General features: G+C 29.1%; 49 protein-coding genes (2 of these 49 cut by a window edge). 7 read left to right on the forward strand and 42 right to left on the reverse strand.

Going from position 1 to position 57,671, the window contains the following annotated elements; genetic code table 11:
- The 6 genes from gmhA to EII29_RS02895 all read right to left on the reverse strand — a co-directional run.
- Nucleotides 1–98, reverse strand: partial view of a D-sedoheptulose 7-phosphate isomerase gene (gmhA, locus tag EII29_RS02870; protein WP_199726009.1) — the start only. It extends 457 nt beyond the left edge of the window; the window shows 98 of its 555 coding nt (coding positions 1–98); its start codon is at nt 96–98; its stop codon lies off the left edge, out of view.
- 71 nt (nt 99–169) lie between these two features.
- A complete protein-coding gene (locus EII29_RS02875) occupies nt 170–1,066 on the reverse strand; it encodes a LysR family transcriptional regulator (RefSeq protein WP_125236042.1) in 897 nt (298 codons plus the stop codon).
- Between the two features lie 307 nt (nt 1,067–1,373).
- Nucleotides 1,374–1,805, reverse strand: coding sequence for a hypothetical protein (locus EII29_RS02880; protein ID WP_125236043.1), 432 nt, complete (start codon nt 1,803–1,805; stop codon nt 1,374–1,376).
- Nucleotides 1,806–1,980: 175 nt separating this feature from the next.
- Complete coding sequence (locus tag EII29_RS02885) at nt 1,981–2,670, reverse strand: DUF6320 domain-containing protein (protein WP_125236044.1); 690 nt, start codon at nt 2,668–2,670, stop codon at nt 1,981–1,983.
- Between the two features lie 24 nt (nt 2,671–2,694).
- Nucleotides 2,695–3,984: an alcohol acetyltransferase gene (locus EII29_RS02890; protein ID WP_125236045.1), complete on the reverse strand. Its 1,290-nt coding sequence runs from the start codon at nt 3,982–3,984 to the stop codon at nt 2,695–2,697.
- A 413-nt stretch (nt 3,985–4,397) separates the two neighbouring features.
- Nucleotides 4,398–5,252, reverse strand: a complete 855-nt coding sequence (locus tag EII29_RS02895) for a patatin family protein (protein WP_125236046.1) — start codon at nt 5,250–5,252, stop codon at nt 4,398–4,400.
- A 309-nt stretch (nt 5,253–5,561) separates the two neighbouring features.
- On the opposite strand from EII29_RS02895, the gene uvrB reads away from it, so the two are divergent.
- The 4 genes from uvrB (at nt 5,562) to EII29_RS02915 (ending at nt 10,315) form a co-directional block, all read left to right on the forward strand.
- On the forward strand, nt 5,562–7,535 hold the full coding sequence (uvrB, locus tag EII29_RS02900) for an excinuclease ABC subunit UvrB (RefSeq protein WP_125236047.1): 1,974 nt from the start codon (nt 5,562–5,564) through the stop codon (nt 7,533–7,535).
- A 74-nt stretch (nt 7,536–7,609) separates the two neighbouring features.
- A complete protein-coding gene (locus EII29_RS02905) occupies nt 7,610–7,978 on the forward strand; it encodes an arsenate reductase family protein (RefSeq protein ID WP_125236048.1) in 369 nt (122 codons plus the stop codon).
- A gap of 496 nt (nt 7,979–8,474) precedes the next feature.
- The gene (gene xseA / locus EII29_RS02910) at nt 8,475–9,815 is read left to right on the forward strand and encodes an exodeoxyribonuclease VII large subunit (RefSeq protein WP_125236049.1); all 1,341 of its coding nucleotides are present in this window, start codon (nt 8,475–8,477) and stop codon (nt 9,813–9,815) included.
- Between the two features lie 14 nt (nt 9,816–9,829).
- The gene (locus EII29_RS02915) at nt 9,830–10,315 is read left to right on the forward strand and encodes a dCMP deaminase family protein (protein WP_125236050.1); all 486 of its coding nucleotides are present in this window, start codon (nt 9,830–9,832) and stop codon (nt 10,313–10,315) included.
- A 454-nt stretch (nt 10,316–10,769) separates the two neighbouring features.
- Here EII29_RS02915 and pflA read toward each other — a convergent pair whose 3' ends face one another.
- Together pflA and pflB are read right to left on the reverse strand one after the other, a co-directional pair.
- Nucleotides 10,770–11,495 (reverse strand): pyruvate formate-lyase-activating protein, encoded by a 726-nt coding sequence (gene pflA, locus EII29_RS02920; RefSeq protein WP_125236051.1) that lies wholly within the window; start codon nt 11,493–11,495, stop codon nt 10,770–10,772.
- A 131-nt stretch (nt 11,496–11,626) separates the two neighbouring features.
- A complete protein-coding gene (gene pflB / locus EII29_RS02925) occupies nt 11,627–13,858 on the reverse strand; it encodes a formate C-acetyltransferase (RefSeq protein WP_125236052.1) in 2,232 nt (743 codons plus the stop codon).
- 529 nt (nt 13,859–14,387) lie between these two features.
- Between pflB and EII29_RS02930 the strand changes: the two genes are divergently transcribed.
- From EII29_RS02930 to EII29_RS02940, 3 genes are all read left to right on the forward strand, one after another.
- On the forward strand, nt 14,388–16,025 hold the full coding sequence (locus EII29_RS02930) for an OPT/YSL family transporter (protein ID WP_125236053.1): 1,638 nt from the start codon (nt 14,388–14,390) through the stop codon (nt 16,023–16,025).
- An 88-nt stretch (nt 16,026–16,113) separates the two neighbouring features.
- On the forward strand, nt 16,114–16,890 hold the full coding sequence (locus EII29_RS02935; protein ID WP_125236054.1) for a type III pantothenate kinase: 777 nt from the start codon (nt 16,114–16,116) through the stop codon (nt 16,888–16,890).
- Entirely contained in the window at nt 16,887–17,687 is an 801-nt protein-coding gene (locus EII29_RS02940) for a triacylglycerol lipase (RefSeq protein ID WP_125236055.1), read from the forward strand. The genes EII29_RS02935 and EII29_RS02940 overlap by 4 nt, the downstream gene beginning before the upstream one ends.
- A 771-nt stretch (nt 17,688–18,458) precedes the next feature.
- On the opposite strand, the gene EII29_RS02945 is transcribed toward EII29_RS02940, so the two are convergent.
- The 34 genes from EII29_RS02945 to proB all read right to left on the reverse strand — a co-directional run.
- Entirely contained in the window at nt 18,459–18,980 is a 522-nt protein-coding gene (locus EII29_RS02945; RefSeq protein ID WP_233573236.1) for a YbhB/YbcL family Raf kinase inhibitor-like protein, read from the reverse strand.
- Between the two features lie 371 nt (nt 18,981–19,351).
- Entirely contained in the window at nt 19,352–20,722 is a 1,371-nt protein-coding gene (locus EII29_RS02950; RefSeq protein ID WP_125236056.1) for a hypothetical protein, read from the reverse strand.
- Between the two features lie 240 nt (nt 20,723–20,962).
- Nucleotides 20,963–21,760, reverse strand: coding sequence for a DUF4198 domain-containing protein (locus EII29_RS02955; protein WP_125236057.1), 798 nt, complete (start codon nt 21,758–21,760; stop codon nt 20,963–20,965).
- 70 nt (nt 21,761–21,830) lie between these two features.
- Nucleotides 21,831–22,250 (reverse strand): hypothetical protein, encoded by a 420-nt coding sequence (locus tag EII29_RS02960; RefSeq protein WP_125236058.1) that lies wholly within the window; start codon nt 22,248–22,250, stop codon nt 21,831–21,833.
- 28 nt (nt 22,251–22,278) lie between these two features.
- A complete protein-coding gene (locus EII29_RS02965; protein ID WP_125236059.1) occupies nt 22,279–23,154 on the reverse strand; it encodes a metal ABC transporter solute-binding protein, Zn/Mn family in 876 nt (291 codons plus the stop codon).
- A 25-nt stretch (nt 23,155–23,179) separates the two neighbouring features.
- Nucleotides 23,180–24,073 (reverse strand): metal ABC transporter permease, encoded by an 894-nt coding sequence (locus EII29_RS02970; protein WP_125236060.1) that lies wholly within the window; start codon nt 24,071–24,073, stop codon nt 23,180–23,182.
- A gap of 64 nt (nt 24,074–24,137) precedes the next feature.
- Nucleotides 24,138–24,827: a metal ABC transporter ATP-binding protein gene (locus EII29_RS02975; RefSeq protein WP_125236061.1), complete on the reverse strand. Its 690-nt coding sequence runs from the start codon at nt 24,825–24,827 to the stop codon at nt 24,138–24,140.
- A 1-nt stretch (nt 24,828) separates the two neighbouring features.
- Nucleotides 24,829–25,728 (reverse strand): metal ABC transporter solute-binding protein, Zn/Mn family, encoded by a 900-nt coding sequence (locus EII29_RS02980; protein ID WP_125236062.1) that lies wholly within the window; start codon nt 25,726–25,728, stop codon nt 24,829–24,831.
- Entirely contained in the window at nt 25,728–26,318 is a 591-nt protein-coding gene (locus EII29_RS02985) for a hypothetical protein (RefSeq protein WP_148096400.1), read from the reverse strand. Before EII29_RS02985 ends, EII29_RS02980 begins: the two co-directional genes overlap by 1 nt.
- A gap of 292 nt (nt 26,319–26,610) precedes the next feature.
- Entirely contained in the window at nt 26,611–28,104 is a 1,494-nt protein-coding gene (treB, locus tag EII29_RS02990) for a PTS trehalose transporter subunit IIBC (RefSeq protein ID WP_125236064.1), read from the reverse strand.
- A gap of 306 nt (nt 28,105–28,410) precedes the next feature.
- Nucleotides 28,411–29,523 carry a chorismate synthase gene (aroC, locus tag EII29_RS02995; RefSeq protein WP_125236065.1) on the reverse strand — a complete coding sequence of 371 codons (1,113 nt, stop codon included), beginning with the start codon at nt 29,521–29,523 and terminating at the stop codon, nt 28,411–28,413.
- Nucleotides 29,524–29,541: 18 nt separating this feature from the next.
- A complete protein-coding gene (gene aroA, locus EII29_RS03000; RefSeq protein WP_125236066.1) occupies nt 29,542–30,834 on the reverse strand; it encodes a 3-phosphoshikimate 1-carboxyvinyltransferase in 1,293 nt (430 codons plus the stop codon).
- Complete coding sequence (locus EII29_RS03005) at nt 30,831–31,010, reverse strand: hypothetical protein (RefSeq protein ID WP_125236067.1); 180 nt, start codon at nt 31,008–31,010, stop codon at nt 30,831–30,833. The genes aroA and EII29_RS03005 overlap by 4 nt, the downstream gene beginning before the upstream one ends.
- Nucleotides 31,003–32,094 (reverse strand): 3-dehydroquinate synthase, encoded by a 1,092-nt coding sequence (gene aroB / locus EII29_RS03010; RefSeq protein ID WP_125236068.1) that lies wholly within the window; start codon nt 32,092–32,094, stop codon nt 31,003–31,005. Before aroB ends, EII29_RS03005 begins: the two co-directional genes overlap by 8 nt.
- A 48-nt stretch (nt 32,095–32,142) precedes the next feature.
- Nucleotides 32,143–32,409 (reverse strand): GNAT family N-acetyltransferase, encoded by a 267-nt coding sequence (locus EII29_RS12750; RefSeq protein WP_233573237.1) that lies wholly within the window; start codon nt 32,407–32,409, stop codon nt 32,143–32,145.
- A 23-nt stretch (nt 32,410–32,432) separates the two neighbouring features.
- The gene (locus EII29_RS12755) at nt 32,433–32,699 is read right to left on the reverse strand and encodes a hypothetical protein (RefSeq protein WP_233573238.1); all 267 of its coding nucleotides are present in this window, start codon (nt 32,697–32,699) and stop codon (nt 32,433–32,435) included.
- Nucleotides 32,700–32,754: 55 nt separating this feature from the next.
- Nucleotides 32,755–33,627 (reverse strand): prephenate dehydrogenase, encoded by an 873-nt coding sequence (locus EII29_RS03020; RefSeq protein WP_125236069.1) that lies wholly within the window; start codon nt 33,625–33,627, stop codon nt 32,755–32,757.
- Between the two features lie 40 nt (nt 33,628–33,667).
- On the reverse strand, nt 33,668–34,687 hold the full coding sequence (gene aroF, locus EII29_RS03025; protein WP_125236070.1) for a 3-deoxy-7-phosphoheptulonate synthase: 1,020 nt from the start codon (nt 34,685–34,687) through the stop codon (nt 33,668–33,670).
- Between the two features lie 103 nt (nt 34,688–34,790).
- Nucleotides 34,791–35,987: a bifunctional chorismate mutase/prephenate dehydratase gene (locus EII29_RS03030; RefSeq protein ID WP_233573239.1), complete on the reverse strand. Its 1,197-nt coding sequence runs from the start codon at nt 35,985–35,987 to the stop codon at nt 34,791–34,793.
- A 101-nt stretch (nt 35,988–36,088) separates the two neighbouring features.
- Entirely contained in the window at nt 36,089–37,465 is a 1,377-nt protein-coding gene (rmuC, locus tag EII29_RS03035) for a DNA recombination protein RmuC (protein WP_233573240.1), read from the reverse strand.
- A gap of 18 nt (nt 37,466–37,483) precedes the next feature.
- A complete protein-coding gene (locus EII29_RS03040) occupies nt 37,484–38,773 on the reverse strand; it encodes a YihY/virulence factor BrkB family protein (protein ID WP_125236071.1) in 1,290 nt (429 codons plus the stop codon).
- 292 nt (nt 38,774–39,065) lie between these two features.
- Nucleotides 39,066–40,253, reverse strand: coding sequence for a tRNA uracil 4-sulfurtransferase ThiI (thiI, locus tag EII29_RS03045; RefSeq protein WP_125236072.1), 1,188 nt, complete (start codon nt 40,251–40,253; stop codon nt 39,066–39,068).
- Nucleotides 40,254–40,636: 383 nt separating this feature from the next.
- Complete coding sequence (locus tag EII29_RS03050) at nt 40,637–41,785, reverse strand: cysteine desulfurase family protein (RefSeq protein ID WP_125236073.1); 1,149 nt, start codon at nt 41,783–41,785, stop codon at nt 40,637–40,639.
- Between the two features lie 245 nt (nt 41,786–42,030).
- The gene (locus EII29_RS03055; RefSeq protein ID WP_148096401.1) at nt 42,031–42,732 is read right to left on the reverse strand and encodes a hypothetical protein; all 702 of its coding nucleotides are present in this window, start codon (nt 42,730–42,732) and stop codon (nt 42,031–42,033) included.
- Nucleotides 42,733–43,625: 893 nt separating this feature from the next.
- Nucleotides 43,626–45,026: a VWA domain-containing protein gene (locus EII29_RS03060; protein ID WP_125236075.1), complete on the reverse strand. Its 1,401-nt coding sequence runs from the start codon at nt 45,024–45,026 to the stop codon at nt 43,626–43,628.
- 39 nt (nt 45,027–45,065) lie between these two features.
- Entirely contained in the window at nt 45,066–46,655 is a 1,590-nt protein-coding gene (locus EII29_RS03065) for a glycoside hydrolase family 57 protein (RefSeq protein ID WP_125236076.1), read from the reverse strand.
- Nucleotides 46,656–47,349: 694 nt separating this feature from the next.
- The gene (locus EII29_RS03070; protein ID WP_125236077.1) at nt 47,350–49,569 is read right to left on the reverse strand and encodes a patatin-like phospholipase family protein; all 2,220 of its coding nucleotides are present in this window, start codon (nt 49,567–49,569) and stop codon (nt 47,350–47,352) included.
- A 17-nt stretch (nt 49,570–49,586) separates the two neighbouring features.
- Nucleotides 49,587–50,285: a YjjG family noncanonical pyrimidine nucleotidase gene (locus EII29_RS03075; RefSeq protein WP_125236078.1), complete on the reverse strand. Its 699-nt coding sequence runs from the start codon at nt 50,283–50,285 to the stop codon at nt 49,587–49,589.
- Between the two features lie 118 nt (nt 50,286–50,403).
- The gene (gene tpx, locus EII29_RS03080; protein ID WP_125236079.1) at nt 50,404–51,048 is read right to left on the reverse strand and encodes a thiol peroxidase; all 645 of its coding nucleotides are present in this window, start codon (nt 51,046–51,048) and stop codon (nt 50,404–50,406) included.
- A 107-nt stretch (nt 51,049–51,155) separates the two neighbouring features.
- The gene (locus tag EII29_RS03085; RefSeq protein WP_125236080.1) at nt 51,156–52,886 is read right to left on the reverse strand and encodes a DEAD/DEAH box helicase; all 1,731 of its coding nucleotides are present in this window, start codon (nt 52,884–52,886) and stop codon (nt 51,156–51,158) included.
- Between the two features lie 1,115 nt (nt 52,887–54,001).
- Nucleotides 54,002–54,805 (reverse strand): pyrroline-5-carboxylate reductase, encoded by an 804-nt coding sequence (gene proC / locus EII29_RS03090; RefSeq protein WP_125236081.1) that lies wholly within the window; start codon nt 54,803–54,805, stop codon nt 54,002–54,004.
- Nucleotides 54,806–55,444: 639 nt separating this feature from the next.
- A complete protein-coding gene (locus EII29_RS03095; protein WP_125236082.1) occupies nt 55,445–56,701 on the reverse strand; it encodes a glutamate-5-semialdehyde dehydrogenase in 1,257 nt (418 codons plus the stop codon).
- Between the two features lie 198 nt (nt 56,702–56,899).
- The gene (locus tag EII29_RS03100; protein ID WP_125236083.1) at nt 56,900–57,223 is read right to left on the reverse strand and encodes a hypothetical protein; all 324 of its coding nucleotides are present in this window, start codon (nt 57,221–57,223) and stop codon (nt 56,900–56,902) included.
- Nucleotides 57,224–57,563: 340 nt separating this feature from the next.
- Nucleotides 57,564–57,671, reverse strand: partial view of a glutamate 5-kinase gene (gene proB / locus EII29_RS03105; RefSeq protein WP_125236084.1) — the 3' end only. It continues 1,035 nt past the right edge of the window; 108 of the gene's 1,143 nt are visible here — the last part of the coding sequence; the start codon falls outside the window, past its right edge — the gene reads right to left on this strand; its stop codon occupies nt 57,564–57,566.

Consider the following 57,671-nt stretch of genomic DNA (forward strand, 5'->3'; position numbering starts at 1 on the left):
TTTTTATATGCTTCAGCCAATTCTTCGGAAATTTTTACAGTTTTCTCAATATTTTCACTATTTTCAACAAACTGTTTTACAGTTTCATACGCTGTCATATATGAATTTTTGATATGCTCATTTAACAAAATTATCACCTCATTGTATTTTTTTAATTAGTTTATATGTTTTATTTTATTTTCTTTTCAGTGAACAATGTTCTGTTTATTTTATAGTTCTGTAAAAATTCCACAAATTTTGTAATTCCTTCTTTATCTTCGTTTTCCCTTACAAATACTATCTGAAATTTATCTTCAGATTTTTCAAAACTGTGAATTACTTTTAATGTTCCTTTTGTTATTTCTTCATAAACACTATAATATGGTAACACTGCAAATCCCAGTCCGTTTTTCACGAGATTTTTCATTGTTTCTATACTTCCATTTATAGTTATTCTCTTATCTAAATTAAATCCTATTATTTTTTCAAATAAATCAAGATATTTATTTGTAAGTACTGTGTCTCTTTTAAGTAAAGGCAGTTCCATCAGCTCTTTATAGTCTTTGATATCATTTCCCGCTATTACTACAAAAGGATACTCTTCAGTTTCAATGACTTTTATTTCCTTATCTTCAATAAAGTATTCCTCCATTAAAGCAACATCTACCGTTCCTTCTTTTAAATGTTTTACAAGAGATTCCCTATTTTTTATATATAAATCAAATTCTATTTCAGGATTGTTTTTTCTAAATTCTATCATTATACGAGGTAAAACGGGTTCTCCTATGTTATGTGTGGCTCCGATAGAAATCTTTCCTTTTTTATACTGAAGTATTTTTTTCATTTCATTTTCCATTCTTGAAATCTTTTCAAAAACATCCTGAGACATTTTAAAAAGTTCTTTTCCTGCAAATGTAAGTTTGAAATTTTTGGAATTTCTTTCTATCAGTTGTAATCCTAGTGTATATTCCAGTTTTTTTATCTGTATGGATACTGCAGATTGACTTATATATAATTTTTTTGCAGCTTTTGTAAAACTTTTCTCATTACACGCTTCAAAAAATATTTTTAAGTGATGTATGTCCATCTTAAATTTTCTCCAATCATATATTTTATTTATATTATTATATAATATTTATAATCATTTGTCCAGTATATTTTTAAAGGGACTTTTATTTATACTTCCTAATAAATCTTTTCATATAAACTTTATATAATTTTAAAAATATATATTTACAATCCTTATAAAACACAGTAAATACAACTATTCATTCTAAAAAATTTTTAAATCAAAAGAATATCCCAATTTCTAAAATATAGACTTTGGGATATTCTTTCTTTATAGTCATTAACTAAACAGCTATGTCCAAATTATTCCAGGTTATATATCCTAACTAATTTAACGTTATTTCAGTAAAAATAAAATTTTTATTTTTCTTGTCAAAAAAGTATTTATATGTTTTTCCTGTTTCCACTTTCACATCAGTTTTTACAGGACCATAAGTTTTCGTTACCCTTTTATAAATAATTCCGGGTCTTGTCTGTGAATACATTGCTTCAATAATATGATTTCCGGGAAGAAGATAAATTCCTCCTTTTCTTCCTTCATAAAATGTTACGGGGGTCTGACCGTCTACATTTTTTATATATAATCCCGAATTCTCCATAAACGACTTACTTTCCACAAATATTTTGGAAGCAGAAGGATTTTCCAAAAGCCACTTTTGCGTATTTTCTTTTTTACGTTTCATAAAAATAAATATTCCTACATAATATACCAGGCAAAAAATTATTATTCCTGCAACATAAATTTTTATAAAATCCATTTCATATCCTCCTTTTTGTTTTTTAATTTATATATAATTTGGACACTGTTTAATAATTTATAAATTTTACTATGTTAATTAATTTTCTATTATAATACTTTATTATTTATTAAAGGTCAATATTTATTTTATTTTTTCATTAATTTAATTATTTCCGTTGAACAGCAATTAAAATTTACAAATGAAGCCTTTTTTTAAATTCATCCTTGTATGCCTTATAAGTATAACGAAGCATTACATTCAATACAAATAAAGGTATTGAAGCCCAAATAGACCATGAAAATTTATTACTTATTATAAATTCAAGAATAAGTAGAAATATTCCCACAAAAAACAGGAAAAAATTCATAATTTTTATTTTATCAGATTTATGTTTATCCCATACAAATGAAAATATAAATCCGATAAAACAATAGGTTCCTACAATGGGAATACCCATTTTCAAACTCCATGAAAAATTTTTATTTCCGTAATCCAATATTAAAAAATAAACTGTCAGGCCTGTAAATATAAAAAAAAGATTTTGTCTCATTGTATGTGAATTAAGTAGCACAAATAAAAATAAATCAAAAATCATAATGGACGGTATAGCATAATATCCCCATTTCAGTTCTCCGTATACAATTATATTCTGAAAAAAGACTTCAAGCATTGATATTACTGATATTGTAAAAAAAGACAAAAATACCGCCTTTTTTACTTTTTTTATTTTCAATTCATATAAGTTTATATTAATTACAGGATATTCATAGTTATAAACTGTATTTACCTTTTCTCCATCTCGGATTTTCATAACAGGAGTTTCACAAAGCGGGCATTTTTCTAGACTGTCATCCAGTTCAACCCCGCATTTTACACAATACATAATTTTCCTCCTAACCTTAATATTTTAATAATTTGTAGATATTTTGGATTTTATTCCTCTTCTTCTTAAATAAGTGAAATACTCTTTTTCTATTTCATGATTTGCTGTTAAGTTTCCAAATGAAAGATAAACTTTACTTTCATCACTTATAATTCCCATTTTTATTTTACACCGTTTACTCGGTGGAGGAAGAAATCTAAATCCTTTTATATACTTTGAATATTTTCTGTTCAATTTCAATATTCCTAAATTAGAAACTCCTGTAGTATATCCTCTTTCTCCATAATAATCAAAAATAAAAGGGAAAAAAATTCTTTTTATTAAATAGGGGACTGATTTTATAAATATATTTCTCATTGGATTTATAGCTTTATAAATACTTTTATAAAATTCTTTTTTTGTTATTTTTATTTTAAAGTAATTGTTCACGTATTTAATAATCTCTTCAAGGGTATAACTTCCCAAACTCGGATCAATACTCGGGGTTATATTTATGAAAAAATTCCTATATGTTTTTTCGGAAAAAATTTTCCTTAAATCTACAGGAACTCCGATAACGATCTGTTTTTTTATTTGAGGATATTTATCAAGAAGTATCTTAAAATAAACCGCCAGTAAATATTTTCCAACAGTGGTATTATATTTTCGACTTTCTCTTTTTATATCTTCTATTGAAATTTCTCCTGTAGTTACGTAATACTGACCTTTTTCCAGTATTTTCAAGGGAATATGAAATGCATGTTTTACTGTTTTTTCCTTATTTACTCTTTTCATATATTTACTATATAAATCACTATATTCAGATATTTTTTCATTTTTTGATGATTTTTCCATTTCGTATTTATATTTTAAATTATTAGTTTCTTCATTATTTCCAACTTCTCTCTCATTGACTTCTCTCTTAAAATACTTCATTTCCAGATATTTTTCAATCAAATCTATAAAAAAATCTGATGCTCCAATTCCATCAGTTAAAAAATGGGCAATTTCCAATGATATTTTTTTTCTGAAATAAATAATTTTCAATGGATTTTCTCTTTTTACATCTGTACACGGATATGTGTTTTCAAGTTCTACTGAAAAGCCATTCCTTTTATGCTGAAGATAATTCCAGAAAATACCTTTTTTCAATTCGGAATTATAAAAAGGATATTTTTGCTCCAAAAATAAAGCTGTTTTTTTCAATAAATCAGTATCTATTTCTTCAGACAATAAAACTGATAATCGGAAACATGTTGTCCTTCCCTCGCTTATTATTGATGAATACGTTTTTGCAAATGCGTCTAATTTATACCATTCCTTTGAGTTTTTCATTTCTTTTCCTTCTACATAATTTATAATAATTTGTAATTTTTTTTATAAAAAGATTATGAAAAAAACTTATAATTCAAATTATTTCATAATCAAAAATACTCTATTCACTGAAAATCACAAACTCATTACTTTCAAACAGTGATTTTTCTTAAATTTTTATTTTATACTTACCAAATTATAATTAAAGTATAATTTTATTATTGATTTAACTACACTCATAATTTATTTGTTTAAAACACCTCAATATTCAAAATTTTTCCGAAAAAATATGAAATTATATTTATTGAAAAAACTACTCCTTAAATACAGTAAATTTTACTGTTTTTGAAATATAATGAACATTTTTAAAAATCAAAAAAATTTATAGTCCTTAATCAGAAGTATGGGAGCAACAATGAACCCTTATAAAAAAATTATTTTGTAAGATACTCGACAAGTTTCTTATATCTTTTTTCAGCTTCCTTATATCCTTTATTATATACATTTGTAAGTTTTTCTTTATTTTTTTCTATTCTTCCTAAATTAAGAGGGTTTTCAGGCTGAATAATAAAAACATTGCCCATTTTTTCCTGTTCATATATATATTTCAAAGTTTCATTATATCTTGAAAATCTTGTGTCCATAAGCTTTACAAGCTCAGGGTATTTTTTATATATCATTGCTGAAATTTTCCCAAGTTTACTTTGTTTTTTCCTGTAATTCCTGTCTCTTGTCATTATAATTACGTTTTTTGTATTTCCGTTTTCTATGGATTTTCTTATAGGAATAGGATCGGATATCCCTCCGTCAAGATACACTTCTCCTTTTATCTCGACCATTCGTGACAGGAATGGCAAAGAACTGGAAGCTCTTATATAATTTACATCTTTTCTCATATCATTTATATAAGGGTATTCAGCTTTACCTGTACGACAGTTTGTTATAACCGCTTGAAATTCAATATTATTTTTTAAATATGTTTCATTATCAATAGGATTTAATACGTCGGGTATCTCCCTATAAAGAAAATCCGCCCCGAATAAATCCCCTGTTTTTATCAAGCTGTAAATACTGCAATATCTTTTGTCGTCTAAATAGTCTACAGACACATTATACGCTCTTTTATATTGTCCCGACAAATAACTGCATGCATGGCATGACCCTGCCGAAACTCCTATACATCTATCAAATTTCATGTTCTTTTCAAGAAAAAAATCAAGAACTCCTGCTGTAAAGATTCCTCTTAATCCTCCTCCTTCAAGAACCAATCCTGTTTTCTTTTCATTCATCTTTATTTTCCCCTTTATCTATGGAATATGATTTATTATATCATTTTTCCCTTAAAATTTATACAGACATATTTTATAACTATCCGAAACTATATCGAATGTATTATAAACTCTTTTATTTAAAGAAAACATTCAAAATTTACTATAAATTTTTTTTATATTTCTGGATAAATATACATTATTAAATATTTTTCATTAAACATTTTTTACTTATTTTTCCGTTTATCTGCGGTCTGGTATTTTCCCTTGTTTTTTGCTATAATTAAAAATAAAAAGCAGGTTTATTACAGTAAACCGGAAGAAGGAAATATGGATTTTAAAATACACTCTAAATTTCAACCTACAGGAGATCAGCCCCAAGCAATTGATAAAATAGTAGAAAATATTGAAAACGGTATTACCGACCAGATTCTTCTAGGAGTTACGGGCTCAGGAAAAACTTTTACGGTGGCAAATGTAATAGAGCGGATAAACCGTCCTGCATTAATAATGGCACCTAATAAAACACTGGCAGCTCAGCTGTATAATGAATACAAACAGTTTTTTCCTGAAAATGCAGTAGAGTATTTCGTTTCCTATTATGACTATTATCAACCTGAAGCATATATAATGCAAACTGATACATATATTGAAAAAGATTCTTCCATAAACGACGAGATAGATAAACTGCGTCATGCCGCAACAGCTGCACTTCTTAACCGCCGTGATGTGATAATAGTTGCCTCGGTCTCTGCAATATACGGTCTCGGATCACCCGAAGCATATAAAAAACGTTCTATTCCTATTGATGTATCTACAGGATTTGATAGAAATGAATTAATTCTCCGTCTGATTTCCTTAAGATATGAACGAAATGATATTGCCTTTGAAAGAGGAAAATTTCGTGTAAAAGGTGATATTCTTGATTTACATCCAAGTTATCAGGATACAGGATACAGATTTGAATTTTTTGGAGACGATTTGGAAAATATTTCTGAAATTAATACTCTTACAGGGAAAAAAATAAGAGAAATCAAACGTCTGACAATAATGCCCGCTACCCATTACTTATCCAACGAAGATTCTGAAAAAATGTTTGAAAGTATAAAATCAGAATTGCATGACAGAATAGCATTTTTTGAAAAACAAAATAAACTTCTTGAAGCTCAAAGAATAAAACAGCGAACGGAATATGATCTGGAAATGATAGCCGAAATCGGTTATTGTAAAGGAGTCGAAAATTACTCAAGATATCTTACGGGAAAAAATGAGGGTGAAGCTCCTGATACTCTTCTTGACTACTTTCCTGAAGATATGGTAGTATTTTTGGACGAGTCACATATATCAGTACCTCAAATAAACGGAATGTACAAAGGAGACAGGGCAAGGAAAGAATCTCTTATAAATAACGGTTTCAGACTCCCAAGCGCTTTTGATAACAGACCATTAAAATTTGAAGAATTTTTTGCCAAAGTTCCCCAAGTTGTTTATATTTCCGCTACTCCAAGTGATTATGAACTGGAGCAGTCTAAAGATGAAATAATTGAGCAGCTTGTAAGACCTACAGGTATTGTAGAACCTGATATCGACATCCGTCCTACTAAAAATCAGATTGATGATTTGATGGATGAAATAAAAATAAGAACCGGAAAAAAGGAACGTGTACTTGTAACCACTCTTACCAAGAAAATGGCTGAAGAACTTACCGATTATTATCTCGAATATGGTATAAAAGTAAAATACATGCACTCAGACATCGACACTCTTGAGCGTACTGAAATAATAAGAGGATTACGTAAGGGAGAATTTGATGTCCTTGTAGGTATAAATCTTTTAAGAGAAGGTCTTGATATTCCGGAAGTTTCTTTAGTGGCAATACTCGAAGCTGACAAGGAAGGATATCTGCGTTCAAGACGTTCACTTATTCAAACAATGGGAAGAGCTGCAAGAAATGTAAACGGACAGGTTATACTTTATGCCGATACCATGACAGGTTCTATGAAAGAAGCTATTGACGAAGTGAACAGACGTCGTGAAGTACAGGAAAAATACAACATTGAAAATAATATTAATCCACAAACTATAGAAAGAGAAATAGCGGAATCTATACTAGATTATGAAATTATAAAAGAAGATAAAGCTGAAAAAATTAAAAAAGATTATAAAAATCAGACTGAAATAGAAAAAGAAATAAAACGTCTTGATAAAGAAATCAAAAAATATGCTGAAGAACTGAACTTTGAAGAAGCAATAAAATTAAGGGATAAAATGAATGAATTGAAAAACTTGATATTGGAATTATAAAACATAAAAAATGAAAATATAAATAGTTTAATTAAAAGCAATAAATTTTTAAAATTAAAAGGAGTGAATAAGAAATGAAAATATATTACTATCCATCATGCAGTACATGTAAAAAAGCTTTAAAATGGTTGGATATAAATGGAATTATTTACGAAAAAAAGCACATTGTGGAAGCAAACCTTACAACAAAGGAAATAGAAGATATTTTCAAAAAAAGTGGACTTCCTATCCAAAAATTATTCAATACAAGTGGTAGAGTTTATAAAGAACTGAATTTAAAAGATAAGCTGAAAGATATGTCCGAAAAAGAAAAAATTGAACTTCTTGCATCTGACGGAATGCTATTAAAAAGACCTGTTCTTGTGAATAGAGTATTTGCATTAATAGGATTTAAAGAAGAAAACTATAAAGAAAATCTTTTAAATAGAGAAAATAAAATTTAAAATTATAGAAACAAACTGAAAAATTTAATTTTGATTTTTTTGTGAAATTATTAATATTAATTATACTTACAACATTCTATTTTATATTTCAAAAAATATTCTCCATTGTGTTTTTTGACTTTTTTGTAATGTTTTGTATGTTTTTAGGATATTCAGGTTTCGGTTCTTATAAAATGGAAAATTCAAATATAATATTTTTTATCATTATTTGTTTCTTTATGCTACTCTTTTTACTAACACCTTTTGTAATAATTTATTTTTGGAGATATTTATCAGGAAAAACTTTGAAAAAAGTAAATAAAACCGTATTAAGTTCAGTAATATTAATAATGCCGTTTTATTTTTTATACAGTTTCAATATTTCTCCTAAAACATATGTTAAAGGTATTTTTTTACCTGTAACATTCCATATTATATTTTCTATCGATCTTATTTTCGAAAAAAGAATAAAGTAAAATTAAAAATTAAAAATCAAAAATAAAAAAGAGGTAAAATAATGGACCCTACTATATTTTCAGTAAGTGAAGTAAACCGAGCAGTAAAACAGTTTCTTGAGGGAACATCAACTTTTAAAAATATGTATATTCAAGGAGAGCTGTCCAATATTACATACTATCGTTCGGGACATCTTTATTTTACTTTAAAAGATGACAAAGCCAGTGTAAAGTGTGCCATTTTCAAATATCTTTATAAAAATGTCCCCACTGACTTAAAAGAAGGCGATCATGTTAAAATAATGGGAAATGCTACAATATATGAAGCCAACGGTTCTTTCCAGATAATAGCTGAAACTCTTGAAAAAAGCAATAAAGCAGGTTCTCTTTATGAAAAAATGGAAATGCTTAAAAAATTCTATTTTGAAAAAGGATATTTTGATGATTCCAATAAAAAGCCTCTTCCTCTACTTCCTTTAAACATAGGAGTGGTAACCGCTGAAACGGGAGCTGCAATAAAAGATATAATAAATACAGTACATAAAAGATTCAAAAATATAAATATTTATCTTTACCCGTCAAAAGTTCAAGGTGAAGGAGCTTCTGCCGAAATTGCTTCAGGAATAGAGTTTTTTAATAAAATGAAAGATAACGGACAACTTGATACAGATGTCATAATAATAGGACGTGGCGGCGGTAGTATTGAAGATTTATGGGCTTTCAATGAAGAACCTGTGATAGAAGCTGTTTATACTTCTGAAATCCCTGTTATTTCAGCAGTGGGGCATGAAATTGACAATCTTCTGTCAGATTTAGTTGCCGACAGACGGGCAGCTACTCCCACTCAAGCTGCAGAAATACTTATCCCTGTAAAAGAAGAATTTATAAACGGACTGAAAATCAAAAAAAATACTTTAAATAAATTTCTTCTTAATAAAATCAGTTTTGTTAAAAAGGAACTCGAACATAGGAAAAATAATTATTATATTAAAAACTACATAAGTATCCTGAATGACAAAAAACTTCAGTTAATAGAAAAAGAGCGGAAAATATCAAGAGAACTTAGAAGAATTACTGAAAAATCAAGAGAACAATTTAATTATAGAAAAAATCGTTTTGAAAAAATAAATTTGAAATTTATAATTGAACAGAAAAAATTATATATTGAAGCTCTTGAAGATAAACTTAATACTGCTATCCAAAGAAAAATAAAAAATCTAAAAGATGGCTTACAATATAAAAATGCAAAATTATCAGGATATTCAGTGAATGACATTTTAAAACAAGGATATACAATAACAAGAAAAAACGGAAAAGTTATAAAAAGAGGAATCGAACTAAGTAAATCAGATAATATCGAAATACAATTTTCAGACATAAAAGTAAAAAGTATAATTAAATAAAGTGAGGTGACATTATGCCCAAAAGAAAAGACTATCTTTCATGGGATGAATATTTTATGGGAATTGCATTTTTATCAGGAATGAGAAGTAAAGATCCTTCTACTCAGGTAGGTGCATGCATTATTGATGAGGACAGAAAAATAATCGGAATTGGTTATAACGGTTTCCCTGTAGGAAGCTCTGATGACAGTATGCCATGGAATAAAGACGGAGATTTTTTAGATACAAAGTATCCTTATGTTGTCCATGCCGAACTTAATGCTATCTTAAACAGTATAAAATCTCTTAAAAATTGTACTATTTATGTAACACATTTTCCATGTAATGAATGTGCAAAGGCAATTGTCCAGTCAGGAATAAAAAAAGTAATCTATTTTTCCGATAAACATAAATCTCTTAGCACTACAAAAGCTTCACAAACTATTTTTAAAAATGCAGGAGTAATAACGGAATACTTAAAAATTAATAAAAATGAAATTTTAATAAAATTTCAGGATTAAAAAAAGAAAATTTTTAAAAAAAGAAAGCAAAAAAATAAACTTTTTTAACAAGTTTGATAAAAAACTTCCAATTCAAATTATTTCAAATTCGAAAATACTATATTAATAAAAAATTAAAAACCTGTTCAGCTCAAACAATAATTTTTCTTAACATTTGCCCTGTATTTTTTCATTGAAATAATTTGAATGCCTAAGTTTTACTATAATTCAAATATATATTTTCATTACAATTTAACTAAGCTTTTATTTAAAATGATTTTTTTTATATTATTTCTCCTTCAACATACAAATTTTACAGTATAAAAAATATAATGAGTAAATATCATAAAAAAGTCTTTCTTATTTCTATAGCAAATAGATACTTTTAAGTATCTGTAAAATTTCAATTGATAATTTTTGAATTTATCTTTTACAAAAAAAGTTAAATACATTTTTTATAAAAAATCTAAAAACTTTAAATTCCCAGATTTAAACCATATGATTTAAAAATTTCTTCCGCCTTTTTTATTTCTTCCTTTGTAGGCGTTTTAACATTTTCAAGTTTATATTCTTTTCCTACTTCTTTCCATTTATATCCTCCCATTTGATGAAACGGCAAAATATCAACTCTTATTACATTTTCAAACCGTGATACAAACTTCGCCCATTCATGCAAATCTTCTTCATCGTCTGAATACCCGGGAACAAGCACATATCTCACCCATACAGTTTTATTTATATCTGACAGGTACTGTGCAAATTTCAAAGTATTTTTCAGATTTACCGAAGTCAATGTCTTGTATTTATTTGGATTAATGTGTTTTATATCCAGTAAAACAAGATCCGTATATTCAAGAACTTCTTTGACTTTATCATTAAACATATAGCCTGAAGTATCGATTGCTGTATGAATACCGTTTTTTCTGCATAGTTTAAATAATTCCTTGACAAACTCAGGCTGTATCAATGGTTCTCCCCCTGAAATTGTAACTCCTCCACTTTTTATAAATCCTTTTACTTTTAAAATTTCTTTCATTACTTCTTCGGGAGTCATCATATATTTTTTATCACTGATATTCCATGTATCCACATTATGACAATAAAGGCATCTCAAAGGACATCCCTGTAAAAAAAGAACAAATCTAATTCCCGGTCCATCTTTTGTACCGAAAGATTCAAAAGAATGTACATATCCTACCACAATTTACACCTTATTTCTTCAATTTATATTTTACAGTAAATTATGTCGCTTAACGTATACTGTTTATGTATAACCGTCAGGCGACATAATTCTTTTTTTTATAATTATTTTATATTGTAATACAGTTTAAACTAGAATTTATCAGATATAGTTCTGTTAATAACATCTAACTGTTGTTCTTTAGTCAGTTTTACAAAGTTCACTGCATATCCTGAAACTCTTATCGTAAGTTGAGGATAGTTTTCAGGTTTTTCCATTGCATCTTCAAGCAACTCTCTTCCAAATACATTTACATTCAAATGATGTCCTGTCTGGTTAAAATATCCGTCCAATAATCCCACAAGATTTTCTTTTTTCTCCAATTCATTTTTTCCTAATGTTTCAGGTGTTATTGCAAATGTATAAGAGATACCGTCATTTGCATCTTCAAATGGTAATTTTGCAACTGATGCAAGGGATGCCACAGCTCCTCTCGTATCTCTTCCATGCATAGGATTTGCTCCCGGTCCGAAAGGTTCTCCGGCTCTTCTTCCATCAGGAGTGTTTCCTGTCTTTTTACCGTATACCACATTTGAAGTTATAGTAAGTACCGATTGTGTAGGTATTGCGTCTCTATACATTTTATGACTTCTTATTTTATCCATAAATACTTTTACAACTTTAACTGCCAGTTCGTCAGTTCTGTCATCGTTATTTCCGAAAGGCACGTATTCTTTTTCATTTATATAATCAACAGCATCTCCTTCTTCATCTCTTACTATTTTTACTTTTCCATATTTAATAGCTGCCAGTGAATCTGCTATTATTGACAGTCCTGCTATTCCAAATGCCTGTGTTCTCTTAATATCCACATCATGCAATGCCATTTCCAATGCTTCATATGAATATTTATCGTGCATATAGTGAATGATATTCAAAGCTTTTACATAAGTTTCAGCAAGCCAGTCCATCAATTTATCAAATTTTTCCCAAACTTCATCATATTCCAGATATTCTCCTTCAATCTTAGAAAATTTACCTTCAGGAGTAACCTGTAATTTACTTTTTTCGTCTTTACCTCCATTTATAGCATAAAGCAATGCTTTAGGTAAATTTACCCTTGCTCCGAAAAACTGCATTTGCTGTCCTATTGTCATAGGAGATACACAGCATGCTATTCCGTAATTATCTCCGAACTGAGGTCTCATTATATCATCATTTTCATATTGTACTGACGAAGTATCTATTGAAACTTTCGCACAGTATTTTTTCCAGTTTTCAGGCAGACTTTCACTCCATAATACAGTCAGGTTAGGTTCAGGAGATGTTCCCATATTGTACAATGTATGTAAAATTCTGAAGCTGTTTTTTGTTACAAGGGATCTTCCGTCCATTCCCATTCCTCCGATTGATTCTGTAACCCATACAGGATCTCCGGAAAATAATGCATCATATTCAGGAGTTCTCAAGAATCTTATAAGTCTTAACTTCATAACAAAGTGATCCATAAATTCCTGTGCTTCCTGTTCAGTTATTTTTCCTTCTTTCAAATCTCTTTCAATATATATGTCAAGGAATGTAGACACTCTTCCGATACTCATTGCCGCACCGTTCTGATCCTTAGTAGCTGCAAGATAAGCGAAATAAGTCCATTGGATAGCCTCCTGAGCATTTTCAGCAGGTTTTGAAATATCATATCCATATGCTTCCGCCATTCTTTTCAGAGCTTTTAAAGCTTTCACCTGTTCAAAAAGCTCTTCTCTTAGCCTTATAAGGTCTTCCGTCATTTCTATCGGATCACATTTTGCAAATCTTTCTTCTCTTTCCGCAATCAGTCTGTCCACTCCATAAAGAGCCACTCTTCTATAATCCCCTATTATTCTTCCTCTCCCATAAGCATCAGGAAGCCCTGTTATAATTCCTGTTTTTCTCGCTTTTCTTATACTATCCGTATATGCTGAGAATACTCCGTCATTATGTGTTTTTCTATATTTTGTAAATACTTCCTCAGTCTGGGGATCCATTTTATAACCGAATGCTTCCAGACTATTTATAACCATTCTTAATCCCCCGTTAGGAAAGATAGCTCTTTTTAAAGGAGCATCAGTCTGAAGTCCCACTATTTTTTCAAAATCTTTGTTAATATATCCCGGTCCATAAGCATCTATCTGAGAAGGAATTTTAGTTTCAGCATCGTATATTCCTTTTTCTCTTTCTACCTTAAATTTTTCTTTAAGTGAGTCCCATAATTTCACAGTAGCTTCAGTTGGTCCTGCAAGAAAGCTTTCATCTCCTAAATATTCAGTATAGTTTTGCTTGATAAAATCAGTAACATCTATTTCTTTAATCCAGTTACCTTCTTTAAAATCTCTCCACGCGTCCATTATTCTGCAACACTTCCTTTCTTTCTGTTTCGTTTTATTTATTTTTATTTCTTATTCCTTTTTTATTATAACTCATTTTCATTTGAAAATCAAAGGTTTTTTTACATAACTTCTTTTTTTTTCGTTTTTTTATTTTTTTTAAAAAAAATTTTTTTTAGAATATCTTTTTTTTCAATGTTTTCAGTATTTCAGAGGTATAAAAATTTTTATTTTTTATCCCCTTGATAATTTTTTATCATTTGTTTTTAATTAGAGAGATATATATTAATGTTTATATTTTAAAATAATAAAATCGACATCTTCAAATTGTACGTACAATATCTGTAAATACTGTTGACAAATAGTATAAAAAAATGTATCATTCTTAATAATAAACAATTTAATATACTTAAATTGTTTAAATTTATTTTTTTAATTTTCATCTCAATAACTTCAATAGAAAATATATAAAACAGATTATATTTCCAATAAAAAAATCAATTTTATTTGTATTTTAAAAAATTAAACTTAAAAAAACGAAAGGAAAAATATGTCGAAAAATTTTAAAAACAGTCTGACTCCTGTATCAATCTTAGTTGGTGTTATAGGTGCCGTAATAGTCACAGCAAGTTCATTCTACATAGTCCTGAAATTTGGTGCACTTCCATGGCCTACAATCATGGTTACTATGATTTCAATGTCCGTATTGGGTATTTTTGGAAGAAAAGATACAGGAGAAATAACAATAACACACACTATTATGAGTGCAGGTTCCATGGTTGCAGGAGGTGTTGCTTTCACAATGCCCGGATATCTTATTTTAGGAGGAAAACTCCATAGTATAAATAAATCCGTATTCTTAACTACTGTATTAATAGGAAGTATTTTAGGTGCTATTTTGTCTTTTATTTTCAGAAAAAAACTGATTGAAACGGATAAACTGGAATTTCCCGTAGGTGAGGCTGCCTATAATCTTGTAAAATCCGGGAAAAACAAAAAAAGAACTAAATTCGTGACTGTAGGGACAATATTCAGTACAGCTGTGGCAATACTTAGAGATTATACTTTCCAAAAAGGGAAAGTTCCCATTATTCCTACAATATATTCAATAAAAAATGGTCTGTTAAGTTTTTATATATCTCCTTTACTACTGGGAGTAGGTTATATCTTGGGATTTATGAATACATTTATATGGTTTTTGGGAGGAGCTGTCACTTACTTAATTGCCAAACCTCTTTCAGGCTACTACAATATAAAAGATTTTGATATTATAAAAAATAGCTTTGGTATGGGATTCGTCATAGGTATCGGTGTTTCTGTCATCTTAAAAATTATAATAGATACAAAAAGAGCAAATAAATTTAAGCGTATAAAAAATAATTCTTCAAATATAAAAATTATATTGTTTCTTTTTTCAGTTGCAGGAATTATACTTATTTCTTTTATTTATAAGCTACCTGTATTTCTTTCTTTTGTATTAATTGTAATATGTATTCTATGCACCGTCATTGCAGGATATACAACCGGAAAAACGGGAATTAATCCAATGGAAATATATGCCATAATATCTATACTTGTAATTTCTTTTCTAAATGTACTATTAAACGGTCTTAATATAGGTGGGGTAAAATTTTCTACAAACATAAATCTCCTTACTTTATTTCTACTTTCGTGTATAGTTTCAGTAGCATGCGGTCTTGCAGGAGATATATTGAATGACTTTAAATCAGGATTTAAAATGAAAGTCAGTCCAACTGAACAGTTTATAGGAGAATTGATTGGAGCTGTAGTCAGTTCATTTGTAGTAACATTTCTATTTTTTATCTTTTTTGATATTTATAAAAACATAGGTCCTCAAGAAAACTCCGAACTGATTGTGCTCCAAGCTTCTATTGTAGCTTCAGTAATAAAAGGCATTCCTTTTATCCATATATTCTGGATAGGTCTCACTATCGGATTCATCCTTAATATACTTAATATCCCGGTCCTTACATTCGGTATAGGTATTTATCTTCCTCTTTATCTTACATTGCCCGTATTTATTGGAGGAATGGTAAACTTTATATCTTCACGGATATCTGAAAAATTTTCTTCAGATATGCTTCTGTTTTCAAACGGTCTCATGTCGGGAGAAGCTATTGTAGGAGTTATTTTATCAATACTTGTGTATATTAAGATTTTTATATGATTTATGTGATATAATTGAATTAACATTTAAAACTAATAAAACCGAAGGAGGATTGCAAAATTTCTTATAATTTTGCATATATAATACTATGATTTTAGGATTTGATATAGGAAACACGCATATTGTACCTGTATTTTACAGTAACAACGGTGAAATTAAAACCTCATTCCGTATTCCTTCAAACTTACCTTTTACTGAGGATACTTTATTTTCAACATTAAAAACATTAGCAGATAATAACGATATTGATATTTATGCTGTTTCTGACATTATCGTTTCTTCTGTTGTTCCTCATATTAATGAAATTTTTGAATATTTGGGACAAAGCTATTTTAAAATTCAGCCTAAATTTGTCTCTTTAGACACTGTAAATGATGAAATAAAATTACTTGACGGTATGGAACGAGGGCTGGGAGCTGACAGAATAGTAGACATTTTAGCTGCAAAAAAACTGTATCCTGATAAAGAACTACTCATTATTGATTTTGGAACAGCGACTACTTTTGATATGATTAAAAATTCCATTTACATGGGCGGATGTATATTACCGGGAATCGAACTATCCATAAACACACTATTTAACAACACTGCTAAACTTCCTAAAATTAAATTCTCAAAACCTGATACCGTTTTTGGAACAGATACAGTTACACAGATTAATGCAGGCATCTTTTATGGAAATGTAGGAGCTGTAAAAGAACTTATTTTTCAATATAAGAAAGAAATGCCCGCCGCCTACATAATTTCCACAGGAGGACAAGGCAAAAAAATATCGGAACACATTCTTCCTGTTGATGAATATATTCCAAAACTGGGGGAAATAGGAATATTTGAATTTTATAAACTTCATAAAGGAGCAAAATGAAAATAAAATTTAAAAAATCATTTATAATTATCCTCATTTTAACAATAATTATATTTTTAAGTTTAAAAATCACAAAATTTCTTTTATATCATGAATATAATATAAAAAAGTTCGGAAATAAAATCGATAAAGGAATTGTCATCACATTTCACGGAATTTACGGTGAATCCGAAGATATGAAAATTATTACCGAAATTTTAGAAAATAAAGGTTATGCAGGTATAAATATACAATATCCTACAACAGAAGGGACAATAGAAGAAATTACCGAAAAATACATTTCTAAACAGATAACCTTATTAGATGAAATTGTTGAAAAAGAAAATGTCCGACGTCAAAAAAAGAATCTCCCTGAGATTAAACTGAACTTTGTTGTTCATTCTTTAGGTTCAGTAATTTTAAGATATTATTTAAAAACCCACAAAATAAAAAACTTAGGAAAAACCGTTTTTATATCTCCTCCGGCTCATGGGAGTCAGCTGGCTGACTTCCCTATATCTGATTTTATTAAAGGAACTTTAGGTGAAGCAGTAGCTCAGTTTAAAACTTCTTCCACCAGTTTTGTAAATACTTTGGGAGAACCTGAATATGATTGTTATATAATAATAGGAAAAAAATCAAATAATTTTCTTTACTCAATGATTATTCCGGGAGATGATGATGGAATGGTTCCTTTTAAAACTTCAAGATTAAATAATTGTAAATATAAAGTTTTTGAAAATGATACCCATACAAGTATTTTAAAAAATGAAAAAGCTATTAATGAGATCATTGACTACCTTGAAAACTATAAATAAATTTAAATTTTTTCTTTAGTAAGGGCTGCTCTTATGTTCTCCAATACAATAATGAATATATTATTTATACTATTTTTTATTTTTTTACTTCTCTAAATATTATATATCCATTTTTGAAATAAAATTTTATTAGAAATAAATTATTTATAAGCATGGTAACAAAAAACCACTTAAAAAAGAGTTTTTTCATTAAAAGTGGTTTTTAGCTTTTCCAAAATCTATTTTTTTTACTGTTTCATTTTTACTGACAAACTTTTATTTCCTATAGATTTTTCTTTATTCGTAAAAAACTTTTCTATTATTAAACAAAATTTTGTACAAAAAAATGATACTATAAAATAACATTACCTCAGTATAAATTATTATTCTTATTTTTTCTTTTTAAAAATTATGTTCATTTTATTTTTTGTATAATGCTCGGAATTTTCATATATATCATTATTAATAACTCGAATTACATCCTATATCATTTCTCTTCTGCTAGAATAGAGAAAAACAGAAAAGACATTAACTGCCATATAAACTAAGGAATAAATAAAAAATTTATTTATTCTTTAAGATGAGGCGTTCTGACAAGGACAATCACTTTATAATTAATTTTATCCTTTTATTACAAAAAGCTAAATCTCTTTCAGAAAACTCTTTCTTAATTCTTCAGTTCATAAAAAATTGTTTATTTATATTTCTGTCAATGACTAATGAATTTTGATATTTTATATTCTTATTGAAAATACAAACTTTAAAAACTTAAGTATATCCTGTCCTGATTATTTATTTTTTATATATTCCTTCCAGTTTAGCCGTAGCAAGTATATGTCCTTCCATTTTTTTATATAATTCATTTAAATAATATCCTTTTTTTAAATTCAATTTTGTATCCAGTGCATAAATTATTATTGTATAGGTATGATCTTTAGGAGGCATAGGTCCACCGTAAAATGAAGCTTCTTCTTTTGAAAATTTTGCTAACGGACTTATCCAACTGTTCACTCCCTGAATCAATGTTTCATTTTCTCTACTTTCATTTGCTTCCAATTTTACTTTATCCTTAGGAATATCAGCAACTGTCCAATGTATCCAGCTCATTCCTACAACAGAAATTGCATCATGATCCAACATAACAATAGCATAACTCTGTGTTCCTTCCGGACTGTTTTTCCACTCTAAAGGCAGAGATTTACTTCCTACCCCTTTTACCTTATCTTTTCCTTTTCCTCCAAACTGCTCATCAATAATTCCATTTTTTATTCCTTTACTTTCTAAAGTAAAAGTTCTTTCCATTGTACTTTTCATTTCTTTACTCCTCATACTTGGTTTCATCTTTGTAAATGTTAAACTGAAACACAATATTAAAGCTACTGATATTAAAAATTTTCGTGACACATTCATCATCCTTTCTTTTAAATTTTTATGTTCAATTCTTTTTTATCACATTCTTTCAGTAGAATCAAGTAAATGTGATCATAATATAAAATAATATATCAAAAATATAAAAACTGTTCTTATATTTTAAAACAATTTCTAATAACTTTTTTAGAATTCGTCTGAAAATTCAAATTATAATTTCACCACTTTTCTGATAAGGGAAAAGAAAATACAGGAAACTTTTTTATATGGAAAAAATATAATTATCAAATCAATACTTAGAACAAAATTAAAAGTTTTTATATTCTTTTCATTCTTTCCTCAAAGATTTTAAGCCTTTTTGAGATATCCTCTTTTATTTTTTCTTCAACTTTTTTTCTCATTTCGCTTTTTCCTATTTCTTTACCTTCTATAGTATTCTTATATTTAGGTGGAACTTTTCCCGTATAAGTTATTTTTTTTACAATATTTTCTTCTTCTATGTAATTTGAATATTTGTCTTTATACAACTCTCCATCTATTCTTAATTGATAGTTTATTCTTATCTTTTCTTTTAAAATAACTGTAATTTTTTCAAAATTATATACTTCATATATCGGTTCTAATTTGTCAGATATCCCCACACGTATTTTTTCTGTGAGTTTTTCAGTTTTCTTTTCCTTATTTCCTGAATTTATTCTATATTCATCTCTTTCATCGTATTCCACTATAAGTTCGGAGTCCGTATTATCTATGTAAGCTATATCTTTCAGACTCTTTTCTATTATATTGTTATATTTCATATTTCCCACAAACTTATAACTGAAAAATCCTTTTTTATAGTACATATCCATGAGTTTTGAAGTGTCTTTATAGCCTCTCACAAAATAATTGGATTTTTTGAAATACTCATATGCTTTTCTGTACTTTGCTTTCTTACTGCTTTCATTTAAAACCTGTTTTCCCATTTCATAGTATTTTTCAGCATCATTCAAGTCCGCTTTTTCTTTGTTTTCCTTATATTTATTATAGGAATTTTTGTAGTTTTCCTCATATCTTTTATATGTTTCTGATGCTTTTAGAAATGTTTTTTCAGCATTTCTGTAGTTTTTTATTTCTTCAAGTTTTTCAGCAATTTTTATAAGATTATCCGCTTTTAACTTCGAAGCATTTCTAATTATATGACTATATTTTAAAATGTTGTTTTTTTCCATACTACCGGTTATTCTGATGTAATTATCCAATACTTCCAGTTCTTTTGAAGCTTTATCATATAAACTTTCTGCATAATAGCTGTTAACCCTTCTAATTATACTTTCACTTGTTCCTTTATAAAATTCTTCAGCAGAATATTTTAATGTAAAATCAGTAAATTCCTTTGTATACTCTCTTAAATCAAGCATTGTATATATTTTAAATAAATTTACTCCTGCATTGATTTTTTCACTTTCATTTACTGTACCGGAAATTATTCGTAAATAATGTTCTGTAATATTTGAGAATTTTGATATAATTTCCGTTTTTACTTTAGGATTTACCTTTCTTATTCTGTTTTCATTTTTATCAAAGTATTTTAAAGTCGTTTCAACACTTTTTACATATTCTCCTCTCGCATATTCCTTTTGTGCCTTTTCCAGATCACATGATATTATGCTGAGAATTGTTAGTATAAATAATAATATTCTTTTCATTTTTTAATAGTATTCTATATTAGTAATACTATACTGTCCACATCCTTTCAATTATTTTCAGCTTTTGCCAACGGAGTATTCTATCACATCTTATTTTGATTTTTGAAATAGAATTCTATTAGAAATGGATTATTTATAAGTACAGTATTAACAATTTTGAAAACCACTTAAAAATGGATATTTTCTTTATTTTCCATTAAAAGTGGTTTTGTATTTTCCAAAATTAAAAAATTTTACTTATTACTTTACTTCTACTAACAGACTTGTGTCTTCCACATATTTCTTTTCTCTATCTACAAAAGCTTTTCCTCTTATTGACCAGAGTCCTTTATGAGGGAATGACACTACAAAGTATCCGTTATCATCGGTATAAGTTCTTATTGCCGTTTTTTCTTTCTGAAGCTGACCTGTGAATATCCCCTTTTTCATATCTATTTTACCGTTTATATAGTCTATAGACACATCAGTATTTTTCATAGGATTCCCTTTCTTATCAACTAAACATCCTTTAAATACTGAATTTACATTAACCATGGAAGGATTTGTAAACGGTATTATTTCATAATATCCATCTGCCACTCTTTTTTTCCAGTCATCTCCTTTACTTCCATCCTTTGTTATGACCGTTTTTACGATTCCGTTAAATGTGTATGAAATATTATCATCCAGAGTTTCTCCCGGAACTGCGACTATAACCCAGTCTCCTCCACCTTTCAATTCACTGTCCATTGTGAAATCCAAAGTTCTTCCCGATGCTTTATCAGTTTTTATATGTCCTTCTTTCACCTTAGAAGTCAGATTGATTTTTTCTCCGTTGTGTAGTGCAAACACTTTTTCAGCCAGATGTGTCTTATCCTTTACTTTACCCACAGGGATAGGTGCTTCTTCCCCTCCGTCATCAGGGTGTCCAAACATTATCTTAAATTGTACTGATGATTTTCCTGTTACATTTAAAGTATCAGTGTAAATAAATTGATTATGTGCATATAGATTTATTCCTGCAACTAATACTGCTAAAACTCCTAAAAATTTCTTCATCAAAATTACCTCCTGTTTTTTTATATATTAAATTTTAATATACTGATTATATATTCATACTGATATTCTGTTACTTTTGTGTCATTTTCTCTTTCCATTCTCCAAGAGAATCCGATTTTTCAATATTTTCTTTCCATTTACTCATTTCACTTTCTTCAAGTTTAGGACCTTTTTTGGAAATAATATGCCCCGGACCACCGTTAAATATAACTTCATATTTTGGAGTTAACGGTTTTATAACTGTCATTGAACTTTTACTGCCAAACTTCCCTTTAAATATTATCATCTTACCTTCATAAGTATCTTCAGGGCCGTTATACGGCTTATCTTTCACTATTATCACTTCAAGGCCCTCAGCTTTCTCTCCGTTTGAAAATCCTGCTTCAATATAAACAGTACCGTCTTTATTATCATCTACTGATAATACCGGAGCATGAGCGAAAACCATTCCTGAAATGGTAAATAAACATGCTAATATAAATTTTTTCATATATTTCACCTCTATTTTCTTTATTTTTCTACTTTAAAACTTTTATTAATTTTTCAATGTTTTCTTTCATTCCTGTCAGATAACCGTTAGGATCCATTTTTCCATTTACTTCTCTCGGTATATTGAAAGTATCGAGAACTATAAATTTTCCGCCGTTTTTCTCTATTTCAGAAATAATTTCCTTTTTCAGCCATTTATCAGAAATAATAATTTTTGATTTATTTTTTTTTATTATTTCTTTTATATTCCCGACAGTTATTTCTTCAGGTTGGATATAATTTACAAAAATATTTAATTCATTGAACAAATAATCCAGATTCTCTGTGGGAGATATTACTGAAAGTGTAGTGGTTCTTATTGTTTCCTTTAAATATTTATTTTCTGTTTCTCTCACCGCTTCAGTAAATTTACTCAAATTTTCCATTATTTTTCTCTCATTTTTCGGAAAAAGTCTTACTAAATCTTCTGCTATTATCTGAGCCATTTTCATCGCATTTTGATGACTAAGCCATACATAGGGATTTCTGTCGCCATTTCTATAACTTAAAAGTGATAGAGCTGAATAATCATTGTCTGAGAAAGAGTAACTTGCATCAATTTCAACAATTTTTATATTCTGTCTTCTTGCATATTCATACAAATAATCATTTCCCCAAACTTTTGCTACATCTATCACTGCTATGGAATTTTTTGCAACAGATAAATCAAGATTTTTATTATCAAAAGCAGACTTTCCATAATCCATTGAAACATCAGAATCAAATATAGAATATATTTCTATATCGGTATTTTCTGTTATATTCTTAGCAATAGAATATATCGGTTGAATAGATGTCAGAACTTTATTATTTCCATATAAAATATTCATTGTCAAAATAATTAATAAAATTAACGTTTTTTTCAATGTTTTCTCCTTTCTCCATTTATTTTTATTCACTTTCACTAAATTTTTGACTTACATTTTTTATTATTATCGTTATAAAAAATATAAATGATGCAGTAAGTATTATTGCTCCTCCTGACGGTATGGATATGTTATAATGAAGAGGAATAAGCACTCCTAATATACAACTTGTAAGTGAAAATATTATACTATAAAAGAAAAATCCTTTCATTGAACGGGATAAATTTTTAGCAGATGCTGCAGGAATTAATAACAATGCTTCTACAAGTGCCGCTCCTATTATTTTTACTGAAACTATTGTGACTACAGTTACCACTATTATAAATATATATTCTGTCAGCTTTACATTTACACCTTTTACCGTTGCGATATTAGTATTAAAACTCGAAAGCAGCATTTTGTTAAACAACGGTATTAATATTATTGTCAAAATCAATATGGTAACTATAAGAATAAGTATATCAAAGTCAGTGACAGTAAGTATCGAACCGAACATAACATTTTCAAGCATATGGAAATTTGCTTTAGATGAAACAAAAATGAGAAGCGAACCTCCTAAAGCTATGGAAATTGATAAAAATATTCCTATAAGAGTATCTGCAGACATTTTTGTCCTGTTTTTTGTGTAATTTATAAGTAATCCGAACAGTATACAGTAAGTAAACAGCATTATATAAGGTGCGTTATAAGGCTCCCCTGCCAGTATTCCGAAAGCTATTCCCGTGAGAGCGGCATGTCCTATAGCTTCAGAAAAAAATGCCATTTTCTTAGTTACTACCATTGTTCCTATTCCTCCTAAAATTGTCCCGATAAATAAGGTACATATAAGGGAATTTATTACAAAGGCATATTTAAAATATTCAGGCAAAATCTGACGATTAACCATATCTGTAAAAAAGCTCCTTATTATTTCAAGCATTTTCTAATTTCCTCCATTTTTTACTTTAAAAAATATTTATATTAAAATTTCTTTGATAAAAATTCTATGAAAATACAGTAAGTATTTTATCATTATCAAGTACTTTTTTAGGATCTCCTGAAAATTGTATTTCCTTCTTTATACATGTTACCGTATCTGCCATTTCTATTACCTGTTTCAGATTATGATGTATCCATAAAATTGTTATACCTTTATTTTTTAAATTATTTATTACACTTTTAAAATACTCTTCTCCCAAAACATCAATTCCTGTAAAAGGTTCATCCAGTATAAGCAAATCAGGTTCAGGATATATCGCCTGTGCCAGAAGTAGCCTTTGTCTTTCTCCTCCTGACAGATTTCCTACAAGCCTTTTTCTCTTTTCATACATACCCATTTTTCTCAACAATTCGTCTACTGTTTTTTTATATTTTCGGGAAATACCTAAAAAACATGGTTTTTTCTGATAAATTATCGCAAGGAAATCTTCCACGGTTATAGGTAGAGTTTTCTCAAAGTCCAGATATTGGGGAACATAGCCTATTATTTTACTTTTTTCATAAGAAATAAATATTTCTCCTTCGTAAGGAACCTGTCCTAATATACTTTTTAAAAGTGATGTTTTTCCTCCCCCATTAGGACCTACTAAACAATGTATTTTCCCGGGTTCGACTGTTAAGTTTATATTTTCCAATATTTTTGTATTAGATAATGTCAGTGTCAAATTTTTTATTTCTATTAATATACCCGACATTTTATTTCCCTTTCATCTTGCCTATTTCAATTATTACGGCAGTCAAAGAATCCAAATTATATTTCATAAACCTTTCAAAGCTGTCTTTCGTATAAGGTCCGCTGCTCATATGCGACAAATGTCTTATTTTTACCCCTGTAGCTTTTTGTATAGTTGTGGAATATTTATTTTGGACTTGAGCATCAACAAAAAGTACATCTATTTTCTGCCCTTTCATTATATCTATCATGGCTTTGATGTCAGAAGCACTGGGTTCTACGCCATGAGCAGGCTCTATTACCGCTCTCACCTTCAAACCGAATTCCGACAATAAATAGTCATATCCTGCATGAGAAGTGGCTATTTTTATATCCAAATTTTTAAGATGGCTTACTTTTTTTATAGCTTGCGCTTTTAAATTTCTCAATCTCTGAGCATAAACCTGAGCATTTTTATTATAATAATCTTTGTTTGCAGGATCTATCTGTCCCAACTCTCTAGCTATAGTATACACCTGCTGTATAGAAGTTGTTATTGATATGAAAGAATGAGGATTTAAAATTTTAGTTTTTCCTCTCATTCCTGAAACCGGCATTAAGGAGACTCCCTTATTGGCATTTACTATTTTTATTTTTCCGTTCATTTTTGCAGCTTTTACAATATCAAACACAAACTCATCATGTCCTATACCGTTTACTACAAGAACATTTAAATTAGACATTTTCTTTATATCTTCAGGCTTCGGTCTATAACCGTGAGAATCATATAAATCTCCTCTTATTACAGGTATTACCTCCATTTTATCCCCTACAATATTAGATACATAACTGTAATAAGGCTGAAGAGTCACTCCTATTTTAAGTTTTCCGTAAGAAACTATAGTCATTACAGTCATCAAAATAACTATTATAAGTTTTTTCATTACATATCACCTTTCCCTTCAAATTTACGTCTCTCATCCTCACCTGTGTAAGGAATTATTTCTTCCCAATTCGGGAAATTTTCATCTAAAGAAAATTCAACATCTTCTTTATGTAAATGTGTTCTTATAAATAAAATTTTTATGTCCTCATAATTTCGGTTATTTACAATTACCGCAAAATTTCCACTTACAGTAACATTTTCAGAAAGCCCTATATAATAAGTACTTTTTTCTTTTTCTATTTTTTCCCATTGTATTTTTCCTCTTTCTTCCCATGTAATATCTTTTGTAAAAGGAGGAATGTCATTTTTTTCAAGGTCTTTTATTGAAGGAAGATTTTCATCATCTGTTTTGATTTTTATTTCATTTGTAAAATTTATAAGATCTGCATAAATGCCTGATTCGACACTGGAAAAATTTGAATAGGAGCTCACTTCCCCTTTATTTATCTTTTGCTCCTGTATATTCGTTTTCCTCATTTTTATTAATAAAGCAGCTATTAAAATTAAAAAAATTACAGTTATTATCAAAACCGTATTTTCCTTTTTCGGGCTTGACGGTTTTAACTTTTCCGTGACTATTTTAATCACCTCTTTAAATTATATATTTATATGTTCATATATTCATTTATTTTGTATATCAAAATAAAAAATACTTTTATTAACAAAATAATTATATCATATTTTTATTATGTGTCAAGAAAATAATTTTTATAATATTGTTATCAGGCTTATTTTATAAAGTATAAAATATATTGAATGATAAATTTATAGAATACTTAGTAAAATAGCCAAATCCTAATTTTATATATTAAATACAAAAAGCATACCTGTTTTTTCTTTTCGGTATGCTTTTTTAATTATTAATAAATTATATTAAAACTTATTCCTGTGTTACGCTTCCTTTATTCAGTTTTGTTTTCGAAAAAAGTATAGTCAGGAAGAATGCTAATCCGAATGCCACTATGGAAGCTATCCAGAATGCTATCATATATTCTGATTTTATTGATAAAAACGCCAATGCAAGTCCCCCTACACCTATTCCGCTTGCTATAACGTTAAATCCTGTAGATATTAATGCTCCTACTGCCGAACCTATAAGTGCCGCATAGAAAGGATACATATATTTCAGGTTTGCTCCGAATAATGCAGGTTCTGTAATTCCAAACCAAGCTGAAACTGTTGCCGACAATGAAACCGATTCCTGTTTTTTATCCTTTTTATAGATGAAGTAAGTAGCGAATACCGCCCCTGACTGTGCTATATTTGATAAAGCAATTAACGGCCATATAAATGTTCCCCCAGAAGCTGCAAGTTGTAAATCCACTGCAATAAATGTATGGTGTAGTCCAGTTATTACAAGAGGCGCATAAGTTGTTCCAAATAATAATGCTCCTAAATATTTCAGTCCCGGTGTCTGGAACAGTACCGTGAATATTTTTACAAGTAAATCTCCCAGATATCTTGCTACAGGTCCTATAAACAGTATAGTTAAAAATCCCGTTATTACCAATGTTGCAAACGGAACCCATACTGTCTTTAATACTTCAGGTGTTCTCTTGTCAATAAACTTCTGAATATAGCATAATGCTATTCCTGCAAACATTGCAGGTAACACTTGTGCCTGATACCCAATCATAAGTATTTTATAAAATCCTAAGTCAAGTACATATTCTCCCGGTTTAATTCCATATTTATCAGAACCGTTTATAAGAATATCTCTTATATTTTCCCCTGCCGATACGATATTTCCGTAAACATAAGCATTTAACATAAACCCCGTCAATACAAGCATAAGTCCCAGAACTATACCTAAGGCTTCATTTCCTTTAAACTTTTTAACTGTAGACCATGTAACAAGCACAGGTAACATACCGAATACTGCAACTCCTATCCAAACTATAAACTTGGATAAACTTGCCATATAAGGTACTGCTTCTACTAAACTTTTTTCACCCAATGCTTTTAAAGGTGCACCGAGGAAATTCCCGAGTCCCAACATAAGTCCTCCTGCTACCAGTGCAGGTATTAGCGGTACAAATATTTCTGCAAGATGTGCAACCATTCTTTGTAAAATCGGCTGTTTACTCATTGCAGCTTTTTTAACATCTTCTTTCGATGCCGTTTCAATTCCTGATACTCCGATAAAATCTTTGTAAAAGTTTGCAACATCATTTCCTATTATAACCTGAAACTGTCCCGCATTTGTAAAAGTTCCTTTTACAGCTGATAAAGCTTGTATTCCCTTTGAATCAGCCTTGGCTTCATCAACTAATGCAAATCTCAGTCTTGTTGCACAATGTGTAACACTTGCAACATTTTCCTTTCCGCCCACAAAATTTAAGAGCTTTTTCGCCTCATCCTGATAACTTTTCATAAAGTCCTCCTTCAATAAAAATTAAATTATTTATAATTATTACATATTGTAATCAAATTTATTACTTTGAAAAATATTATTACAATTATGATTTTTGTTTATTTTTTCAGATTACTTTTTGATTATTTTAAAAGTATTATATTTATATCTTTTATTAAGTAAAAAGTCAAGGAAAATTTTCCTAAAACCTTTCTTGCCATTTAGCTGTTTTATATTTTTATTGAATATATAATAATGCCAATTTAAAACTATGACTATTTTTTAAATAAATACAATATCATATAATATTGAATTTTTAAGTCTATTTTATCTTAAGTCTGTTAAATATCCGTACTTTTGATCTTCCAGAAATCTGTCCAGTATTACTATAGCCGTAGCTGCTTCCAGTACAACTATTACCCTCGGTACAATTGAAGGATCATGCCTCCCTTTTACTTCCAATACATCATTTTCTTTTGTATAAAGATTTACTGTTTTCTGTTTTTTTTCTATTGAGGCAGAAGGCTTTATTGCTACTTTGAAAGTAATAGGCATACCGTTTGTTATTCCCCCTATTATTCCTCCGTTATTATTTGTATAGGATTTTACATTCCCGTTTTCATCATAATACATTTCATCATTTGCTTCATATCCTGTCATTTCAGCTATGGAAAATCCTGCACCGAATTCCAATCCTTTAATTGAAGGAATCGAAAACATCATTCGGGCCAGCTCACTTTCCATTGACTCAAAAAAAGGATCCCCAATTCCGGCTTTCAGCCCTGTAACTCCTATTTCTACGGTTCCTCCTACAGAATTACTGTTTTCTTTGGCTTTCAGTATAACTTTCTCCATTTCGGGGATAATTTCCTCATTCAGTACAGGTAACAGCATATTTCTAAGTTTATGAATATTTTCAAGTGAAATATCCTCTTCTGTAAAATCTCTGTCTTTTATATTTTTTAAGGATTTTATGTGAGCAGCTATTAAAATGCCTTTTTCTTTCAATATCTGCTTTGCTATTGACCCTGCAAAAACTAACGAAGCTGTTATTCTCCCTGAAAAATGTCCACTTCCTCTTATATCATTAAACCCGTCATATCTGTTCAACCCTGACCAGTCGGCATGTCCGGGTCTCGGCTTACGGGCTATCTCGCTGTAATCCTTTGACCTCTGATCCGTATTTCTTATTATCATTGCAAGGGGAGTTCCCGTTGTTTTTCCGTTTACAAAGCCACTGAGAATTTCAAATTCGTCTTTTTCCGCTCTCGGTGTTGACAATTCGGATCTTCCCGGTGCTCTTCTTCTCATTTCCTCCGAAATAAATTCCAAGTCAAGTTCGGTTCCTGCGGGTATTCCGTCAATATTAATTCCCAAAGCCGCCCCGTGAGATTCTCCGAATATTGATACACAATAATTTTTACCGAAATTCGCTCCCATTTTTTCCTCCTGTTTCTTTTAAAAAATTTCAGTTACATCTCCGCCCATTTTTCTAAAATCCTCCCAAAAGTGAGGATAAGATTTTTTTACACTTTCCGCTTCTTCGATTATTATTTCTTCTTCACATCTTATGGAAGCTACTGCAAGTGACATAGCTATTCTGTGATCATTCCACGCACTTAATACAGCTCCTCCTTTAAATTTGTCCACTCCCTGAATTATAAGGCTGTTTTCGGTTTCTTCTATTTCAGCTCCTATTTTGTTCAGTTCGGTTCTAATCGAAGTTATTCTGTCTGACTCTTTTATTCTAAGTCTTTCTGCATTTATAATTTCGGTTTTTCCTTTACTCAATGCAGCAAGCACAGTCAGTATAGGCCCTATATCCGGACATTGGGATATATCTATTACAGTTCCTTTTGTTTTTGAAGGTTTTACAATCACACAATCATCATATATTTCAAGGTTTGCACCCATTCTTTGAACTATCTCTATTATTTCCTTATCTCCCTGTAATGAATTTTTATTCAGATGCAGGCACTTAATTTCATTGTCCTGTTTACTTGCTATTATTCCCGCAACTATCCAAAATGCTCCTTGAGAATAATCTCCTTCAACAATGTAATTAAAAGTTTTATATGTCTGCTTTCCTTTAATTTCAAAGCTTTTATATCCGTTATTTTTTATTTCTATCCCTGACAGTTTCAGTATTTCCAGTGTCAAATCCACATATCCTTTAGATTCGAGAATTTTATTTATTTTTATTTCAGAATTTCCCTCGAGTAAAGGTAAAGCATACAACAACCCCGTTATAAACTGTGAACTTATATTTCCATCTATTTCATACACTCCCGACCGCAATTTCCCTTTTACTTTCAGGGGTAATCCACCTTTTTCCGTTTCATAAAATATTCCCTGTTTTTCAAATATCTTGTAGTAAGAATTAAGAGGTCTGCTTACAAGCTTTCCTTTTCCGTCAAATATGAGTTCATTTTCCGATGTAAGCCCTACAGGTATTAAAAATCTCACTGTCGAACCTGATTCATTACATTGGGTATATCTATCTTTAGGAATTACTTTTCCGTTGTTTCCTTTTATCATAAGGGAACTTTCTCCCTTTATAATGTCCGCTCCCCATTTTTCCATTATTTCCACAGTTGTTTTAATATCTACGGAAAATTTCAGATTTGTAATTTCAGATTTGCCTCTGTTTTCTGCTAAAGAAGCAGCTATTACCGCCCTGTGAGAGTAGCTTTTCGATGGGGGAATTTCTATCTGTCCGCTTATTATTCCCGGCTTTATTTTTACTTTCATTTATTTTTTTCCTCTTTTCCGTCACCGTCTATTATTTCCGTTATTAATAAAGACATATGTAAATACTGTTTGTTATTAAAGCTTTTTTCACTTTCTGTTCTTAATATCTCAATATTTACAAAGTCCAATAAAGGACCCATATTTAATATATAATACAAAAATAATTTTTTATTCAAAAATTTCTCTTTCATTCATTTTAATTATTTCCGCATTTCCTATTTCCTTTAAAAATATGAAATTTATTCCGTCATTTACACTTTTCTTATCCCTTTTCATAATTTCGGATATTTCATGTTCAGGATATTTTATGTCTGTAGGAAGATTCAAACCTTTCAGTACATATTCGAGCCTTTGAAAACAGCCTATTTCAGTAATATTCTTTTTTTCTCCTATTTTTGCCATATTTGCCATTCCTGTAGAAATTGCTTCTCCGTGGGAATATTTTTCATAATCGGTATACTGCTCTATAGCATGCCCTATAGTATGACCGAAATTAAGTATCATTCTTAATCCTCTTTCTTTTTCATCTTTTTCAACTATTTCCTTTTTTATTTCACATGATCTGTATATTAATCCGATTATATTTTCCATTAATTTTTTTCTTAATTTAACTTTATATTCCCTATTATTCTTCTTTTCACTTATATTTTTTATAATATCAGTAAGTTTATTAAACAGAGCTTTGTCACATATACAACCATATTTTACTATTTCTGCAAATCCATCATAAAAGTATCTGTCTGACAATGTATTTAAAAACGAGGAGTCAATTAATACAAGACGGGGCTGATAAAATGCTCCTACAAGATTTTTCCCCTCAGGAAGATCCACTCCCACTTTTCCTCCTACACTGCTGTCCACTTGGGAAATTATCGTTGTCGGTATCTGTATGAACCCGATGCCTCTTAAATAAGATGCCGCCGCAAATCCTGCAATATCCCCTGTAACTCCTCCTCCGAAAGCTGCTATTATATCGTTTCTTTTTATTCCCGCTTTAATCATAGCCGAGTAAATTCCCTGCATAACACCGATATGCTTGTTTTTTTCTCCCGCTTTCAGAACGTATACCGTGTATTTAAAATGTCCGAACATTTCTTTATATTTATTTTTATATATTTCATGCACATTGCTGTCCGTTATTACAAACAAATTATTTCCCGAATATACTTCTTTTATGTATTCAGCAAATTTTTCCGTATAATTTTCTCCGATAATTATGTCATAAGAATTTTTCCCTAAACCTACGTTGAGTTTTCTCACGCTTTTCTCCTTCCATAATTATTTTAATTTGTACCTTTTTTCGATTTCTTATTTTATATAAACAGACTGAAACTCTTCTTTTAATATATCCATTATTATTTCGTCATAAATTTCTCCCATTATTTCTATTTTCTTTCTAAGTCTTCCAACCTCTCTAAATCCTACCTTTTTATAAAGATTATAGCCAATTTCATTATATTCAAATACACTCAAGGATATACTCCTTAAATTAAGGAGGGAAAAGCCGTAGTCAAGTATAAGATTTACCGCTTCTGTTCCGTATCCCTTCCCCTGATACTTCTCATTTCCGAGCATTACTCCTATTACTCCTGCCCTGTTTATAAAATCAAGGAATTAAATCCTATATTACCGAGGAGCTCATTATTTTCAACTAACCTCACTGCAAAATTTTTTTCTTTTTTTAATGAAGTCAGAAATTCCCGTTCACTTTCAAAGTCTACAATTCCTGTATAAGCAGTCTGTCCGAGACCTACAGAAACTTTAATATCACTAACCATATGAGTATACTTTTCCGTATCCTCAAGAGATATCGGCGACAGATATACATTGTCCCCTGTCAACTTTCTTATATACTTACTTTCCATAATCTATAACTCCTTATTTAATATACTTTCAAGAAGGAAAATTCTCCTTAAAAAATTAATCTATTTTTTCTCTTCTTAAAGTTGAAGTAATAAATTTTTCCTTTAAAATATCCATATTGCCACTCTCAAGTGCATATTTAATTTTATCAAGTTCACTTTCAAACTGCTCTATCTTTTTAAGAAGATTTTCCTTATTTCCCATAAACAGTTCTGACCATAAGTCTTCATTTATTTTAGCAATTCTCGTTAAATCTCTATATGAATCTCCTATAAACTTGTCAATGTCATATTTCTGATTATCACTGTTTACAAGGGCTACAGCAATAGCATGAGTAAGCTGGCTTGTAAAAGCTATTATTTCATCATGTTCTTTTTCTGACAATAAACTTATATTTTTAAATCCGATATTTTTTATTATCTCTGTCAAAAATTCCAGATTTTCCCTTTTATTACTTTCATTTTTTATAAGTATGTAATTGGCATTTTTAAAGACTTCAGAATCTGCAAAATCAATTCCTCTTTTTTCTCTTCCCGCCATCGGATGTCCAAAAATAAAGTCAATATTTTTACCTGATTTCTCCAATATAGGTTTCAGGTTCTTCATTATTTTCCCTTTAATCCCCGTAACATCGGTAATAATAGCTCCATCTTTGAAATTATCTATATATTTTGAAATAAAAGACTTCATTATTTCAGGATAAAGGGAAATTATAACAAGATCGGATTTTTTCAGTGCTTCTTTAGGATGAGTAAACCCCTCTGTTATAATCTGTCTTTCTTTTGCTTTAAGCAATGTTTTCTCATCCGTATCCACTCCCAAAATTTCCCTTACACCAATATTTCTCAGGCTATATGCAAATGAGCCTCCTATTACTCCCAATCCCACTATTGTGACAACTGTTTCGGATATACTTTTTCTTTTTTTCATTTTTCCCTACTTCCTCAAAAACCTGAAAAATAATTTCATTTTATTTAAATTTTTTTCCTAAAACTCCTGCTATTGCTTCCACATTTTTCATTAAGTCTTCAAACACTTCCGGTTTTAATGACTGAGGTCCGTCAGAAAGTGCCTTATCAGGCTCAGGATGAACTTCTACCATTAATCCGTCCGCTCCTGCTGCTATTCCTGCCATTGCAAGAGGTTTTACCATCCAAAATTTCCCTGTCCCATGTGCAGAATCAACTATTATAGGTAAATGACTTATCTTTTTTATCATGGGTACGGCATTCAGGTCGATTACATTTCTGTAAGCGGTTTCATATGTTCTTATTCCTCTTTCACATAACACCACATTTTCATTTCCCCCTGCGAGTATGTATTCTGCCGACATAAGCCATTCTTCTATTGTTGCACTTAATCCTCTTTTCAACAGTACAGGTATTTCAGTCTTTCCCACTTCTTTCAATAAATCAAAATTCTGCATATTTCTTGCACCTAACTGTATCATATCCAAATGAGGACCGAATTCCTGAAGCTGCTCTATGGACATCACTTCACAAACTATTGGAAGTCCTGTTTCTTCTTTGGCTTTTTTCATAAGTTTTATACCTTCCATTCCCAATCCCTGAAAAGCATAAGGGGAAGTTCTCGGCTTTACTACTCCTCCTCTTAAAATATTACCTCCTGCTTTTTTTACGGCTCTCGCTGTTTCAATTATCTGCTCTTCACTTTCTACAGAACAAGGCCCTGCCATCATTACAAGATTATTTCCTCCTATTTCCACATTTCCCACTTTTACTTTCGTATTTTCAGATTTGAATTTTCTTCCCGCTCTCTTATACGGTTCCTGTATTCTCTGTACATCCAATACATAATCAAGGGATTGAATATGTTTAATGTCTATTGTACTTATATCTCCTACCAGTCCGAGTATCAAGTATTCCTTTCCTCTAATAAGCTCGACTTTCACTCTATTTTCACTTTCAAGCCTTTCAATTATTCCTTTTAATGTATCTTGACTTACATTTCCATCAATTTTTATAATCATCATTTTTCCTTTCCCTCTAAATATCGGTTTTTAATATTCCATAATATTTTGCTGATATGACTTTAATTTTTTCAAATATATTATCCAATTTCATCCTGTAATTTTATATTGTCAGATTATATACTTTATAATTTCCAAGAATTTGAAAATAATCAGATTTAAAACGAATTTCCTCAAGAGCACTTTTAACTTTCCCGTTTTTTATACTTCCTTCAAAATCGATATAAAAATAATATTTCCAAGGTTTATTTATTATCGGTCTGGACTTCAGACCGACCATATTAAGATTATAGTCTGAAAAAACTTTCAATAGATTCATTAACGCTCCGGCTTCATTTCTTGTACTTGTAATAATACTTATTTTATCACTTTCCTCAGTAGCAATATTTTTATTGGATATTACGAAAAATCTTGTATAATTTTCCTTTGAGTCATTTATATCCTCTTTCAGCAGATCCAGATTATACATTTCTTTTGTTTTCATATTTGCTATACAGGCATTTTCGACACTTCCCATTTCCATAATATACTTTGCACTAAGTGCAGTATTTGACATTTTTATAATTTTCCATTGAGTATGTTTTTCTAGAAATCTTGAACATTGAAGAAAAGCCTGTTCATGAGAGTATACATTTTTTATGTTTTCTATTTCACTTCCTTTTATCCCTAACAGATTATGCTCTATCTTATGCTTCACTTCTCCTATTATGTATATACTCGCATTATTTATAAGGTCTATACTGTCTCTTACTTCTCCTACTAAAGAATTTTCAATAGGAATAACACCTATATCCATTTCACCTGAACTTACTTTTTGAACTAATTCTCTGTGAGAACTCCAATTATAAATATTTTTTTCTATTTCATCATATTTAAAAGTATTTCCGCTATTTTTTATTAAGTTCGTTAAAACTTCATAAGCATAAGAACCGGGCACTCCCGTATAACCTATTTTTTTATTGGAAAATTCAAGATTATTCACATATTCTGCGGATATTCCTTTTTTAAATTTTATATACTCCCTGCTCATATCTTCAATATCCTTTAATGCAAGCTCCAGATATCTTCTGAAATCCTTATTTTTTATCTCTTCCATATTTCTTTCTGTTATTTCCTTTAAGCTGCTTTTGTCCGAAATTTTAATTTCTCTTTCTTTTTCTGCTATCAAAAATTTTTCCAATATTTCAAATTTTGACCGGATTAATTTTAAAAGTTTACTATCTATCATGTACAGTTTTTGTCTTACTTCTTCCAAATCAAAATTCTTTTCTTTAAATTTTTCTTCATTTAAATCATTCACGACAATCCTCCTCTCATACGATTATCGATTCACTGATATTTATTTTCAATTATTATATCATTATCCTTAATTTCTTTCAAAATTATTTTGCTATATTATAATTACTGAATTTCTCCATTTTTCACTGTTACTTTTTCGGTAAATTCTACACTTGATATTTCATTAAATCTTTTAGTTATTTTATTTGATGTTGTCGTTATACTCTTTACGTCTCTCGTCACTTTTTCAATGTCTTTTTCAAGAGTTGTCCATCTTTCCTGATACCTGTCAAATTCTTTATTCAACTTTATAAGTTCTTCCTGAATAATGTGTGCATATTTGTCCCTTTCAATGTTCATCATTATTACCTGCAATGTAGTAAGAACAGACATAAGAGTAGTTGGTGAAGCTATTCTGACATTTTTTCTGTAAGCGTATTCTATTATTTCAGTATGATAAGCATTTATTTCGGCAAATACAGCTTCAGCAGGTAAAAATAATATCGCCTGATCGGATGTTTCCCCATGAACTATATATTTTGAAGAAATATCGTCAATATGTTTTTTCAAATTTATCGAAAATTCTTTTTTTGCATTTTCCCTTTCAGAAAGTGTAAGTTCACTGTCGTACATTCTTCTGTAATTTTCAAGAGGAAATTTTGAATCAACGGCTATATTCCCCATAGGTTCAGGTGCAAATATAACGGCATCTACAATCATTCCATTCGATAGTTTGTACTGTTTCCTATATATCCTATCGTTTTTTTCCCCGAATACTGAAGAAAGTATTTGATACATCTGAACTTCTCCGAATATTCCTCTGCTTTTCTTATCAGTCAGTACATCTTGCAGGGAAACTACATTACTTGATAAGTCTTCAATTTTTTTCTGGGCTTCATCAATTTTTCCAAGTCTTTCCAATACATTTCCAAAAGTCTTCGTTGTTTCTTCAAAACCTTTGGATAAACGTTCCTCGACTTTTGTATTCATCATATCCAGTTTGTTTTCGATTTTCCTATTTAATGTTTCAAAATCATTACTTATCTCTTTTTTTAATTCATCTTTAAATTTATTAATATTTTCTGACATCCTTTGGTTATTTTCATTCATTGCCGAACCTAGTTTGGTTCCGAAATCTGTAAATCTCACAAGAAGTTTCTCATTATTTCCTGACAACTCTCTATTCAGTTGAGTAATCCCTTGTAATAAATTATTTTTTACATTTAATGTCATACTTTTTTCCATTTCACTAAACTTCTTTGCATTTTCAGTTATATTTTTTTCAGTACCGGCTACAAATCCCTCCGTCAATAAATTTTCAATTTCATCTTTCAGATAATTCAGTTCTTCCTGCTGATTTTTTCTTATTTTTAAAATATAAAAAAGAGCTATTATACATAAAATTCCCGTTATTATAATTAATATAAAAATAATAAGATGATTCATTTCTATTTGATTTTTCAACATTTGTATACTGCTATTCAGTGTCTCAACTTCCATTTTTTCTCCAATCATATATTAATTTATTTTTATATTTTTAAGTAACTCTTTATCCTCAAATACTATTTTTTCCTTTATGTTGTTAAGAAGCTCTTTTTCTTCTTCAGTCAGATTATCAAAAATATTACTATAATAATCAAAGTTTTTCTCTTCAAACCTGTTTATAAATATTTCAAAAGAAAGATCTTCAGGATCATAAGCTACCTGATACTTAACTTCTTCATTCTTATCAGTTATTACTTCGTTTACAAAATTCATTTTTTCAAGTTCTGATAATATATCTTTTATAAATAATGCTTCCATTCCCAGTTTTCTAGTTAATTCACCATGTGTATAAGGTTCTTCTTTCCTTTTAAATCTCGTAATTATGAGTGACAAAATTAACAATCCCGCTTCTTTTCTCAATTTTATCGGCATTTCCACTTTTTCATTATATAAAAATTCGTCTGAAGTCTGTATCGAAAAAGCAATCTGGGCTCCAAGTAAAATAGTTACCCATACATACTGCACCCATGTAAGAAATATGGGAATTAAAGCTAAACTTCCGTAAATGGCGTTATATCTCGTAATAGATGATTGAAGCCATGTAAATGCAATTTTTAGTACAAGACAGAGAATTGCCGTTATTATTCCGGATATAAGAGCGGGTTTTAACTTTACATTGGTATTCGGTATTATATAAAACAAGAGTGTAAATAGAAATATATAAAATAGAGGTCCTAATATATGTAAAAAAATATTTACAATAATTGCTCCTCCGAAAAAAAATGTACTCATTTTTTCAACAACAAATGAATTTGTAGCTATTATTACAATAAGCAATATCGGCCCTAAAAATACAATCGCTACATAATCCACTATTCTTCTAGTTATAGAACGATTTTTATTTATCCGCCATATTTTATTAAAGGAATCTTCCAACATCATCAGTACTTTTATTGCCGAATTAATTAGTATAACTACACCGACTCCTGTAAGGATACTTCCTTCAGTAGAAGCAAGAAGCTTATTTGCTATATCAAGGACAGTTCTTACCATTCCTTCATTTTGAGGTACAAGTTCAAATATTTTCTGGATAAAAAGTTTATCAAGACCGAATCCTTTAGTAATTCCGAGAATTAATGCCAAAATGGGAAATATCGCAATCATTGAAAAATATGTCAGTGTACAGGCAAGTATCTGTGTTTCTCCATCACTGTAATTTCTGTAAATAAGATTTATCATCTGGAACATTTCTCTTGTATATTTTTTTATATTTTCTATACTTAATTTTTCCATTATTTCGGATATATTAAATTTCAATTTCATATATTCTCCTTGTAACTTTAAAAAAGATTTTCCGGTCTTTTTTATAAAAAAGTTTATTCAAAAAATTGCCGACTCAAATTATTTCACACCTAGCTTTCTTTCCGTGAGGGCTCATTCTTCCCCTCATTCTTCTACTATCGGCTACAAAATTTTTATTCCTCAAAAATGTGTAAAATAAATGTTGTAAAAACATACTTTTTATTTTTACAGCAAATGAGCATTTTTTAAGCTTCGGCAAAATTTGAGTTGAATTATTTTTTGTGAAGCTTTTTCCAAAAAAGACGAAAAAAATCTATTCTATATTAAAAAATTCTCGCTCATTAAATACTTCCTCAAGAATTTCGTTATAATTTTCTATTTTTTTTTCTTCAAAAATTATATCTTCCAATTTAGGATTCGTAGCGGGATGTTTCGGAGCAAATATAACACAGGAATCTTCATGGGGTTCTATTGATTTTTCATAAGTTCCTATTTCCTTTGCCATTTCTATTATTTCTGTTTTATCCATTCCAATAAGAGGCCTTAATACAGGAACTTTTTCTACTGAAGCGTTTGTACAAGTAAGTCCCCCTAAAGTCTGGGAAGCCACTTGTCCTAAACTTTCTCCGGTAATCAGTGCCTGATACTGCATATTATGTGACAACTTTTCTGCCAACTTCATCATTGCTCTTCTTGTCAATATCGTAGCAAATTCTTTTCTTGTCTTACTGTTTATTTCTTCTTGAATTTTTAGTATGTTTATTATGTAAAGTCTGCTTTTCCCTGTATAAATTGATAATATCTCAGTCAATTCCTTTATTTTTTCAAGGGCTTTCCTGCTTGTAAAAGGAAAACTGTGAAATGTTACAAAATTTATTCTCATTCCTCGTTTTGCCATCATAAATGATGCTACAGGACTGTCAATTCCCCCTGAAAGGAGAACAAGCCCTTTCCCTGTCGAACCTATAGGAAGTCCTCCATAAGTTTTTATTTTTTCAGTATAAATATATACACTTTTTCTTATTTCAACATTTATAAGTATATCGGGATCTTTCATTTTTACTTTTTCAAAAGGACTGTTTATAAGTATATGAGCTCCCAGTTCCTTTGCATAATCCATAGATTTTTTTTCAAATCCTTTATTACTTCTGTTTACAGCTACTTTAAAATTTCTTGCTCCGTATTCATAGGCATAATTTGCCACTTCCAGAATTTTTTCCTTTATTATTGTATCATCTCTTTCAATTTTAATTGACTGATTCAGTCCTATAATTCCAAAAATTTTCTTTAATTTTTCTGTAATTTTATCCATATCTTCATTTTTTATATCTATATATAATTTGGATAAATCTTCGTTCAACTTAAATTCATATCCATCTAATGTTTTATTTATAGTACTTCTTAATATTTTTTCAAATTGTCCTCTATTTTTTCCTTTTAAAGATAATTCTCCATATGACAGACCTATACAATTTAAAAGGGCTGTATTCATATAATTCATTTTATATTTCCTTTCTTTCAACGATTTCTTTTATTTTTCAGATTATTCAACCGAAATTTTGATTAATTGTCTAAATATGGAATAAATATTCTTAATTCTTCCGTTCCTTAATATAGCAAACAAAACTGAATCCATAATAAATTTAACACTTAAAAATATTAATTCCATATTCATGATTTTAATTTTTTTACTGTATTTCTTTATTTTCTTCAAATATTTATTTTTCAAATACTTAAAATTTTTATCAAAATATAATATAAAAGCTTTTTGTTTAGACTGAATAAATTTAATATTATTATTCATATTGTTTATTATATAATAAATATTTTTCAGTTTAAGGATTTTACTGTCAGCAATATAAATTTATGAAAATTATATATTGATTATCTCATTTTTCTTATTTTTTCAACACTATTTTTCAAAACTTCCACTACCTTATTAATTTCATCTGAAGTATTTCCCCATGAAAAACTGAATCTTAACGCTCCCTCAAGTTCTTCATTACTAAGTCCCATAGCTGTCAGTACTTTACTGTTCCCTTTTTTGGAAGAACAGGCAGAACCTGTAGAAACATAAATTTCATTCATTCCTAAAAAATGAGTAAGCACTTCCCCTTTCACCCCTTTAAATGATACATTCAGAACTTTCGGACTGGATTTTTCAGCATTAAGTAGAGAATTTATTCTGATATCATTTATATTTTTTCCTATTTTTTCCGCAAGTTCTATTTTAAGCTTCTGCATATGTTCCATATCTTTTTTATAGTTCATATCAACTAATTCGACTGCTTTTGCAAATGCAGTTATTAATTCTGCAGGCATTGTTCTTTTCACAATTCCGTTTTCGGAGTTTGAACCGTAAATTACATTTGCCGTCTTTACTTCGTTTGCAATATAAATTGCACCTATCCCTTTAGGAGCATAGATTTTATGTCCACTGACAGTTACTGCATCTACCGGAATTTTATCGAACTTTATATTTGTACATCCTAATCCCTGTACAAAATCAGTATGAAAATAAATATCTTTATTCTTTTTCTTAATTATTTCAGCTATTTTTCCTATATCCTGTATTGTTCCCGTTTCGCTATTTACTCCTCCCACGGAAACTAAAAGAGTGTCTTCCCTTAAAATATTTTTGAGTTGTTCCATATCTATAAATCCGTCTTTATCCACGTTAAGAAAATCCACTTCAAATCCTTCAGTTTCATAATGTCTGAACGTTTCATATACTGAAGGATGTTCAATTTTTGTTGTAATCAGATGTTTCTTTTTTTGAGAATTCGCCTTTATAATTCCCTGTATTATGAGGTTATTACCGTCTGAACCTCCGGCTGTAAAATATATTCTTGAAAAGTCCAATCCTAAAAAATTTCCTACTGTTTTTCTTGCTTCTTTTATTTTTATAAATATTCCATGAGAAAATTCATGAATTGCATCGGGATTGGCATAATTTTTTTCCATTACTTCCGTCATTGCTTCTATTACTTCTCTTTTCGGTTTTGTGCTGGCAGCATTATCTAAATATATCATATCTTTTCCTTTTTCTTAATTTATTTTTTATTTTAAATAATTCTTTAGCCTTCATTTTTATTTCTTTCAGCTTTATTAATTTCTATTTCTCCCAAAAATAAATTTTACTTATTTGTTTCATATTATAACACGAATTTCAAGAATTTTTATACTTTAATTTTGAAATTTGAAAAGAGCTGTTTCATAGATTAATATATCAGGAAATATCATATAAATACTTTATTATTTATCTATTATAATTTTAATTATTTTTCTATTAAAATCATATCTTTTAATATATCTTCTAATTCTTTCATATCTGTTTTTGACATATATTTATTTTGATATATACTTTCTTTAAAAAAGTCTATAGCCAAACACATTGGATGTATAATCAAAATTATAAAAACTGTGTATATAAGAAAATATACTATTCCTTTATAATTTTCTAAAAAGATTTCAATTAAATTTAGTATATTATTTTTATTTTCCCATAATATAGAACTTATTATTTTAAAATTTAATCCTTTTATTTTAAATAATATTACTGCATTTATAAAAGTTATTGGAATTATTATTTCCCACTTTATTTTTATATTATATTCTTTTGTTAGCTCTTTTACATAAAGTAAAATTTTTTCATAGCTTTCAGATTTTAAGCTTATTTCATTATTTCGTAAAATTATCTTTAATTTTTTAATTTTATTTTTTCTATAACTATCTTTTTTTTCTTGATATTTTTTTAAGTTTATAACAAAATTATTTACAAGAAAAATTACTGAAATAGTATTTGTTATAATAATTAACGGATATAATATTTCAGTGTTATTTAAATTTATTATTCTCATTTTGATTACTGAATAAATAATAATAAGAAAAAAACTTATTATTCCTGAAAAGTAGAATTCCATAGCTTGCTTTTTTAATTTAGGAATATTTAATAATGAACTAGCTAATATTATTAACATAAAAATGATTAAGTAACTATACTTCAGTTTCAGCATAAATATTGTTTTAAATATAATAATAGGATATATTGAAATAATTATATAAAATAATTTGAAAAAATATTTTTTAAAATTAAAAGTGTCATTTTTTTCTATTAAATAAATAAAAACACTTATTAATAAACAAAAAATTATTATAATATTTATTTTTTCTAAAAAAAGAAGTATAAAGCAAAATAAGTTTAATGCTTTCTCACTATTCCCATAATTCATTTTTCTTAATTTTGTAATAAAAATTTCCCAATATTCATTTTCAAATATTGATAACTTATTATCTTCCGAATTTATTTTAAAACATTTAATAAAAAAATATATAGGCACATATATAAGAAATGTTATAAATGTTAATAGCCTGATTATCATTAAAATTTCTGATATTATTTTATAATTTGTTATTTTTTTTGTTAAAATTAAAATTATATTTGTAAAACTTATAAAATTAATAATAATTATAAAGAATATGAATGATAAAATAAGTAATATTTTTATCATTCTTAGCCGTATTTCTTCATTTTTTATTTTTTTATTAATTTTTTCTTTGTTCTTAGAGCATTTATTTTTTTCTTCACTATATTCTATTAAAATTTTATCAAAAATTGTATATTTATCAAATAACTCATATTTCCATTTTCTTAAAAACATTTTTTATTCTCCTTTTTTATTTAGCACACATTTTACTATTTTTGGTTTCTAAACCCTCTCCAGAAAAAAATAATTTGCTCAATAAAAATCTGACATTTAACCTTTAGGTAGGTTTTTGACTTTTACAGGCAAATTATTAATTTTTAACTTAAAAAATTTAAATTCATAACATTTCCGAATACTTTTTCAATACTACACTATATCCCATTCTTCTAATTTACTTCAGGTAGTATGACATATGCTTCTTCTCCGATTCTTTTTGTATATTCGGCTCTAATTTTTTCCATTTCCATTTCTCTTTTATTTTTCATTTCCCTCTTAATTTCATGAAGCTTGTTATTTCTGTCATTTATTTTTTTAAAAAGTTTTTCCCTTGTAATAGAATCTATCTTACCTGTTCTTTCAAGATATCTGACCATATCTTCGAAAGTAAATGCTTCATGATAAATAAGAAAATCCATACTGTTTGAAATCATCAGATTCCCTTCAAAAGTATGTCTGTTTGAAACTCTCATAATATCAATTGTATCCAAAGATTTCCAGTCGTACTTACTCATAGCAATTTCATGTATTTTCATCAACTCCTTAATAAGAACTTCTCCCGTATCGGCAGTTGCATAATGCCCTCTTCCGGCTTTTGCTATATTTCTCAGATTTAACTCCTGTGAAGGATTGACATTGAATCCTATAATTCCCATAACAGGTTTTACATTCATGCTTTCTATACTTTTTGCCGACTGTACAGGATCACCGTTACATGTTTCAATACCGTCACTTATAATATATAGTATATTCAGATTTTTATTATCCTGAAATTTCTGAAAATCTTCAGCTCCGAGTCTTATAGATTCTCCAATAGGGGTCCATCCTGAAGCGGTAACCGAAGAAAGTTTTTCCTTAATCCCTGATTTGTCAAGTTTTGAAATAGGACTTATAAGTTCCGAACTTTTACAGGATATTTCCTTTTCAGCTACAGTGTTATTTCCTTTATGTCCATATACACGCAACCCTACATTTACATTTTCAGGTAAGGTTTCCAACATTTTATATATAGATTCCTTTGCAATATCCATCATTGTTTTATCTCCAATTTTTTTTACCATGCTACCGCTTGCATCAAGGATTATTTCAATATTGACTTTGATATCCTCAATTAAAGGTACACCTGTAACAGGATTTATACCGTCTTTTTTAAATATAATATATCCATATTCTTTCAGGTCTTTTGCACCTTTATAATCTGCAGCATAAAGATAAAGTAACTGAGTAAATATTTTATCAACTTTTTCATCACTTGCATTTTCTGTTTTTTCAAACTGATCCAAATATTTTTCTATTTCATCAAAATGTTCCGAACGGAATTTATTGTATTCCAAATTTTCTGATGGAGCAAGCAATCCTTTAGGATATTCGGTTATACTCTCATAATCGTATATCGGTAAAGGATGTTCGGAAAAGAGTCCCTTCTTATTTTGCATTTCTTCCTCCGAAAGACTTTTGACAGCTCCGTCATTCTTTTCACCTTTTTCCGTTTCCACTACTTTCTTTCCGCAAGTAATTATACACAATATTAAAAATAAATATATTATAAAATTTAATTTTTTCTGCTTCATATAAAACCTCTCAAAAATGTTTATTTATTTTTCAAAGTTTCAAAGCCAATCTGTCCTGTACATTTTGTATTCTATTTCAGGAAATATATTATCTCTATATTCTATTTCTCTTATCCAACTTTCATCAAGCATTCTATTTTTGAAATCCTCGTATATTTTAAACAGTCGATGTATATGATCACTTATTTTTTTATGAGCATATCCGACCATTGTACCTGTAAACATTATAAATTCCCAACAGGATGTCTGTGCCATTAGAAGTTCTCTCGCAGCCTGATTTAATGCTCTATGTTCCAACTCATTTTCAGGCTCTCTTCCATTTGCAAGCTCTATCATTTTTTTCGCCGCTTTATGTAAATGCCTATAAACATAATCATTTGAGCCGTCCATCCACACATCATAATATCCGTTTGCTCCCCAACTTGACATACTTACATCTACTATCTGATTAGTCGGATATCTTTCAAGATATTGATATGGTGTTATTGTTGAAAAGTTTGATTCGGCAACTGCTCTGAATACCCATTCAAGAAAAATCGGCCCCTCATACCACCAGTGTCCATAAAGTTCCGCATCGTAAGGGGAAACAACAATAGGTTTACGATATTTCATTTTTGAAGCAAGAAATTCTATCTGTTTTGACCTGTTGTGAACAAAATTATATGCATGTTCTTTTGCCTTTCCATAAGCAACATCAGGGTCATAACATGCTTTAAAACTTCCTTTCTTATCTGTAATAGCGTGATATTTTATTCCCATATTTCTTCTTATACCGTCACTGTGAAGATAGGGCTTTACATATTCATAATCAAGTTCATATCCTGCATCTTTATGAAACTCCCTATAAACTCCATCTCCGGGATAACCGATTTCCGAACTCCATACCTGCTCTGAAGATTCCAAATCCCTTGCAAATGCCGCCACTCCGTTTTTTGTATAAACAGGAGAATAAATACCGTAAACGGGTCTCGGATCACTGTGCATTATTCCGTGTGCATCTACAAGAAAATATCTTATTCCATGCTTTTCGAGAAATTTATCCTGTTCCGGATAATATGCACATTCCGCAAGCCAAATACCTTTAGGTTCTCTATTGAAATTTTTTATATAATCTTTTTTTGCCATGTATATTTGTGCATTTACAGCTTCAGGATAATCTTTCATTAGCGGTAAAAATCCATGTGTTGCGGTAACAGGAATTATTTCAAGGTTTCCCTGTTCCTGAAATTTTCTAAATGCCCCTACTAAATCTTTCATATATTTATTTTCATACACAGTTTTCGCTCTTTTATTAAACCATAAGTTATGTTCTGCCACTTTAAGCATATCGGGATATTCTTTCAGTCTTTCTATTTCCAACTCACAAAATTCGATTAATTTACTCATATGAGTAAGGTATCTTTTTCTTAACAAATCATCATTAAGCATATTTACAAGTGTTCCTGACATAGTCATTGTCAAATTCCACGGAATACTGTCTTTTGTCAAACTTTCAAACATTTCCAGAAGAGGAATATATGTTTCAGTAATTGCTTCATATAACCAATCCTCTTCTAAAAATTCTTTGTGCTCGGGATGTCTTACATAAGGCAAATGTGCATGTAAAACAAAACTTAAATATCCATTCATAACTTATAACCTCCATCAAATATTTTAAAATTTTCTTTCATACTTAAAAACACTGTACATTTATTTATACCATATTTTCAGTTTTTTTCAATACCTTAATATAAATAAATCTAATTTTTTTTGATATTTATAATTTTTTATTTTTTTATATTTATATTTTTCTATATTCTTTAATTTATAAATATTCAATAAATTTTTATTTTTTAAAAATTTTAAGTTTATTTCCTATAAACTTTATTTCAGATTTTTCGCCCCCCTTTTTATGAATGAATTTACATTAATTTTAAAATATTTCTTTTCCCTATTTTTTATAAAAAAGTCTTGTAAAAATTTCTCAAAAACTCTTTTTTAAACTTTTTTGTAAAAAAGCATGTGCTAAAAAACTTTACAACTCAAATTTTACTATATTACTATAAAAACTTTTTTACTACATTCACTATTGGATTTTTCATTTTACGAAATTTGAATATTAAAATTCCGCTTAATCCTTAATTTCATACTTCCATTATCTACTATCTTTTTGACATTCAAAATTTTTCTGAAAAAATTTGAAATTATGCTGAACAGAAAAATTAATGTCTGAACAAAGTAAGTTTTCAGTTTTTCAAGCATAATAAATTATTTTTGAGGAACAAAAAAATTCCAATCGATAGCAAGAATGTGAAGGCATCGATAAACCCTCGCATAAAAACTGTTAGTTTCTTTCAAATCCTTTAGGCTCGTATCCGAAATTGAAAAAATATCTGAAATGTTCTCCGGGAGTTTTAGCTACTCCCAAATACCAAGGTCCTAAAGGTGTCTTTATGCCTATTCCTAAACTATAACTCTGTTTCTTTCTTTTTCTGAAAGAAAAACTTTTATCGGATATATTTGCATGAGCGAAAGATGCATCTGCATAAATAAACTTTGAAATATTATACTGGAATTTTATTTTTCCTCTAAATATACTGTTTCCTTCTATTTTATCAGGAGGTAATCCCAGAAATTCCATTGAATAGTCGGACGTTCTTATGCCTCCAAGTTTAGGACCATATGTCTCAGGAATTTTATCTCCCTTAGATGATACATACAATACGCTTGGAGTTACAGTAACCTTTTCCGAAACCGGTATATTTATTTCCCCTTCTGTATAAACCGAATTGAACTCAGTATCTTTTGATTTTGAAAAGACGTAAGCAGCTGTAAAATATACTCCTTTTGTCGTAAATATTATTGAATCTCTCGTATCATAAGTAAATAGAGCTTCATAATAAGGAAATTTTACTTTCCTGTTTCTATTTTCATCCATATGTTTCCCTACAGCAGATATCTGATATCCCCCGCTTATTAAGAAAAGCATATCTTTTTTTATTTCAAAACCTATTCCTCCACTGAACTTTAATTTTCTATTTTCATATTCAAAGTTTCTTCCACCGTAATGCTGATTTTTTATAATATCTTTTTTATGTTCAAATTTCGTAAGTAAGAGTATTTTAGATTCTTTTCCTATAAATGCAGACAATGCTCCATTCAGGCTATATTCATTATTTACAATGGTATTTAATGAATAAACGACATTGACATTATTAATAATTTTATTCCCTTGTGCTCCTATACCTAAAGTTGCCAGATTTTCATTGTTTACATTACCTGATACAGTTAGATAATCTGAGGGTTTCTCCTGTACTGTTAACTTTAGTGTATCACCTTTTACTTCATAATATGCTGTAGTGAAATTTCCATTTTGATATATTTTATTTACTATACTTTCCATTGATTTTCTATTTAATTTTTGGGGTAAAGCAGGTAAAAATTTTTCAAAATACTCTTTTTTATATTTTCTGTTTCCTGCTATTTCGATATTTTTTATTTCATATTCTTCTTTCCAACTGTTTCTAAATTCTCTTCTCTGATTTTCCAATTTTTCAAACATAGCAGAATTGCTCAGTTTTCTTATAGTTTCAATATTTTCACGGGCAACTTTTTCACCTAACGCTATAATTTCCTTAACTTTACTGAAATCTGAAGAATCTATTTTTTCAAGTTCAGGTGCCATATATAAATCAAGCATTCTTTTCTGCCTTTCGACTTCCTGTCTTCCCGCGATAGTGGCACTATCTGAAATGACATCTATAAGATTCAGTTTCATTTCATCTCTTTTTGTAAACCCTTCCCCTACATTTATACCTATTGTATAGTCCGCTCCCAGTACTTTGACATCCTGAACCGGTAAATTTCTGACTATCCCTCCGTCTACATAAAGTCTGTTTCCATCCCTTATGGGTGCAAAAATTGTAGGTAAAGACAAACTTGACCTTATTACTGTAGCAATAGAACCTTTATCCAGCATTACTCCTTCTCCTGTTTCCAAGTCTGTGGCAACAGCAGCAAATTTTCTTGGAAACTTACGAAAATCATTTATATCCGTGACCCCATAAAATATACCGTTCAGCTGCTCACTTGCAGTTTTTCCTCCTACTGCTCCTGACGGTAGTTTAGGTGCAAACTTTTCTATCGGAAGCACTGCCGAATTTCTGTCCTCTATTAAATTTCTTAAAGCTCCTTTATCTTTTCTTTCAATTTTATCACTGAAAAGGGAAAACCAATCCATTTCAATAGCTATTTTTTCTATTTCTTCAGGTGTATAACCTATACTATACATTCCTCCTATAATACTCCCCATACTTGTCCCTGTAACATACTGAATCGGTACTTTTTCTTCTTCAAGTACCTTTAAAACACCGATATGAGCAAGTCCTTTAGCTGTGCCTCCACTAAGTACAAGACCGATATTTTTATTTTCCTTATTTTCAATATTTTCTACATTTTCCGTTTCCAATTTTTCATTTTTTCCCCGGTTTATTTTATCATATTCTGAAAATCCTAAGTTTGCTGTTAAAGTAAATAAAAAAGTTATAAATAATATTTTTTTCATATTTAATCAGTCCTTTTTTACAGAATATTATACAATTCCTCCAATTTTTCAACTGTATATTTCGGCTCAATATTTTTTTCCTTTTCTTTGTTCTTCAGATTGACCCAACATGTATCAATGCCGAAATTAATCCCTCCCTGTATATCTGCTGTAAGTGAATCGCCTATCATTATAACATCATCTTTATTTTTATGTTCCAATTCTTTCAAAGCATATTCAAAAATTCCCGCATAGGGTTTACTTATTCCTATGTCATCTGAAACTATTATTTTATTTATATATTTTCCAACTTTTGAATTTTCTACTCTTGAATACTGAACTTCTTTCATTCCATTAGTTACAACAGCTATTTTATATTTTTCATTAAGATATTTACACAGTTTTTCGCTTTCATCAAATAAGAAAGTCCCTTCACTCAGCCTTTTTAAATATTGCTTACTGAAATCCGCGGCATTATAGCTCAATCCCACTTTCTCAAACAGTATTTCAAACCTTTTTATCTTCAATTCGTCACTTTTTACAGTTCCTTTTTCAAGCTCTTTCCATAATATTCCATTTATAATTTTATATTCTTTTTTCATCTCTTCATATTTTTGCTGATTTCGTTCATGATCAAAATATCTGAAATCTTCAAATACTTTTTTTATAGCATATTCTTCAGCTTGGGCATAGTCAAATAGTGTATCGTCAATATCTATTAATATTACTCTGTACATTTTATCCTCTTTCTATTTTTTTTAATCAAATTTCTAAAAATTTTTACGAAACATCTGCTATATATTATTACTTTATACTCTGTTTTTTAATAAGATTTTTTCAAATTACTTATCCCAATTATCTTTTTAATATTTTTTCTTCTAAAAAATTCAATGCCTTTTGTACATCGGCTTCGCTTCCTTCTTCCTTTACATACTCAACATATTTCACTATATTATTTTCATCTACAATAATTAAAGCTCTCGTGAGTAACCCTGCTTCTTTTATCAACAGACCGTTCTGAATTCCGAATTGATGATATTTATAGTCGGAAACGGGTTTAAGACTGTTTATATTATTACTTGAACAGAATCTTTCCTGTGCAAACGGAGTATCTACCGTTATTGAATAAAATCTCACATTGGGAAACTTCTCAGCTGCGGTATTCAATATTTTTGTCTGTATGGAACATACTTTTGTATCGAGAGATGGTGCGGTATATATGACTTTAATTGCTTTTTCCTCAAATATATTTTTATCTTCCAGTTTTGAATTTATAGTCAAAGGAACTGTTTTTAAAGTATCTCCCGCTTTTGTCTCTTTTCCTACAATTGTGACAGGTTTTCCATCCATTGTTATTTTTAAACTATTTTCTTCTTTCAGAGTATCCAAATATTTGACAAATCCGTTATTTTCATCACTTGAACTTTTCACTTTTCCTTTTTCATGCCTGCAAGATACTGTTACCATTATTATAAACATTATCATTAAAATTCTTTTCATTCTGCTTTCCTCTTTTCTTACTTTAACTTTTTTTACCTATAAAAGAAAATCTCAATAAATTTTTTTAAAAAATTATATTGAGCTTTCTTAATCATTATATTTTAAAACTATTTACTTTTTTTCTTCTTTGAAGAACTCTTTTCAGACTTTTTGGTTTTCTCTTTAGATTTTGAAGTTGTCTTTTTATCCTTAGATTTTTTGTCAGTTTCTTTTCCTGATTTTTTTCTTCCTTTTGAACGATTTCCGGATTTCTTACTGTCGGATTTTCCTGAAGACTGACCTCCTGTAGCTTTTTCAACTAAAGGTTTGGAATCCTTTTTAGAATTTAAAGCTCTTATTATATACTCGGCTTCCTGTAAAGGAACTGTTATAAAGGAGTATTTATCCATAATTTTAATATCTTTTACTTTTCTTCCCGGTGTTTTTGCTTTTTTGTTTAATAAATCAAGCAACCTTCCAGGATTATACCCGTCCTTACTTCCAAGTGCTATAAACAGTCTTGTCTTATCTTCTATTTTTACTTTTACATCCTCTATTTCACTATAACTTTCAGGTAAAAACTCATCTTCATATACATGTCTCAAAATAGAAGCCAATACCTGTTTCGGCTCTCTTCCTTCTATTAATTTATCTGCAAGAGCCTCATAACTTACATAATCCTCTTCTTTTATAATTTCATCTATATATGCAATCAGAGCTTCCTTTTTTGCATTCAGGATTTCTTTTACGTTAGGTATGCTTTCTCTTTTTATGTCGGTTTTCGTAACTCTTTTAATTTGTGAAAGTTTACTTGCTTCCCTTGGAGTAACAAAAGTAATGGCTATTCCTTTATGTCCCGCTCTTCCTGTTCTCCCTATTCTATGAACATAAGATTCCGCTTCTTGAGGGATTGAATAGTTTATAACATGGGTAAGATTACTTACATCTATTCCCCTTGCTGCAACATCTGTAGCTACAAGTATTGTCAGTATTTTTTTCTTAAACAGATCAAGAGCTTTTTGTCTTAATCCTTGTGTTATATCCCCATGAATACATTCAGCATCATAATTTCTTGCTTTTAATTTATTCGTAACTTCGTCCACTTCGGATTTTGTACGACAGAAAACTATTCCGTAGAAATTTTGCTCGTAATCCAGAACACGGCATAATGCTTCAAATTTATCTTCCTGTTTTACTTCATAATATATCTGCTCTGTCAAATCAGTAGTCAGCTCTTCTTTTTTTACCTTCAGCAACTTATAATCCGACATAAATTTTTTAGCTATGCTTAATATAGTTTTTGGTATAGTCGCCGAGAAGAAAAGCATTTTTTTTTCGTCATTAGTTTCCTCGAGAATAAGTTCTATATCTTCAATAAATCCCATATTCAGCATTTCATCAGCTTCATCTAAGACAAAATAATCAAGATTGTTTACTTTCAAAACTTTCTTTCTCATAAGATCCATAACTCTTCCCGGTGTACCTACTACTATATCCACTCCTGATTTAAGTTTTTTTATCTGATTTTCAATTGACGCTCCTCCGTATACCGCTAAAACTTTTATATCCTTTTTACCTTTTAAAGAATATATTTCATCAGCTACCTGATTTGCCAACTCTCTTGTAGGGGCAAGTATAAGTGCCTTTACAGTTTTATCAGGTTCAAGAGTCTCCAATATAGGTATACTGAATGCTGCAGTTTTACCGGTTCCTGTCTGAGCTTGCCCTATTAAGTGAGTTCTTTCTTTCAATAATTCCGGTATTACAAGTTTTTGTATATCGCTCGGTTCTTCAAATCCTTTTTTTTCCAATGCATCAAGTACTTCTCTACTCAATCCATAATCTTCAAATTTTTGCATTTACTTTTTTACCTTCTTTCCTTTTTTCAATTCTAATATTTAATATTTTTCATTTTACTAAATAACTTATTAATATGTTTCTTATCATATTATCTTATTTTTTTGATATAATAGATACAAATTATTATAACATATTTTTATCATTTATGCTTGGAAATTTTTTACTGTAAATCTTCAGTAAAAATCGTAATTTATGTTACAATATTTGAAATATATAAATTATGGAGTATTTTATTGAAAAAATGTTTTATATTTTTACTTTATTCTTACTTTTAAACTTTTCTTCAATTACCAACTACCTGAAATTTAGAAAGTTATAACTAATTTAAAAAATTTGATTTCAGGATTTTACTGTCACCTAAAAACTTTTAAATACAATATTATAAGTATATTTGAAGCTTTCCCTTTTATTTTCCAATTAAACGTAGGAAATTAACTATCCTTTTATAATACACATACCGGAAGAATTAATATTTACGAATTTTTCTCAAACATACTGAAAAAATTTTATAATAATTGAATCGAATAAAAAAGGGAAAGTTCAATAAATTAGTAGAATTATCAAGCATCATCTTCAAAATTCTTTTTGAATTATTTTGACAGTACTGCTGACTATTATATTTCTGAAAAACGTTTTGAAATATTTGCTACTGATGTAAAAAAATAAATCAGATTGACTATAAAATTATTTCTTTCCCTCCTGACCCAAGAAGAATTTATTATATAAAAAAAATTAGTGATATTGAAATTGTATAATCAAACAATGATAAATTTAAAAAACTTCACTTTACGGCTAAAATTGAAAATGGAAAAGTTATTGTTTACAGTAACGGACATTTTTTCTTTTCATATTACAAAAACGAAAATTCCCTATTTTGGAAAACCCGTCAGAAAAGCTGAAAAATCCTTATAAATACAGAACTGTAACAATTTGAATATTATTCTAACAATTAACCTAATAGTGTAAAGAAATATCGGATTTCGAAAAATTGACTCACTGCCAAGAGTGAAGACAAGCTTTTTTTCCCCATACACATCTATACAATCTAATTAAAAATCAAAAAAATCGGAATTTTTTCTTTATTAGAAAACATTCCGATTATATTATAAAATTACTATTTTTCACTCATTTTCTTTGATTTTTTCACACAGGCATTTACAGCATTTATTACTGTTCCCCTGAAATTACCGTTTTCCAGAACTTTTACCGCTTCTATGGTTGTTCCTCCCGGAGATGTTACTTCATCTTTCAGTACACCCGGATGTTTCTCACTTTGAAGAAGCATTTGAGCAGAACCTTTCACAGTCTGAGCCACTATTTCATAAGTCATATTTCTCGGAATGCCTTCAAGAACACCGGCGTCACTAAGAGCTTCCATAAACATATAAACATATGCAGGCAAAGAACCGCTTATTCCTGTAAAAGCATGTATAAGTTTTTCGTCAAGTTCAACACTTTTTCCAAAGCTGTTTAATAATCTGAATATCATTTTTTTTTCATTTTCATTTATATTTTTATTGAATACTACTGCAGTCATTCCTTCCAGTACCTGTGCAGGAGTATTCGGCATGGTTCTTACTATTTTTTTATTTGCTCCGATTATATTTTCCACATAATTTATACTTATTCCTGCTGCAATTGTGACTATAATTTTATCTTTTTCTATACTGTCTTTTATTTTTTCCAGAACTTCAGCATAAATATCGGGCTTTACAGATAAAATTATTACATCACTGTTTTCAGTTACTTCTTTTTCATTATGTAAAACATTTATACCGTAATTTTTAGATAATTCCTCTGATTTTTTCATATTTATATCATATACACTTATTTTATTTTCCGAAACTGAATTTGATGTTATTAATCCTTTTATTATGGAATTTCCCATATTTCCAATACCTATAAATCCTATTTTCATTTTTACTCCTTTTATTTTAAAAAATTATTTTAAAACAACTTTTCCAATTATTTGAATTATAGTTGTAATAAATGGTAAAAGAAAAACAATTCTAAAAATGAAAAATATATTTTTGTACCTGAAATATTAAAATCATTTTTTACCGGTATTTTCTGATTTTGTAAATATTTTTCAAATTCAATTATCTTCTCTCTCAAATATATCCTATTTCCTATTGAAGGTCTTATATTTGAGTGAGTATTCCTGTTCTTCCTTTTTCAAATAAATTTTATTTCTATAATTATATTCCACTTTGCAGCCTTTTACTTTAATTCCTTTATTATTAAAATATGAAACTCCATCTTCTACTTTTACTTTTTTTTGTATTATACAGTAAATTATCCAAAAAATTATCAAGAGTAACATTTCTATTAAAAATACGGTATTTCCTATCCTTTCCTTATTTAAAAAATTCAATATTGAAAAAACTGTATGAAAATAACACTACATATAAAAATATCTTTAGTTCTATAGGAAATTTTTTGAATACAAATCCTTTTATTTTTATATTATTATATTCTTTCATACTTTCTACTTAATAATCTTATTCTCTCTTTTTCTTTTTTATCTAAATTCATTTTCTAATTTATAGAAATACTGTTATTTTCTTATTTGTCCGTTTCCTCTTATAATATACTTCGTAGTTGTTAATTCTCTAACTCCCATTGGACCTCTAGCGTGAAGCTTTTGAGTTGAAATACCTATTTCTCCTCCGAATCCGAATTCTCCCCCATCGGAAAATCTCGTAGAGACATTTACGTAAACTGCAGCAGAATCCACTTCATTTAAAAACTTCTCTGCATTATTTATAGATTGGGTTATTATAGAGTCAGAATGTCCTGTGCTATGACTATTTATATATTCTATAGCTTCATTTATATCGTTTACCAATTTCAGAGACATAACCATATCAAGATACTCAGCTCCGAAATCCTCTTCTTCTGCAAGTTTTATATCATTTTTATTTCTTATAATTTCAAGTGCTTCTTTGCTGTATCTTAGTTCCACGCCTTTTTCCAAAAGTATTTCCGTAACTTCAGGCAACACTTTATCAGCAATATTCTTATGAATTAATACAGTTTCTATAGAATTACACGTACTCGGTCTTTGAGTTTTAGCATTTTCAATGATTGGAGAAACAATATCCTTTTCAGCACTTTCATCTACGAATATGTGACATACCCCCGCCCCTGTTTCAATTACCGGAACTGTAGCATTTTCAATGATAAATTTTTTCAGTCCTTTTCCCCCTCTCGGTATAAGGACATTTATATATTCATTGAGTCTAACCATTTCATTCACAAACTTTCTATCTGTATCTTCTATCAATTGAACGGAATTTTCAGGAAGTCCCGCTTTTAGCCCGACTTCATTGAATAAATTACTCAAATAAATATTAGAATTTATAGCATTGGCTGAACCTCTCAAAATCACAGCATTAGATGATTTTATTGCCAATCCTGCAGAATCAACGGTCACATTGGGTCTTGATTCATATATTATCCCTATCACTCCTAAAGGAACTCTCTTTTTTTCAATAGTCATACCGTTTTTATGTTTCCATCCTTCAAGAATTTCTCCTATAGGGTCATTAAATGCAGCTATTTCAATTAAACTTTGTGCCATAGCTTCTATTCTATCGTCTGTCAGTTCAAGTCTATCAAGAAGTGCAAAGGAAAGTCCCTCTTTTTTTCCTTTTTCCAAATCTTCTCTGTTTGCTTTTTTTATTTCTTCTTTTTTATTAATAAGCTCCGCAGCTATCATTGTCAAAACCCTGTTTTTTGTTTCCGTATTCAAGGTAAGAAGTTTTTTTGAAGCTTCTTTGGCTCTTTTTCCCATTTCTTCTATATAATTCATATTTTCTCCCTGTTGATCTTATTAAATAATATTAAATAAAGGGGACTCAAAAAAGGAAAACATTTTAACCTATAAAAAATATCTTTAGACATTTTACTGAAAACATCAAAATTATCAGTACTGAGAAAATATATATTCTTTATATTTACCGTGTTTTCGTCTTATGACACAACCCTTTTTTCTTTAAAACTGTTTTTATTATATATTACTGAAATTTACTTTTATTTTTATTTCTCTTTCTTTTTTTCTAATGAATTCCATTGCCACTCTCTTAGGAAAATTAAATAAAAATTCTACTGTTCCTCCATTTTTTATTTTTTCCATAATTTTCAGATAATTCGTTTTTACAAAATCTTGCCGAAACAACTCAAATCCTTTTTTCGGATATCCCCCAGCAACTTGACTTTTCCAAGTATCATTATTTTTATACCATATTGCCATAAATTGATTCGGATAATATGCATGGGGAATGAAAAAATAATCCGTTTTTCCATAAAGTACTTTTTCTCCGTTCTTCCCCAAAGAAAACATCCTCATAATAATATATTGAGGGATACAACTTTATAAGCATGTAAGTCATTACAAATGCAAAAAATGCAATTCCTAAAGTCAGCACTAAACAAATGATAATATATTATTACTCCGCTTCTTTCAAACCCTCTTTCAAAATTTCCTATTAAAGAAAGCAACTGCATTAATTAAAAAAAGGTAAATATATAAAATAACCTATAGTTGTTATTTTCAGGCTCATATTCATCCCCACTTTTTTCTTTACATTCTCATTATTACTCATTTTTATCATTCCGTTCTATATTTTATTTATTGTAAATTTTAACTTATTTTATCTATTTTTGCAATTAATTTATTTCTGCAAAATTGTCAGATTGTCAATATGTACCGCTTCATCAGCATATTTATGTCCTAATATATTTTCTATATCTTCACTGTGTCTACCTTTTATAAGGTTAAT

It is taken from the genome of Leptotrichia sp. OH3620_COT-345 (assembly GCF_003932895.1).
Lineage (GTDB): Bacteria > Fusobacteriota > Fusobacteriia > Fusobacteriales > Leptotrichiaceae > Pseudoleptotrichia.

What these genes read in the sequence shown, in the direction of transcription:
- EII29_RS02935 (WP_125236054.1), top strand. Translation starts at nt 16,114, where the DNA reads ATGATTTTAGGATTTGATATAGGAAACACGCATATTGTACCTGTATTT.
- aroA (WP_125236066.1), bottom strand. Translation starts at nt 30,834, where the DNA reads ATGAAAGTAAAAATAAAGCCGGGAATAATAAGCGGACAGATAGAAATT.
- EII29_RS03050 (WP_125236073.1), bottom strand. Translation starts at nt 41,785, where the DNA reads ATGATATATTTAGATAATGCTGCCAGCACAAAACCGAAAAGAGAAGTA.
- EII29_RS02885 (WP_125236044.1), bottom strand. Translation starts at nt 2,670, where the DNA reads ATGTATTGTGTAAAATGCGGGGTTGAACTGGATGACAGTCTAGAAAAA.
- EII29_RS03065 (WP_125236076.1), bottom strand. Translation starts at nt 46,655, where the DNA reads ATGAATGGATATTTAAGTTTTGTTTTACATGCACATTTGCCTTATGTA.
- EII29_RS03020 (WP_125236069.1), bottom strand. Translation starts at nt 33,627, where the DNA reads ATGAAAAAAAGAAAAAGTATATCCGAAACAGTTGTCACAATAGTGGGA.
- EII29_RS02970 (WP_125236060.1), bottom strand. Translation starts at nt 24,073, where the DNA reads ATGCTTGAAATAATAAGGAGCTTTTTTACAGATATGGTTAATCGTCAG.
- EII29_RS02875 (WP_125236042.1), bottom strand. Translation starts at nt 1,066, where the DNA reads ATGGACATACATCACTTAAAAATATTTTTTGAAGCGTGTAATGAGAAA.
- tpx (WP_125236079.1), bottom strand. Translation starts at nt 51,048, where the DNA reads ATGAAAAGAATTTTAATGATAATGTTTATAATAATGGTAACAGTATCT.
- aroF (WP_125236070.1), bottom strand. Translation starts at nt 34,687, where the DNA reads ATGATTATAAAAATTGATGGAAATGTAAGTCAAGATACATTAAAAGGA.
- EII29_RS03085 (WP_125236080.1), bottom strand. Translation starts at nt 52,886, where the DNA reads ATGCAAAAATTTGAAGATTATGGATTGAGTAGAGAAGTACTTGATGCA.
- uvrB (WP_125236047.1), top strand. Translation starts at nt 5,562, where the DNA reads ATGGATTTTAAAATACACTCTAAATTTCAACCTACAGGAGATCAGCCC.
- EII29_RS02940 (WP_125236055.1), top strand. Translation starts at nt 16,887, where the DNA reads ATGAAAATAAAATTTAAAAAATCATTTATAATTATCCTCATTTTAACA.
- proC (WP_125236081.1), bottom strand. Translation starts at nt 54,805, where the DNA reads ATGAAAATAGGATTTATAGGTATTGGAAATATGGGAAATTCCATAATA.
- EII29_RS02905 (WP_125236048.1), top strand. Translation starts at nt 7,610, where the DNA reads ATGAAAATATATTACTATCCATCATGCAGTACATGTAAAAAAGCTTTA.
- EII29_RS12755 (WP_233573238.1), bottom strand. Translation starts at nt 32,699, where the DNA reads ATGGAAAGTAAGTATATAAGAAAGTTGACAGGGGACAATGTATATCTG.
- EII29_RS02960 (WP_125236058.1), bottom strand. Translation starts at nt 22,250, where the DNA reads ATGAAAAAATTTATATTAGCATGTTTATTTACCATTTCAGGAATGGTT.
- EII29_RS03075 (WP_125236078.1), bottom strand. Translation starts at nt 50,285, where the DNA reads ATGTACAGAGTAATATTAATAGATATTGACGATACACTATTTGACTAT.
- EII29_RS02945 (WP_233573236.1), bottom strand. Translation starts at nt 18,980, where the DNA reads ATGAAAAGTACAATGGAAAGAACTTTTACTTTAGAAAGTAAAGGAATA.
- EII29_RS02895 (WP_125236046.1), bottom strand. Translation starts at nt 5,252, where the DNA reads ATGAATGAAAAGAAAACAGGATTGGTTCTTGAAGGAGGAGGATTAAGA.
- EII29_RS02980 (WP_125236062.1), bottom strand. Translation starts at nt 25,728, where the DNA reads ATGAAAAAACTTATAATAGTTATTTTGATGACTGTAATGACTATAGTT.
- pflB (WP_125236052.1), bottom strand. Translation starts at nt 13,858, where the DNA reads ATGGACGCGTGGAGAGATTTTAAAGAAGGTAACTGGATTAAAGAAATA.
- EII29_RS02955 (WP_125236057.1), bottom strand. Translation starts at nt 21,760, where the DNA reads ATGAAGAAATTTTTAGGAGTTTTAGCAGTATTAGTTGCAGGAATAAAT.
- aroC (WP_125236065.1), bottom strand. Translation starts at nt 29,523, where the DNA reads ATGGGAGCGAATTTCGGTAAAAATTATTGTGTATCAATATTCGGAGAA.
- EII29_RS03040 (WP_125236071.1), bottom strand. Translation starts at nt 38,773, where the DNA reads ATGAAATTGAAATTTAATATATCCGAAATAATGGAAAAATTAAGTATA.
- EII29_RS03095 (WP_125236082.1), bottom strand. Translation starts at nt 56,701, where the DNA reads ATGAATTATATAGAAGAAATGGGAAAAAGAGCCAAAGAAGCTTCAAAA.
- EII29_RS02915 (WP_125236050.1), top strand. Translation starts at nt 9,830, where the DNA reads ATGCCCAAAAGAAAAGACTATCTTTCATGGGATGAATATTTTATGGGA.
- thiI (WP_125236072.1), bottom strand. Translation starts at nt 40,253, where the DNA reads ATGAATTATATGAATACAGCCCTTTTAAATTGTATAGGTCTGTCATAT.
- EII29_RS02890 (WP_125236045.1), bottom strand. Translation starts at nt 3,984, where the DNA reads ATGAAAAACTCAAAGGAATGGTATAAATTAGACGCATTTGCAAAAACG.
- EII29_RS02880 (WP_125236043.1), bottom strand. Translation starts at nt 1,805, where the DNA reads ATGGATTTTATAAAAATTTATGTTGCAGGAATAATAATTTTTTGCCTG.
- EII29_RS03070 (WP_125236077.1), bottom strand. Translation starts at nt 49,569, where the DNA reads ATGAAAAAAATATTATTTATAACTTTTTTATTTACTTTAACAGCAAAC.
- EII29_RS02930 (WP_125236053.1), top strand. Translation starts at nt 14,388, where the DNA reads ATGTCGAAAAATTTTAAAAACAGTCTGACTCCTGTATCAATCTTAGTT.
- rmuC (WP_233573240.1), bottom strand. Translation starts at nt 37,465, where the DNA reads ATGGAAGTTGAGACACTGAATAGCAGTATACAAATGTTGAAAAATCAA.
- EII29_RS02950 (WP_125236056.1), bottom strand. Translation starts at nt 20,722, where the DNA reads ATGAAAAGAATATTATTATTTATACTAACAATTCTCAGCATAATATCA.
- xseA (WP_125236049.1), top strand. Translation starts at nt 8,475, where the DNA reads ATGGACCCTACTATATTTTCAGTAAGTGAAGTAAACCGAGCAGTAAAA.
- EII29_RS03060 (WP_125236075.1), bottom strand. Translation starts at nt 45,026, where the DNA reads ATGAAGCAGAAAAAATTAAATTTTATAATATATTTATTTTTAATATTG.
- EII29_RS03055 (WP_148096401.1), bottom strand. Translation starts at nt 42,732, where the DNA reads ATGTTAATAATATTAGCTAGTTCATTATTAAATATTCCTAAATTAAAA.
- treB (WP_125236064.1), bottom strand. Translation starts at nt 28,104, where the DNA reads ATGAAAAGTTATCAGGATGAGGCGAAAAAGCTCTTAAATTTTGTGGGC.
- EII29_RS02975 (WP_125236061.1), bottom strand. Translation starts at nt 24,827, where the DNA reads ATGTCGGGTATATTAATAGAAATAAAAAATTTGACACTGACATTATCT.
- EII29_RS12750 (WP_233573237.1), bottom strand. Translation starts at nt 32,409, where the DNA reads ATGCTCGGAAATGAGAAGTATCAGGGGAAGGGATACGGAACAGAAGCG.